Source organism: Streptomyces reniochalinae (genome assembly GCF_003323735.1).
GTDB lineage: Bacteria > Actinomycetota > Actinomycetes > Streptomycetales > Streptomycetaceae > Streptomyces > Streptomyces reniochalinae.
On sequence record NZ_QOIM01000028.1, the window covers coordinates 115058 to 172728 of the forward strand.

Genomic DNA, 57671 nt, shown 5'->3' on the forward strand with positions numbered 1-57671 from the left:
CTGATCGCCTACGCGCTGCCGCAACTGCGCCAGGAATGGCACCTGGGCACGGCGCACTCCACGGCGCTGCTGACAGTCGGCTCGGTCGGCATGCTGGTCGGGGCCGTGGTCTCCGGGCGCCTGGCCGACCGGTACGGACGCGTACGGGTCATCGCCGCCTGCATCGGTGTCTCCGGAGCCTGCAACCTGCTGCTGACACTGTGCACCGCGCCTGAACCCTTCATGGCGGCCCGCTTCGTCCAGGGCCTCGCCATCGGGGGAGAGGTGCCCGTCGCCGCCACCTTCATCGCGGAGATCACCCGCAGCCACCGCCGCGGCCGCTTCGTCCTGCTGTACGAACTCGTCTTCCCCGCGGGCCTCACGGTCGGCGCCCTGCTCGCCGCCTGGCTGGTTCCCGTGCTGGGCTGGCGCTGGATGTTCGGCATCGCGGCACTGCCCGGACTCCTGTGCCTCCTCGTCCGCCACCGGGTCCCCGAGTCCCCGCGCTGGCTGGCCGACCACGGCCGCCACGGCGAGGCGCTGCGCGTGATGGCCCGGATCGAGGCCGAGGTGGAGAAGGCCACCGGCTCCCCGCTGCCGCCGCCCGACGGGCCGCACCCGGTCACGGCGCCGGCGCGGGACGGCGACCGGCGCGGGGACGACCACCGACGCCGGGACGGTGACGGAGATGTGAGGGGCGACGGCCGGACCCGGGACAGCGCCAACCGGGCGCGGGGAGGCGGCCCGACGGGAGGCCGCGACCGGGCGCGGGGCGGACTGCGTGAACTGCTGTCCGGGCCCTACCGGCGCCGCACCGTGGTCATCGGCACGCTGTGGTTCGCCGGATACTTCGTCAACTACGGCATCACCTCGTGGCTACCGACCATCTACGAGACCCGCTACCACCTTCCCCTGTCCGACGCGCTCCTCTACTCGACCGTCACCTCGTGTGCGGGGCTGCTCGGCTGCGCGTTGGTCGCCCTGACGGTGGACGTCGTCGGCCGCCGCCGCACCGTCACAGGCTGCCTCGGACTCGCCGCCGCCGCGCTGCTCGCCCTCGGCCTGTTCGGTGGTGACTCGCCGGTGCACGTCCTGGTGTGGACGTCGCTGGCCGCCGTCTTCTTCTTCGGCTCCAACATCTGCCTCTACCTCTACACGCCGGAGCTGTTCCCCACCCGCATGCGCGCCCTGGGCAGCAGCGTCGGCGGCGCCCTCAACAGGGTGGGCGTCATCTCGGGTCCGATCGTCGTCGGCGCCGTCTACGCGGGAGGACGGCTCGGAGCCGTCTTCCTCGGCCTGGCCGCCGTCGCCGCCGTGGGGGCGCTCACCGCGGGACTCGGCGCGGAGGAGACCGCGGGGCGCCGGTTGGAGGACATCGCACCCTGACGCACGCCTCGCGTCCCCGAGGCGTGCCGGGAGACCCGGCACGCGAGGCCCGGCCGCGGTCGCCCCTGCTCCGCGGGGCGCGCCGCGGAGCGCTGCCGGTGGCGGGGGAGACCCCGGGCACCGGTTCGAGCACCCTCCCGGCCGTTCGCGATCGTTTCTCTCTGGTGATGACCGGTATCTCCGTGTAGCGTCTGGGGCAGATGTCGTGGTTCGCCGCACCTGCCCGCGCTCCGGCGTGGGCTTTGTGTTGCGCAGGGCAGGGCCAGGGCGATCACCTCCGGGTCCGCGCGGTGCGGCCCCGATATCGACTGAGAGGCACCAGCATGGCCAGCGGAACCGTCAAGTGGTTCAACGCCGAAAAGGGCTTCGGCTTCATCGCCCAGGAAGGCGGAGGCCCCGACGTCTTCGCGCACTACTCCAACATCAACGCCACCGGCTTCCGCGAGCTCCAGGAGGGTCAGGCCGTCACCTTCGACGTGACGCAGGGCAAGAAGGGCCCTCAGGCCGAGAACATCACCGTGGCCTGACCCGGGCCGTGGACGAGCGCGTACGCCACACGTGACGCGCTCAAGCAGTGCACGGAGCGGCCGGCCGTACGCGGACCGCGGCGGCCGGCTCGCACCTCCCGCGTGACGGTGAAGGCCGCCACCGTGCCCTTTCTGGGGGGCCCTTGGGGTGCATACCGCGTCAGACGCACCTGCCGGCCAGCCAGGCGTTGAAGTCCCTGGTCCACGAGGTGGCCATCCTGACCGAACGCGTGGGGGAGCCGAGCCGGGAGAGGTTGTCCTGCCACGACGTGTAGTTGCCGGAGGCCGCGGGAGGCGGCTCCTCCCAGCCGATCCCGTCGACCCACGCGGGGTGCGCGGTGAGCGCGGCGCCGAGCCCGGCCGCCTCGAGGCGCTTGGCGAGCTCCGGTTCGAGTGCGGTGTCGTGGGTGAACATCATGATCTCCTGGGAGGGCATCCGCTCCGCCATGGGCGCGATGATCTCCTTCCAGGCTCTGTCGCGAATGGCCGCGTCGCTGTTGAGCAGCGACTGCCGGGCCTCGCCCTTGAGCTCCACCAGCGGTATCAGCCCCTTGGCCTTGGCGCTGTCGAGCCACTCGCGGAAGGTGTGGACGGTCTCTCCGCTGTACGGGCCGCGAGTGATCGTACGGCCCTTGAGCTGATCCGCGCCCGTCGCCCACCACAGCTCAGTGATCGGCGTCCGGCTGCCGGTCAGCCCGTTGGTCGTGGTGTTGTGCCACATCACGCCCTTGGTGCCGTTCCTGGTGAGTTGCAGGTCGGCCTCCACGCCACCGGCACCCCAGCTCTTCTGCTGGGCGAGAGCTTCGGGGTTGTTGGGCTGGCGTATCTGGTCGCGGTCCCAGGGGTCGGCCCCGGTCGGGTAACCGCCGTGCCCGAAGACCGTCGGGCAGACCGGATCCGCCGCCGCCCCGGCGGGACCCGCCTGTACGGTCCCGAGCAACAGCGCTGCCCCCACGGCGACGGCGCCCCGTCTTCCCAGCCTCATCGCGGTCCCCCCTCGGCTCTGCCCCCTTCCGCACCGAGGGGGAGCGCTGCCGCAGCATAGGGGCGCCAGGGTCGGTGCGTAACCCACCGGGCTTCATCAACTCATGAATGTTTGCGGCGAGTTGACGAAACCGACGGGGTGCTGCGGAGCCTGCGTACGAGGGGTCTCACTTGCCGGCGGTTCTCTTGATGATCTCCCTCACGCGGTCGGCCGGGCTGCGTCTGCCGGGAGGGAGGGGCCTACTGGGCGGCGAGCCCTTCGATCTCGATGAGCATGCGGGGATCCGACAGGGCCCTGACCTCGGCCAGCAAGCTGGTCGGGCGGCTGTCGGCTTCGGCCAGAACGTCCAGCACGGTGTCGTAGTGGGCCGTCACCGCAGCGATGTCGACGGTGAAGATCCTGATCTGGACGAGGTCACTCAGGGCGAATCCGGCCTTGTCCAGAGTCTCGGCCAGCCGCTGGAAGGTCAGCCGGATCTGGCCGCGGATGTCGCCCTCGGCGGCGATGCCTCCTTCGTCGTCCCGGGCCTCATGACCGGCGACAGCGAGCCAGCGCTGCGGCTGCTCGATCACCACCGCCCGGTTGTAGGCCAACTTTCCCCCGAAGAAGCGCGGGTCGATGTCCTCACGGTGCATTCTTCCACTGTGCCCCGACGACAGCGTCCACGCGAGCGCCCCAGGCGTCCCACGGTCGCCGGTCGGGCCCACCCGGTCGCCTCCACGGGGGCACTCGGGAAGGCGGGTGCCGGTGGCGGATTCGTCGGCGCCCAGAGGACTTCTTCGACAGTGCCTGGCGAACCCACTTCGCTGCGAGGCACCACATAGGACACGCTGTCAATACGCCAGCTCCCCGATCCCGCCGTCAACTCGCAGCACCGTGCCCGCTGTGTAAGCGGATTCGTCCGAGGCGAGGTACACGGCCGCCTTCGCCAGCTCCGTGGCGGTTCCCAGGCGGTGGAGGGGTACGGTCTGCCGGAGTTCCTCATAGAGGGCGGCCTGGCGTTCGGGGCCGAGAGGGGCGAACGCGTTGGTGACGGTCGGGCCCGGGCTCAGTCCGTTGACGCGGACGCCCCGGTCCTTCAGCTCGTAGGTCAGGCCGCGCGCGTAGGAGAGCAGCCCGGCCTTGGCCGCGCCGTAGACCGTCGCGTTCTCGTGTCCTATGTATGCGGAGACCGAACCGACGAGGATGACCGAGGACTGCCGCGAGAAGAGCGGCAGCAGGTCCCTGATCAGGAAGAACGGCGACTTGAGATTGGTCGTGACGAGCCTGTCGAACGCCTCCTCGGTCCATGCGTCCAGCGGTAGGTGGGTGACGTCGGCGGCGTTGCTCATCAGGATGTCGAGCTTCGGCCACTCCGTCCGCAGCCGTGCCGCGAGTGCCGCCTGGTCGGGCACGTCGCCGGCGTCGCTGACGAGGGTCAGCAGCGGGCCCTCCAGTCGCCGGGCTGCCTCGTCCAGTCTTTCCCGGGAGCGGCCGGTGATGGCGACGGTCGCCCCTTCGGCGAGGAACTGGCGGGCCGTTTCCAGGCCGATGCCGCTCGTTCCTCCGGTGATCAACGCGTGCTTTCCCGCAAGACGATTCACTGTTCCGATCCCCTCAGATCGCGGTCCGGCCGCCGTCGGCGGCCGCGGTCGCTCCGGTCACGTAGCCGGCGCGGTCACCGGCGAGGAAGGCGACCACCTGAGCCACTTCGGCCGGGTCCGACGTGCGCTTGAGCGTGGTGGTCAGACCCATGCCGCCCATGTCCGGGCCCAACGCCGCCACCTGGGCACCGCGCTCGGCATCGCTGCCGGTGAGGATCAGGTCCGCCCCGCCCGCGGCCAGCACCTCGGCAGCCGCGTGCCCCAGCCCGCCGATCGCGCCGGATCCGGTGACGAGTGCCGTCCTGCCTGCGAATTCCATAGCTCCGCCCTTCGCGCCGGCCGCCGGCCGAGCGACTTCTGTGCATGCGTTCAAGAAGTAACCCGGCAGAAGCTACGTCTTCTTGAACGTCCAGTCAAGAAGACGTAGTCTTGCTCGCGTGGCACGAACCGGACGCCCCCGCGAGTTCGACAAGAGACAGACGCTGGAGCGCGCACTCGAACTGTTCTGGTCCCGGGGATACGGGGCGACGTCGGTCCAGGACCTGGTCGACGCGCTGGCCGTCGAGCGCGGCAGCCTCTACGGAGCGTTCGGTGACAAGCGCCGCTTCTACCTCGACGCCGTCAGGCTCTACTGGGAGGTGTACGAGCGGCACCTGACCACTGCTCTCGAGGCCGCCCCGCTCCTGCCGGCCCTGCGCGAGGTCCTGACGCACCCGGCGCGGCTGGACGAACTGATCTCCGACGTGGGCGTGCCGCAGGGGTGTCTGGTCGGCAACACCACCGCCGAACTCGTCCCTCGGGACAGCGAGGCCACGGAGGTGGTGACCCGCTCGTACCGCCGGTTCGTCGAGATCGTCACCGAGGCGCTCCGCCGTGCCCAGGCCGCCGGCGAGGTCACGGACGACTCCTCCCCCGAGGCCCAGGCGCAGCTCCTGCTCTACGTCGTCCAGGGCCTGTCGCTCGTATCGAGGGCGGGCCTCGACCAGAGCGCGGCGCTGGCTGCGATCGACGCGGCGGTGGACGGTCTGCGGGCGTGACCAGCGGCTTCCTAGCTGGAAGATCGTTGGCGGCTGCCGTCTTCGAAGGCGACGGCGTTCACCACGCCATGCTCGGCATCGCCCGCCTGCACAACCTCGCTCTCAACGGTCAACCGAGCCGGTTGCCCACCGGCCGCCCACATCTGCACGACTGCAAGAGCACTTATGGGACAACCTTCATCCGCGAGTCGCGCCAGAGACGACACGCTATTGGCTACCGCTTCACTCTGTGTCAACGCCGGCGGTGGCGAAACGGCGCCAGGTTGCACGTGGGGAGAACGTGCGTCACTCTGCTGAGAAATGGCTCTTGGGGAGCCAGGTGGACGCATGGAAACCGGGCCTCTCACGGCGGAGCGGCCGTGGTCGGCGACTGCGTATCGACACGGTGAGGCGACGTGGTCCGCGTTCATCGAACTGAGCCGGCCGGCCGGCGGCGAACGTCGCCGAGGAAATGAGCTGGTACTTCCTCTTCGATCGTCACTTGAGGTGGTAAGCGATGGCGGGATCCGGGACAGCGGCAGCGCCACCTCAGTTCGACGGGCTGCGCGCTTTGTTCATCAACGCGACCCTCAAACCCTCCCCGGAGGTCAGTAACACTGACGGGCTCATCGCGTTGAGCACCGGCATCATGCGCGGGCACGGTGCCGAGGTGGAGGTCGTCCGTGCGGCTGATCACGACATCGCAACCGGCGTGTGGCCGGATATGCGAGAGCACGGCTGGACTCACGACGCGTGGCCGGCGCTCTTCGAGCGGGTGCTGGCTTCCGACATTCTGGTTCTCAGTGGGCCGATCTGGCTCGGGGACAACAGCTCGATGATGAAGAAGGTGATCGAGAGGCTGTACAGTTGCTCGGCCCTGCTGAACGACAGCGGTCAGTATTCGTATTACGGGCGTGTGGGTGGCTGCCTGATCACCGGTAACGAGGACGGTGTCAAGCACTGTGCCATGAATGTGCTCTACAGCCTGCAACATTTGGGGTACACCATCCCTCCGCAAGCCGATGCGGGATGGAGCGGTGAAGCCGGTCCCGGGCCGTCCTACCTCGATCCCGGCTCAGGCGGCCCGGAGAACGACTTCACGAACCGCAACACCACGTTCATGACCTACAACCTCCTGCACGTGGCGGCGATGCTGCGACGGGAGGGAGGAATCCCTGCCTATGGCAATCAACGCACCGAGTGGGACGCAGGCTGCCGCCCCGAGCTGCCCAATCCGGAACACCGGTGACGCCGGCTGCGGCTGCCGATGACGCGGACCGGATGTTCACGGGAGACCCGCGCGGCTGAGGCGAACGTCGCTGGTGCGTCCGCGCGAATGCGTCCGAGCAAGCACGTCCGCATTTCCGAAAGCTGCCTGATGTGCCTCGGTGTCCCGGACCTGGTAAAAGCCGGGAAACGGACGGGCGCTCGGAACTGCCGCTCGAGAGGGAGAGGCTATGACCACTGGACACGCGACGTCCCAGGTGCTTTGGCCGAGCCTGCGGGTCGAGGACTGGTCCGCCACCCGCGACACCCTCCACATGTGGACGCAGATCGTCGGAAAGATTCGCCTGAAGCATGCGCCGATGGTGAACCACTGGTGGCAGGTGTGCCTTCAGGTGAGCTCCCGCGGGCTGATCGCTCCGGCGATCCCCTACCATTCGGGAGTATTCGACATCGAGTTCGATTTTCTCGGTGAGCAGCTGCACATCAGAACCAGCGTCGGCGACACGCGAAGAATCGCTCTCCAGAATCGGTCGGTTGCCGACTTCCACGCCGAAGTACTACGCGCCTTGGGGGAACTGCACATCGAGGCGGCGATCCAGCCTCACCCGAACGAAGTGGAGCCGGCGGTGCAGTTCGCCGACAACTTCGAGCAGGCCACCTACGATCCCGAGGCGGCATCGGCGTTCTGGCGGCAGCTTATGCAGGCGTATCGCGTGATGGATGAGTTCCGTGCCCGTTTCGTGGGGAAAGCCAGCCCTGTGCAGTTCTTCTGGGGAAGCATGGACCTGGCGTGCGCACGCTTCTCGGGTCGGACTGCTCCGCCTCACCCCGGTGGGGCTCCCCACCTTGGCGACTGGGTGATGAGGGAAGCCTACAGCCGCGAATTGAGCAGCTGCGGCTTCTGGCCCGGGGGCGGCGAGGAGGGCGCCTTCTACTCCTATGCCTACCCGGCGCCGACCGGCTTCGACGAACACGAGGTCGCTCCGGAAGCGGCCTTCTTCAGTGCGGACTACGGTGAATTCCTGTTGCCGTACGAGGCTGTACGCACCGCTACCGATCCCGAAGGCGATGTGCTGCGCTTCCTGCAAACCACCTACGAGGCCGCCGCCGACCGTGGCGGATGGGACCGCGGCGCCCTCGAGGAGGATCCGGCTCGCTGGGACGATCAGTACCAGCCCTGATCTCCGTGAGGTGCCGCCGGCAGGATGTCTCCCGCGAGTCGAGAGGCGCGAGTTCGAACATGGAGGGCGATGTGAGCGGCACGAGAGACGACGACTTCGCGGCGAGGGCGAAAAATCTCGGCTGCGCAGCACTGGTGGATGCGCTGGGGCGAATCCATTCGCACCGTGCGCATATCCTGGCCCTCACCAGTCCCGATCCCACACGGCCGCTCTTCGGTCCGGCGGTCACCCTCGCGTACATGCCCTGTCGCGACGATCTGCAACAGACCGGCCGCGGATTCGCCGACCTTTTCTACGAGGCGGTCGGACAGACCCCGGCCGGACGCGTACTGGTCATGTCGAGCGGTGGGTATCCCGATGCCTCACACGGCGGCGGCACAAAACTGTCCCGGGTGGCGAACCACGGACTCGCCGGCGTGCTGGCAGGCGGAAGGCTGCGCGACTTCCAGCAGCTCGGGGAACATGGATTCGCGACGTGGTGCCGAGGAGAGGCGACCCGCTGGGGCGGCGACACGGTCATGCCCTACGCGGCCAACGTCGCCGTCGAAGTCGAGGGGGTGTGCGTCGTCCCAGGCGACTACGTCTTCGCCGACTCCGCAGGCGCCGCGGTCATCCCTGCCGGAAGTCTTCCTCGTGTCCTCGACGAGGCGGCCAGAGTCGATGCTGAAGACACTGAGGCCGCTGCCCAGATCCGTAGCGAGAACCTGCCACGCTGAGCGGCTGAGCGCTGAGCGAGGTGCGAGTCGGCCGATGCGTGCGTCGCGGGGCCCTGCGCCTCTCGGACCCGGGAGGCCCACCGGATCGGGCTGTCGGCCTGTGCCCCCGGTACCCGGACAACGACCGGCCCCCTCAACGCCGTTGAGGGGGCCGGGGCTGGTAGCGGGGACAGGATTTGAACCTGCGACCTCTGGGTTATGAGCCCAGCGAGCTACCGAGCTGCTCCACCCCGCGTCGTGCCGCCCACTCTACGGCACGCCACCCGGTGGTGTTGTCAGTGGGCACCACTTCCCAAGCCCAGTCGCTCTGGCGACGGAAACGGTTGGTCGCGGTTTCGTCGATCCTCGCCGAGTTCACCGACCTTGTCGGGACCGTGTCCCCGGGGGAGCAGCCCTCCCTACTCGGCCTGGAGGTCTTTGAGCGCGTCCTCTACCCGGTCGAGGGTGTAGTGGGCATCGGTGTAGCCGGCCACGGTGTTCTTGCCGCCCACATAGACGTGGTCGTTCTTCACCGCGGGGAGCTGCTTGTAGAGCGAGGTCTTCTGCACGGTCTTCATGAAGGCGTTGACCTGGCCACGCAGGTTGGAGTCGAGGAAGAGGACATCGGCGTCGCTGACGGCGGAGGCCAGCTTCTCGTTGGAGAGGGTGGCCTCCGGCTCCTTCTGCCCCTTGACGATCTTGCTCTCCTGCCGGGACCAGGTGAAGCCGAGCGGGACCATCAGCGAGCCCTGCATGTTCTTCTCGCCCCAGGCGTAGAAGTTGTTCTCCTCGTAGGAGCCGATGACGCCGACCGTCTTGCCCTTGATGACCTTGCCGTACTTCTTCGCGATGCCCTTCTGGCGCTTCGCGAAGGCCGCCTGTAGCTTGTCGGCCTTCTCCGGTACGCCGAGCGCCTCGGCGACCTCCTCCGTACGCTGTGTCCACCTGGCGCGGTCACCACCGCGGAGCGTGAAGGTGTAAACGGGCGCGATGTCCCTGAGCGCCTTGAGTGTCTCCTCGTCGTACACGTTGGGCGCGAGAATCAGGTCGGGTTCGAGCGCCGCGATGTCCTCCAGCTTCGGCTCCTGCCGCGCGACGACGGGGATTTTCTCGATTTCGGCGGCCTGGTCCTTCGGGATGATGCCCTTCTCGAAGGCGCCCTGGCCCACCGGCTTGAAGCCCAGGTCGAGAACCGGCTGGGTGGCGGAGTAGTGCAGCGGGACGACACGCTTGGGCTTGTCCGGCACCTTGACCTCGGTACCGCCCGCGTCCGTGACCGTCCTCGTCCGAGAACTGGCCTTGGAGCCACCGCCGTCGGAGGACGAGCAGCCCGCCAGGGCGAGGGAGAGGACGACGGAGCCCGCGAGAAGGGAAACGGTGGTGGACCTCATGGTGCGACCTTCCGGAGGATCGGGGCGGTGGGCGCCGGACGGCTGCCCTGATGCCTGGTGATGATGTGAGGCCCGCCGTTGACCGGGTCCTCGATGATGGTGGCCTCGACGTCGAAGACCTCGGCCAGCAGGTCGCTGGTGAGCACCTCGGCGGGGGAGCCCTGCGCGACGACGCGCCCGGCGGACATCACGACGAGGTGCCCTGCGTAGCGGGCCGCGTGGTTGATGTCATGCAGCACGGCGACGATGGTGCGACCGGCGCTGCGGTTCAGCTCGGCGAACAGGTCGAGCAGAGCGATCTGGTGCGAGACGTCGAGGAACGTGGTCGGCTCGTCGAGCAGCAGGATGGGGCTCTCCTGCGCGAGAGCCATCGCGACCCACGCGCGCTGGCGCTGCCCGCCCGACAGTTCGTCGACGGGCCTGCCGGTCAGCTCCGTCATACCGGTCTGCTCCAGAGCGCGGCGCACACTGGCCTCGTCCTCGTGACTCCACCGCGAGAGCGCCGACTGGTGGGGGTAGCGGCCTCGTCGTACGAGGTCGAGGACGGGGATACCGGCAGGTGTCACGGTCGACTGCGGCAGCAGCCCGAGGCGGGTCGCCAGGTCCTTGCCCCGCATCCGGTGGATGTCCTTGCCGTCCAGGTACACCGTGCCCGCGGTCGGCTTGAGCAGCCGGGACAAGGAGCGCAGCAACGTGGACTTGCCGCAGGCGTTGGGGCCCAGGATCACCGTGAACTCGCCGTCGGGGACGCCGACTGTCAGATTTTCGCCGATGACCCGGTCGTCGTACGCCATCGTGATGTCGTCGGCGCGCAGCGAGGGCAGGGACTGCGCCGGGCGGGCGTGCGTGTTCACAGGGTTCCCTTCCGGTTCTCGCGGACGAGCAGCGAGAGGAGGTAGACGCCGCCGACCGCGACGGTGACCACGCCGACCGGGAAGGCGTGGCCCGGTACGGCGTGCTGGGCGACGAGGTCGGCGCTGGAGAGGATGAGGGCTCCGGCGCAGGCGGCGGGCAGCAGCGCGGTGCCGTAGGTTCCGGCGAGCCGGCGTCCGACATGGGGGGCTGCCAGCGCGACGAAGGCGATGGGCCCCGCGGCGGCGGTGACCACCGCGACCAGGACGACGCCACCCAGCACCAGCAGCAGCCGCAGGCGCGCGGGTCGCACGCCGAGCGCGGCGGCGGTGTCCTCGCCCAGGTCGAACACCGGGAGGGCACGCTGGAGTCCGGCGCAGACCAGGATCGTGAGGACGGCGCCCGTCGCGAGGGCGGGGCCGGTGTGGCTGAAGCTGACGGCGTTCAGGGAGCCGGCGCCCCAGACGGCGGCGACCTGGGAGATGTCGGAGTCCGCGATGAGGTAGAAGTACGTCTCCAGCGCCACCATCATGGCGTTGAGTCCGATACCGACGATCACCAGGCGGAAGCCGGCCGTGCCGCCGTCGCGTGCGAAGAGCACGACGAGCAGCGTGACCACGAGACCACCTGCCAGCGCGCCGCCCGCGACCAGCGCGATCCCGGGACCGACGAAGGTGATCACCGCGACACCGCCCGCGGAGGCTCCGGCGGTGAAGCCGATGATGTCGGGACTTCCCAGCGGGTTGCGGGTGATGCACTGGAAGAGCGCTCCGGCCACGCCGAGCATCGTCCCGAGGACCACGGCGGCGACAGCACGCGGCAGCCGCCACTGGAGGATGAACAACTCCGTGACCCGGGTGCCGTCACCGGTCAGTGTGGAGAGGACCTGAGCCGGGGAGTAGTTCACCTTGCCGAGCATGAGCGCGGCCACGGTCACGCCCGCCGTCGCCGCGACGAGCAGGGCGCACACTGCGGCATAGCGCACGGGCACGCGCGCGGACACCCGTAGGCGCCGGGGCCCGCGGACGGTCAGGTCACCCTGCTCGGCCGATATCCACGCGGTCACTGGGCGTGCACCTTCCGGTTGGAGACCAGCCGGATCAGCACCGGGGCACCGACGAACGCCGTGACGACGCCCACGGGCATCTCCCGCAGCGGCAGCGCCACCCTGGCCAGGATGTCGGAGGCGAGCAGGAGGACGGGTGCGGCGAGTGCGGCCAGCGGGATGATGCGGCGCTGGTCGTTGCCGACCAGCAGACGGCACACGTGCGGCACCATCAGCCCGAGGAAGGTCACGGGTCCGGCGATGGCGGTGGCCGAGCCGACCAGCAGTGTGACGGAGACGATCGTGCCCAGGCGCACCCGCCGGGTGTCGACTCCGAGGGAGGCGGCGGTGTCCTCGCCCAGCGCGACCGCGTTGAGCGGGCGCACCAGGGCGCCGGCGAGCAGCAGCCCGACCACGAGGTACGGGAGGACTCCGATGAGGTCGGTGAGCGCGCGCCCGGCCACCGAGCCGGCTGCCCAGGACCGGTACCCGTCGAACGTCGCGACGTCGAACAGGCGGATGGCGGTGGTGAGTCCGCCGAGAACCGCGGCAAGCGCGACACCGGCCAGGACCATGCGGACCGGCGTCGCCGGGCCCTTGCCCGCCGAGGCGAACATCAGCAGGGCGACGGTCGCGAGCAGCGACCCGGCCAGCGCGGGCAGGACGAGGGCGCTGGTGGAGGTCGAGGCACCGAGCCACAGCGCGAGCGTGACACCGAGCGCCGCACCGCCGTTGACGCCGAGAATGCCGGGGTCGGCGAGCGGGTTGCGGGTGTACGCCTGGATGACGGCGCCGGCGACACCGAGCGCGGCGCCGACGGCGATCGCCACGACGGTGCGCGGCAGCCGGGAGTCGAGGACGAGGGCGTCGGCCTGCTGGTCGCCGTGGCCCAGGACCGCGTCGACGATCCTGCCGAGCGCGATGCCCTCGGCGCCGACGAGCAGACTGGCCGCGGCGGCCAGCAGCAGGGCCGCGAGGAGTGCGGCGAGGACGAGTGGCGTCCGGGGGAAGGAGGGCTTGGCGCCGGCGGCCGGCCGCGCATCCTCGCGGGATGCCGCGTCGGCGGTGGGTGCCGGGCGCTCGGCGGCCGGGGTGGCCTCGGCGAGCGTGCCGGGGGCGGGCTCAGGCATGAGCGACCGTCACGGTTCCGAACGGCCCGAAGCCCCAGCCGAGCACGGTGCGTTCGACGGTGGCCGCACCGGCCGCGCGCAGCAGCGCGGCGACCTGTCCGCTGGAGCGCAGCGGTGCGCCGGTGACGGCCAGACTGGTGAGCGCGTGCTCGGCGGCGTGGTCGTCGACGGCGGCCTTGTCGCTGGTGCGCTCGAACAGCACGAGGGCGCGGCCCGCTGCCAGTGCCGTACGCAGCAGGGTCCGGCACTCCTCGTCGGTGCGGCCTTCGAGAGCGGCGACGAGTATCGCGCAGTCGTGGTCCGGCCAGGCGGCGACGTCCGTGCCCGGCAGGTGCACGGTGCGGCCGCGGGCGATCCGCCCGGCCACGTGGGGGGCCGCGTCGCCGCTGACGGCGAGGGTCGTGGCGTCCCGCACCGCGGGGACGTCGGGCAACAGGTCGAGGACGTACGCCAACTGCTCGGCCGCCCGGTCCTGGTGGGCGGCGTCGAGGTCCGGGTCGGCCACCCGCCGCTCGCGCCAGCACAGTTCGCCCAGGCGCTCGGCGTGGCCGTCGGCGCGCAGCACGTCGACCAGATCGACCAGGGCGAGCGTCTCCCGGTTGGCCGGGTTGTCGAGACAGAGCTCGTCCTGGACGGAGTCGTCGCACAGCACCGCACCGAGTGGCGTGTTGCCGAAGTGGTCCCTCTCGCGCTCCAGGAGGCCGAGCGCCGTCATGCCGTCGAGCAGTGGGGCGAGGCGGCCGGCCGGTACACCGGTCTCGGCAGCGAGTCCTTCCACGGTGGTCACGCCGCTGGAGACGGCGGGGTTGATACCGAGCGTGACCGCGGCGCGGGTGAGCACGGGTGGCGCCAGCTCGGTCATCTCGTGGATCCGCGTCGGCAGATCAGAGGTTTCCGTACTCTCCTCGGCCGGGGCGGGCACGAGGCTCTCGGCGTTGTCGCGCGCCGTCTCCTTCGCGGCCGTCACCGCCTTGGGGCGCCGCCAGTAGCCGACGACCTCGACGTCCTCCTTGGGCAGGCCGAGTTCGCCGCGCAGGTAGCGGCGTATGGGGGCGATGGCCATGGCCTCGCCCGCCGTCCACGCGTACACCCGGCCCTCGGGTACCTCGATGCGGCGCACCGCGTCGAACAGTTGGGTGGTGGCACCGGCTGGAGCCTCGGCCCTCACCAGCCACTCGATCGTCACGCCGGCCCGGGTGTGCAGCCGCTGGCGGTCCTCGGCGGTCGGGATCTCGATCACGACGTGGCCGCGGGCGGTCTCGGGCGCCTCCTCCAGCCAGCGGGCGATGGCAGGCAGCGCGGTCTCGTCACCGGCGAGCAGATGCCAGTCGGCGTCGGTGTTGACCAGCGCACAGGACTTCGGCCCCGCGAACTGGATCGCGTCTCCGACCTGCGCGTTGAATGCCCACGAGGCGGCGAGTCCGGCGTCGTGACGGGCCACGTCGATGGCGAAGGTGTTCTTCTCCGGGTCCCAGGAGCGGACCGTGTAGTCACGGGTGTTGCCGAGCACCTCGGGGTTCCAGGCGAAGCGGGTCTCCTCCTGGGTGCCGACGCGCGGCAGCTCGCCTTCGGCGGGCGGGACGACGAGTTTGACGTGGTCGTCGAACCCGTCGGAGCGGAACGCGGGCCGCCGGTATCCGTCTCCCATGACGCCCTCGGCCAACTCGTCACCGGTCAGGGTGAGGCGGCGCATGTTCGGCGTGAGGTCGTCGATTCCGGCGACCCGCACACGGCGCATCACGATCGGGAAGATCCGGAGGGGGCGGGACGAGCGAGGCATGGATGCTCCGTGAAGACTGCGAATTAGTGAGGTAAGCCTAGCCTAATTAACGCCGGGGGTCGGTGGCTGTGACGCATTCGCAATCCGGAACCGGACACGCCGCTCAGCCGCCGTCCCGCCCGGCGCGGACCGCGCCATTCCGGCCACTTCGGTTCCCTCTTCCGCTGGGGCCGTCCCGCCCGGCGCGGACCGCGCTCTCCTCCCGGCCGGGCGACACGCCAGGTGGCCCGCCGGCACCAGTCCTTCAGCGCGGCGCGGGCACCGAAGTCCGCGGCTCCGCGTCCGGTTCCGCCTCCGGGCCGGCCCAGCTCCGCCACAGTCGGGCGTACCGTCCGCCCGCCGCGAGGAGTTCGGCGTGGGAGCCGCTCTCCACCACGAGGCCGCCGTCGAGCACCACGATCCTGTCGGCCCGCTCGGCCTGGGTGAGGCGGTGCGCGACAAGGAGAGTGGTCCGGCCCCGGGTCGCCGCCTCGGCCGCGTCCTCCAGTATCCGGGCACCGGCGCTGCCCGCCTCGGCTGTCGCCTCGTCGAGAACCGCGACCGCCGGGTCCGCGAGGGCCAGCCTGGCGAGGGCCACATGGCCGGCCTGCGCGGCGGTCAACGGGTGGGCGCCTTCTCCCACCCGGGTCTCCGCGCCCTCCGGCAGCGCACGCACCCACTCCAGGGCGCCGACCGCGTCGAGCGCGCCCAGGATCTCCGCGTCGCCGGCCGTGGTCCGCGCCAGCCGCACGTTGTCCAGCACGGTGCCGTGGAAGACGTGCAGCTCCTGACTGAGCAGCGCCACGTGGCGCTCCGTCCGGCGCTCGCCCATCCGCTCCACCGGTGCCCCGCCCAGCCGCACGGTGCCTGCCGTCGGCCGCAGCACACCGGCGGCGATGGCGGCCAGGGTGCTCTTGCCCGCACCGCTCGCCCCCACCAGCGCCACCCGCTCGCCGGGTGCGACGCACAAGGACACCTCCCGCAGCACCTGGTGGTCGCCGTAGGTGTGGGAGACGGCGCACAGCTCCAGACTCGTGTCGGCCGGAACCTCCGGGGCCTCGGGCTCGACCGGCGGGCTCATCATGGCGACGCCCGCGAGGCGGGCCAGCGCGGCGCCCGCCTCCTGGATGTCGTCGAACTGGGTGACCAGGAAGCCGATCGGGTTGAACAGCCGGTGGAAGTAGAGCGCCGCCGCCGTGACGGCGCCGACGGTCACCGCGTCGGAGCGGACCAGGAAGAACCCGGTGACGAGGACGGCGGTCAGGCCGATGAACTCAGCGGAGTTGAGCCGCGAACTGAAGCGCGTGAACAGCCGGAAGACCGACAGCGACACCTCGCGCGCCGCGGCCGAACGCTCCGCCACCCGAGCCACGTGTGCCTCTTCCCACCGGTAGGCACGCAGAGTGGACGCGCCCCGCAGCGAAGCCGCCAGCGCCTGTGTGCGGGCGCCGGTCAGCACCCGCTGCTGGGCGTAGAGCGGGCCGGAGCGCGGCAGGTACCAGCGCAGCGCCAGGACGTACACCGGGGCCGCCGCGAGACCCGCGAGGCCCAGGCGCCAGTCGAGGGCGAACAGGCCACCCGCTGTCAGCCCCACGGTGAACACCGCGTTCGCCAGGGGCGGCACGACGCCCGATATCGCACCGGTGACGACGGCCACGTCGTCACCGGCCCGGGAGAGCAGATCCCCCGTGCCGGTCCTCTCCAGAGTCGCCGACGGCAGCTGCAAAGCCCGGTCGAGCACCCGGGCCCGGATCCGTGCCAGGACCGTTTCCCCGACCCGCGCCACCAGGGCGCCACCCACTCCGGTGAGCACCCCGGTGGCCAGCGCTGCGACCACCAAGACGATTACTGCCCACGCGAGATGGGCGGTGCCGGCGTCCGCACGTACCTCGTCGACGAGCCGGCCCAGGACCCAGGGAGCGGTCAGCCCGGCCGCGCTGGCCGCCGGCATCACGACAGCGGCGGCCACCGCGAGGCGGCGGTGCCCGGCCAGTTCGGCGCGCAGCAGACCCCACGTCAGGCGGGGCGAGGCCACGGGGAGCAGCGCGTCGGCCGGAGTCGCCGGCCGGGCGCCGGGCCTCTGCCCGGCGCCCGCACCACCACCGGCCGACCGATCACCGGCTGCCCGGCCCTTATGCCGCGCCGACGGGACACCGCCCTGGCCGCTGTCCCTCGTGGTCCGCCGGCCGCTGGTGCGCTCACTCATCGCAGTACCGCCTTCCGGTAACCGGCGTCGGACGCCGCGAGCCGGGTGTGCGTTCCGGTGCGCGTCGCACGGCCGTCCTCGATCACGACCACCTGATCGGCGCGGGCCAGCAGGGCCGGGCTGCTGGTGATCACGACGGTGCAGTGCCCGCGCCGGTGGTCGGCAAGCCGGTGGGCGATCACCTCTTCGGTCACGGCGTCCACCGCGGTGGTCGGCTCGTGCAGGACGAGCACGGGAGGAGCCGCCAGCAGCGCACGGGCCAAGGCGATGCGCTGACGCTGGCCCCCTGAAAGGGAGGCGCCCCGCTCGGTCACCTGATGGTCCAGCCCTGCGGAGTGGAGGGCGACGATGTCGTCCGCGGCGGCAGCGGTCACCGCCGCGGCGACCGGCGCCTGCCCGTGCTCGCGGCCCGCCGTCAGGTTCTCCCGCACACTGCCCTCGAACAGGGCGACATCGTGCTGCTCGACATGCACCGTGCGCCGCATGGCGTCCAGCGTGAGTTCTCCCGCGGGCACACCTGCAACCAGCACCTCGCCCTCGTGCGCGGACGCCTGCCCGGACACCACCGCGAGCAGTGCGTCGGCGTCGCGCGGGTCATAGGCGACGACGGCTGTCAGGCGGCCGTGAGCGGCGTGCAGGTCGAGCCCGTCCAGCGTGCGGTACCTGACGCGACGCAGCGTCAGGTCAGCGCTCTCCCGTACGGCTGCGAGGGTTCCCGCCGACACCTGGGGGGCCGCGTCCACCACACCGGCCCAGCGGCGGGCGGAGGCGCGCGCGCCCGCGGCGATCCGGCCGCAGAATCCCAGGGTGCGCAACGGCTCGGCGAGGAACTGCGCCAGGCCGGTCACGGTGACCAGCTGCCCCACGGTGAGTCTCCCGGTCAGCGCCGCCCAGCCGGCGAAGCCGGCGACCCCGGCCAGGAACAGTCCGCTGCCCGCGACGGTCACACCCTGGTGGAGGCCGGTGGTCGTGGCGGCACGCAGCCCGGCCCGCAGCGCGGCGTCACCGGCCTCCCGATACCGTTCCAAGGCGGCGCTCCGGGCGCCGATCCCCCGGAGGGTGCGCACCCCGCCGAGCAGGTCGGCGGCCATCGCCGTGGCCTGCCCTGTGGCCTTTTGCAGTGCGGCGCTGTGCCGGGTGAGGCGGGGCGAGACCCGGGCGTTGAGCAGCACCGACAGCGTCACACCGGCGAGCACGCCCAGTCCGAGCGGTACGTCGATGACGAGCAGTGCGACGGAGGAGACGACGATTGCGCAGAGCGCTCCGATCCCGAGGGACACCGCGCGGATGATCAGCGCGGTCTTCTGCGCGTCGGACGAGGCCACCGCGAGCAGTTCGCCGGTACGCAGGCCGGTGCGGCGCCCTCGCGGGTCCAGCGCGGTACGTGCCACGTCCACGCGCAACTGGTGGGCCTCACGCTCCAGTGAGGTCACGCCCTGGCGCGCACCGTTGCGCCACGCGAGGGCGAGCACGGCGAAGAGGGCGGCGAGGGAGGCAACGGACCAGGCCAGCGCCGTCGGATCACCGGCGGACACGGCGCGGTCGATGATCACCCCGATGGCGATCGGCACGGCAGCCTCCGCCGCCTGGTGCACGGCCAGCAGCAGCCAGCCGACCGCCAGCCGTCCGGCGTGCCGCCGCAGCGACTGTGCGAAGACGGTCCGGGGCGAGCGAGGGGCCGGCTGCGTCGCCTGCTCCGCCTCGGGCGGACGGGACGGCGTCGAGGGGGCCTGGGACGAGCGCCGGCTGCCAGCCATGCATGGCCTCTCAACGGACAGGAGCGCTGTCGGCCCGCACGCGTGCCGGACGAGTCGCCATACGGACGTTCGGTGGGCGCGTGGGGCGACCGCGCCTCGGGAACCGGGGAGTGACCTCGCCCGGCGGCGCCGGAGGACGGGGCGGTCCCACGGGGTGAGCGGACACCCTTGCCGTCGACGCCCCCGCTATTGCGGAGCGCCGCCGCCCCGGCTCGGCCCGGGACGGCAGCAAGCTAGCACTTCAGGAAAGGTTAGGTAAACCTCGCCTTAGTTGGTGGCCGGTCATGGGGCTGCGGACGGCGGCGGCCGCGGGTACACCGGGGCCGCCGCCGCAGCCGGATACGGCGGCGAAACAAGCGGCACGTAGTCTCATGTGCCCGAGGTCTGGCTGGAGGCGACGTGAGGGCAGAACGGATCAGCCGCTGGGATCCCGAGGACCCGCAGCTGTGGGAGCGCGGGGGGCGGCGCACCGCACGGCGGAACCTGTGGTTGTCCGTCTACGCCGAGCACATCGGGTTCGCGGTGTGGAGCCTGTGGTCGGTGCTCGTGCTGTTCCTGACGCCCGCGCACGGGTACGCGCTGTCGCCTGACGAGAAGTTCCTGCTGGTGTCGGTGGTCTCACTGGTGGGAGCGGTGCTGCGACTGCCGTACGGGTTCGCGGTCACCCGCTTCGGCGGGCGCACGTGGACGGTGTGCTCGGCGCTGGTGCTGCTGCTGCCCGTCGTGGCCGCCGCCGTGCTGGTGCGCTTTCCCCACACGCCGTTGTGGGCGGTGTTGCTGTGCGCCGCGGCGGCCGGGCTGGGAGGGGGCAACTTCGCCTCGTCCATGGTGAACATCAACCGGTTCTTCCCCGAGCGGGAAAAGGGCTGGGCGCTCGGGCTCAACGCCGGAGGCGGCAACCTGGGAGTCGCCACCGTGCAGTTGCTCGGGCTGCTCCTCCTGGCCACCGCCGGTGCCGCTCACCCGGAGGCGCTGCCCCTGCTCTTCATACCGGCGCTGTTACTCGCCGCGCTGCTCGCACACCGGTACATGGACAACCTCCCCGCCGCCCCGACCGACTACGGTGCCTACCGCTGCGCGCTGCGGGACCGCCACTGCTGGCTCCTCTCGCTGCTGTATGTGGGGACTTTCGGCTCCTTCATCGGCTTCGGCTTCGCCTTCGGACTCGTCCTGCAGAACGAGTTCGGCAAGAGCCCGGTGCAGGCCGCCGCCTTCACCTTCCTCGGACCGCTGCTGGGGTCGCTGACGCGTCCGCTGGGCGGGCGCCTGGCCGACCGGTTCGGCGGGGCGCGGGTCACCGCCTCTACCTTCCTCGCCCTGGCCGCCGGGGCCGCCGGCTCGCTGGCCGCCTCCGCCGCCGGGTCCTTCACCGGCTTCGTCGCCGTCTTCGTCGCGCTGTTCGTCCTCACCGGGCTGGGCAACGGGTCGACGTACAAGATGATCCCCGCCCGGTATGCCGCGCGGGCGGCCGACGCCGTCGAGGCGGGCCTCGATCCGGGGGAGGCGCGGGCGGAGGCACGGCGGTTGACCGGAGCGGTGATCGCCGTCTCGGGAGCGGTGGGGGCGCTCGGCGGCGTCGGGATCAATCTCGCCTTCCGTGAGTCGTACCGGACGACGGGCGACGCCCGCGCGGCCCTCTTCGCCTTTCTCGCCTTCTACGGACTGTGCGCGGCCGCCACCTGGGCCGCTTACCTGCGGCGTCCCCGCCGATCCGGCTCCCGCCACGTGCCCACAGCTGCCGAACCGCCGGAAGAGCCCACGCCCGGCGCCGCCGGACGGGAGGTGCGGTCGTGACCGGAGAGACCGCCACCCACTGCCCGTACTGTGCTCTCCAGTGCGCCATGTTCCTCACCCCCGCCCCTGATACCGGTCAGCTCACCGTCGCTCCCCGCGACTTCCCCACCAACCGCGGTGGACTGTGCCAGAAGGGCTGGACCTCCGCCGAACTGCTGACCTCGCCCGAGCGCCTCACCACTCCGCTGATCAGGGACGGCAAGGACGCCCCGCTCCGCGAGGCGGGCTGGGACGAGGCTCTGGCCCATGTGACGCGGCGCTTCGCCGAGCTGCGCGCCACCCGCGGCCCCGACTCCGTCGCCGTCTTCGGCAGCGGCGGCCTGACGAACGAGAAGGCGTACGCGCTCGGCAAGTTCGCCCGGGTGGCGCTGGGGACCTCGCAGATCGACTACAACGGCCGCTTCTGCATGTCCTCCGCGGCCGCGGCGGGCAACCGGGCCTTCGGACTCGACCGCGGCCTGCCGTTCCCCGCGACGGATCTGGACGACTCCGAGGCCGTCGTCCTCGTCGGTGCCAACCCCGCGGAGACGATGCCTCCGCTGATGGGGCACTTCGACCCCGCCCGCCTCATCGTCGTCGACCCGCGCCGCACGGCGACCGCCCAGACGGCGCTCGACGCCGGCGGACTGCACCTGGCACCCACCCCCGGCACCGACCTGGCCCTCGCGCTCGGCCTGTTGCACGTCGCCCTGGTCGAAGGCCACCTGGACACCCCGGGCCGGGTCGCCTACCGCAGGGACCGCACCACGGGCTGGGAGGCCGTACGCAAATGTGCCGCGCGCTGGTGGCCCGAGCGCACCGAGCGGCTGACCGGTGTCGCCGCAGCCGACCTGCGGCGGGCCGCCGCCGTACTGGCCGGCGCCCGCCGCGCCCACATCCTCACCGGGCGCGGTGCCGAGCAGCACAGCAAGGGGGTCGACACGGTCGCCGCCTGGATCGACCTCGCCCTCGCCCTCGGGCTGCCCGGCACGCCAGGTTCCGGGTACGGCTGCCTGACCGGGCAGGGCAACGGCCAAGGCGGCCGCGAGCACGGCCAAAAGTCCGACCAACTGCCCGGCTACCGGCACATCGAGGACCGCGCCGGGCGCGAGCACCTCGCCCGCGTATGGGGCGTGCGGGAGGAGGAGATTCCCGGGGCCGGGCGCAGCGCCTGGGAGCTGCTGGACGCGCTCGGCACGCAGGACGGCCCCGCGGCCCTGCTCGTGATGGGCTCCAACCCGGCCGTCTCGGCCCCGCGTTCGCGCCGCGTCATCGAAAGGCTGCGGGGGCTGGACTTCCTTGTCGTCGCGGACTTCGTCCGCTCGGAGACCACCGAACTCGCCGACGTCGTACTGCCCGTGGCGATGTGGGCCGAGGAGTCGGGCACCATGACCAACCTGGAGGGCCGCGTCCTGCGCAGACGCGCGGCAAAGGCTCCGCCGCCCGGCGTCCGTACCGACCTGGAGGTCCTCCACGGCCTCGCCGTCCGCCTCGGCCGGTCCGGTGAGGAGTTCCCGCCCGATCCGGCGCCGGTGTTCGCGGAGCTCCGCCGGGCGTCAGCGGGCGGAGTGGCCGACTACGCGGGCGTCGAGCCCCGGCTCCTGGACGACGACGCGCCCGTGTACTGGCCGGCCCGGAGCGCCACCGGGGCCGGTACCCGGCCCGGCGGGCCCGCGGCGGCCCTCGGGACCCCGCGGCTCTTTCTCGACCGGTTCGCGCATGCCGACGGGCGGGCGCGGTTCCTGCCGGTGGAGTACCGGGAGGCGGCGGAACTGCCCGATGCCGAGCATCCCTTGTACGCGACCACGGGCCGGCAGCTGGAGCACTACCAGTCCGGGGCGCAGACCCGCAGGGTGCCCGCGTTGCGGGCGGCGGCACCTCAGGCGTACGTCGAGGTGCACCCCGACACGGCGCGCCGTGCGGGGCTCGCGGACGGAGAGGAAGCACGGGTGGTCTCCCGGCGCGGGACCGTCCTCGCCCGGACCCGGTACGTGGCGAGCATGCGGCCCGACACCGTCTTCCTCCCCTTCCACTTCCCGGGGACCGGTGCCGCCAACGTGCTGACCAACCCGGCGCTCGACCCGGTGAGCCGCATGCCGGAGTTCAAAGTGAGCGCGGTACGGCTGGAGCGCGCCGACGCGAACGCGCCGAAGGAGGGGGAGTGAGCCGGGTGCAGCGTGTGGTGGTGGTCGGCAACGGGATGGTCGGGTCGCGGCTGTCGGAGGAGGTACTGCGCCGTGACCCCCTGGGCGCTCGGGTGCGGCTGACCGTGGTGGGAGCCGAGCCGGTGGGCGGCTACAACCGGGTACTGCTGCCGGGACTGCTGTGCGGAGCACTGACCGAGGACGACGTGGCGCCGGGCCCGCTCGGCCCTTCGCACCTGCCTGATCCGCCCGTCGCGGGGGAGATCTCGGTCCACGGCCCGTTCAGCACCGGATCCACCGTCACCGCGGTGGACCGCGCGGCGCGCACCGTCCTGCTGGCCGACGGGCGCCGCCTGCCCTACGACAGGCTGGTGCTGGCCACCGGCGCCCGCGCCGTCCTGCCGCCCCTGCCGGGCCTGCACCTCGACGCGCCGGGTACGGGAGCCGACGACGCTCCCACCGCACCGACGCGTACCGGGGCACTCGCCCATGACGTCACCGTGCTGCGCACCCTCGCCGATGCGCGCCGGCTGCTCGCTCTCGCGCACCAGGCGTGCGCACGCGGGGCACGGATCGCGGTACTGGGTGGAGGCGTCCTCGGCCTGGAGGCGGCCCGGGCGCTGGCAGCGCGCGGGGTCGCCGTGACGGTCGTCCACGCCACACCGCACCTGATGGACCAGCAACTGGACCCACAGGCCGGGCGGATACTCAGCCGGGCCCTGCGCCGACTCGGTATCGAACAGCGACTCGGGACCGCGGCGGTGCGCTGGGAGGCAGGAGTGGGACTGCATCTGGCGGACGGCACCGTGCTGCCCGCCGCCGGACTGCTGCTGTGTACCGGAGCCAGAGCCGAGACGACGCTCGCCGAGACCTGCGGACTGGCCGTCGGACCGGGCGGGATCGCCGTCGACGAAGCCCTCACCACCTCCGACCCGGCCATTCACGCGCTGGGTGACTGCGCCGACGCCGATCCGGGACTCGTGCAACCCGGCTGGGAACAGGCGGCCGTACTCGCCGCCCGGTTGACCGGTGAGAACGACACAGCCCGCTACCTGGGCACTCCACGGGTGACCCGGCTGAAGGCAGCCGGCATCGAACTGACCTGCCTCGGCGACCCGTTCGTGGAGGACGAGGGAACGGCGGACGACGGCGGCCCCGAGGTGCTGCGGATCGAGGACCCGGCCCGGGACCGCTACGCCAAACTGGTGCTGCACGGTGACCGGGTGACCGGCGCCATCCTTCTCGGCGTACCCGACGCCGCAGCCGGCCTCGTCCAGCTCTACGACAGGGGAGCGCCCGCCCCCTCCGACCGGCTCGCTCTCCTGCTCGGCCGTGCCCTGCCGCCCGAGACGGCGGACGGCCCCGAGGCGATGCCCGACCGCGCGATGGTATGCCGCTGCAACAGTGTCACCAAGGGCGTGCTGCGCTCGGCCTGGCACGAGGGCGCGCACACTCCGCAGGAACTGGCCGCCACCACCCGCGCCGCCACGGGGTGCGGGGGGTGCCGTACCACTGTCGAGAAGCTCGCCGCGTGGCTTGCCGAGACCGCTCCGGAAGTCGGCCGCACTCCGCGACCGCCGTGACCGCCCGAGGCGACCCCCGCGTGCGACCAAGCCGCCCGAGCCGACCAGAGCGAACCGACTTCGCGCCTGCGGGCTGTGGGAGACCGGACCGTTCCCTACGGAGCGCCCGAGAACGCGCCGGCCGACGCAACCGCGAAAGGCGTGCGTCAGCGGCGTGTCATCGGTGTCATCGGTGGCCCAGCACGTTGACCACCCGGCCGTTGGGATCGCGGACGAAGAACCGCCGCACTCCCCACTCCTCGTCCTGCAAGGGGTGAACGATCTCCGCGCCGCTGCCACACACCGCCGCGTAGACCGCCTCCACATCGTCCACCTCGACACTCATGTCGGGGACGACGGGCGCGGACTCGTCGTGGCTCATGAAGGTGACCTGCGCGGTGGGGTTGGACGGAGAGGCGAGCGTCATGACCCAGCCGAGGTTCATGACCTCCTCGAACCCCAGGAGCCCGTAGAAGTCACGGCTCTCCTCCATGGCCTCTGACCTGATGTCGGGCATGGCCCGGCGGATCGACATGAACAACTCCTTCTGGCAGGCGGACACGCGTCTGTCCGTGAGCATCATCCGGCAAGCGAAGGGGCGGTGCACTCTCTTACGGATCGCCAGTCGCCACAAGAGACCGCATGCGTGTGAGGCTGCGAGACTGCCGTCATGTCTGTTCATGTCGTCTCGGTCATCGGCAGCAGCCCTGGCGTCGGCAAATCCACGCTGTGCCGCGCGGTCGCGGAGTGGCTTGCCGGAACCGGCGCGTCCGTCGATCACTTCGAGGAGGCCGACATCCTCACGCGGGCGGCGTTCCGGCCGGTGGCCGAGGAGTTCGCCGGTGGGGAAGCCGCAGTCCGTCCTGAGACCCTGATCGAGTGCACTCGCGCCTACGTCGACGAGATGGTGGCGCAAGGCACGGACTACGCGGTGACCGACGCCCTCGTACCGTTCATCCCCTCCCTCGTGGCATGGGGTCACCAGGAGCGGACTCTCTCCCGCGTGATGGGCGAGCTGGTGCGGGCCCTGGAGCCCGCGGCCCAGGTCACCGTCGTGTACGTCCACGACGATCCGACGCGGGCACTGCGCCGCGCGGTACAGCGCGAGGGAGAGACCTGGGCCGACTGGTACGTGCGCAAACTCGCCGCTTCCCCCGGCACCCGGACAGTCCACGACCTGCCCTCGGCCGCCGCACACCTCCACGCCGAGGCCGACCTGACCCTCCGTCTCCTCGCCAGGACCCCGTGGCAGGTCCTCACCGTGAACGTGGGGACCAGGACCGCCCAGGAGACCTTCGCCTGCGTGCGGGACCACCTGACGAAGTAGTTCGCCGGCGGGGTGCGCCTCGTCAGGAGGTGTGCGGCCCACCCCGGCGCCGGTCGGCGCCCCGCTCATCGGCCGCCTCGCGCTCATCGGCCGCCTCGCGCTCATCGGCCGCCTCGCGCTCATCGGCTGCGTCCGCGTGGTCGTCGAGGACCCCAGCGGCCTCCGTGTCGCACGCGAGCCCGGTGGCGAGGACGTAGTCGACGTCGACATCGCGGTACTCGACACCCGCGTTCACGCGTTCGGGCAGGTTCCTCCGTACGCTGCGCGAGGTGGACCGGCGACCTGGCGACCCGTGGAACGTCACCCGCGTCTGCGGCTCGTCCTGGAAGCGCAGGCTGTCTGCCCGCACCGAGGAGGTGAGCGAGATGTCCGGCGCCTGCTCACGCTGTCGTACGTCTGCCGAGCGTGCTGTTCATGGCGGCTCCCGCCTGCGTTCGCCGTCGCCGCGCTCGGCCGTGCGCTTGGAGGCCGTGCGCTTGGCGCGACGCTCCGTTCGTCTGCCGGAGTCCTCCTTGCCGTCGGACGCGGAACCGGTGGACGCGTCCGGCTGCCGTGCGGTCTCCTCGCCGCCTCGCGTCGCCTTGCCGACCACGTCTCCTCGCGTCGCCTTGCCGACCGCGTCCCCTGCCTCCTCGCCCACGACCTCCGCTGACTCGCGTGCGCCCTGGCCCACGTCCTGGATGGCCTCGCCGGCACCCGCGCCCGCGTCTTGCACGGCTCCGCCGGCACCCGCACCCACATCCTGAACGGCGTCTCCGGCGCCGCCGCCGACGTCCCGCACGGCGTCTCCGGCGCCGCCGCCCACGTCCTGAACGGCGTTGCCTGCGCCGGCACCGACGCTCTTGGTGGCTTCGCCGGCTCCGTGTCCCAGCTCGCCGACCGCTTGCCGGGCCCCGCCGCCGAGTTCCTGGGCCGCGGCCCCCACACCCCGGGTGACCGCCTCCAGGATCTGCGGGTTCTTGTCGACGCTGCGCAGCACCCGGTCGATGATCCGCGCGACGTTGTCCAGCCGTACCTTCAGCAGCGCCTGGGCCTCGACGCCCTTGATCTCCAGCTGGACCCGTCCGAGGTCGACGTCGGCGCCGACGTTGAGCTTGAGCAGATCGAGAACCTCCGCCTGGAGCGAGACGCGGGCGCGCAGGTCCTCGACGTCGAGGTGGATCTCGTCGACCTCGAGCTGAGGGACGTCGAGCAGGACGTCCGGGCCCTGGCCGGCGTCCTCACCGGCGGGAAGGAGCTCCCCCTCCTGCGGTTCCTGGTCTCCCGCGTCCCCCTCATCCCGGAATCGGTCGTCCTCGTCATCGACGTACCTGGCGTCGTCGTCACGCTGCTCTTCGTTCATCACGCGGCCTCGCTGTCCCTGGGACGGGCGTCAGCAACAAGAAGGGCATACCAGCTGCTTTGTACTCGAATCCACTGTAAAGCGGACTGCCCGCCCTGTCGTGGTGGAGCGTGCGCCTCCCGACGGGCGCCGCGGGCGAGCGCTGTACGGGTCGCCCGGCCCGGCAGTCACCCGTTCGACGTCGACCTGGAGCGAGCGAGGCGGAAGCTGACGTCGTCGATGCGGAAGGTCGGGTGACTGCGCCGCCGCACGGAGGCCCGGCAGCTCCAGTGCTCGTCGGACCAGCCACCGCCACGGAGTACCCGGTAGCTGCCGTACACCTCGGCGTCGTAGACGTCCCAGCACCAGTCCCACGCGTTGCCCAGCATGTCGTACAGGCCCCACGGGTTGGGCTGCTTGCCGCCAACGGGGTGAATGCGCTCTTCCGAGGTCACGCGGTACCAGGCGATGTCGTCCAGCCGGCCGTATCGCGGGCCCGTGGTGCCCGCACGACAGGCGTGCTCCCACTCGGCCTCCGTCGGCAGTCGGTACCCGTCGGCGGAGGCGTCCCACTCGGCCACGTTGTCGTCGCCGAGGCGGTACGTCGGCGTCAGGCCCTCCCGCCGGGACAACGCGTTGCAGAAGCGGACCGCGTCCCACCACGAGACGCCCTCGACGGGCAGCCGGTCGCCCTGGCCCGTACTCGGCCGCCGACCGGTGACCTGTACGTACAACAACTGGGTGACCGGGAACGCCGACATCCGAAACGGTGCGACCTCGAGCGACCAACTGCGCTGCGTCCGCCGATCCGACAGCGTCACCCGCCCCGGCGGAACGTCGACCATCTCTTTCCTCAAGCCCGCGTCCACAACGAGTCACCCTAACGGTGTGTGCGCACCGCTCCCCGAGGCGCCGCTGTCTCCGTGCCGGCCCTACGGTTCACGCGTCCATTGCGGCTTACGCGTCCATGACGGCTCATGTGTCGTGGCGCCTGCGGAGCGGCGTGGTGGAGGGAAGCCGTCACCGAACCTGCCGACCCGCTCGATCGCGGCGCGGGCGAAGCCGCCGATGGAAAGGCCGAGGCCGATGCTCATGGGAGGAAGCCCCCACAAGGGCACGACGAAGCACGTGCCGCCCCTCCGTGGCTCCGCGCGTCCTGCGCGGGCGCGTTTTCCGTTCTGCGGCGCTGTTCCAAGAGAGCGTCTTGTGCAGAGTGCGGTGACCGTGGCGCAGGGCAGCCGGATCCGGACAACGCCTCTTCGACGCGGGTCAGTTGCTCGGCGCCACGTCGGCGCGGGTGAGTTTCCCTCGCGTCGAGCCGCCCGTCTTCGGGACCGAGTAGCCCTCTGACCTCGCACAGTAAAGTTTTCTATGCCGTGGGCCAACCTATTGTGGTGGTACTCAAACTCGGTTAGCTTCTCCGCCGTGAGCACAGACCCCGTCACGGCCCGGACTCCGGGCGAGCGCCTGCGCAGCCGCCGACGCGCCCTGCAACTCACCCTCAGCGACGTCGCTGCCCGAGCCGAGGTCACCGAGGGCCATCTCTCCTCGATCGAGCGCGGCCGTTCGAACGCGAGTGTGCTGACTTTGCAGCGGATCTGCGCGGTGCTCCGTCTCAACGTCGGAGACCTCTTCGCGCAGGCCGAGTCCTCGGTGCGGCCCGTGCTGCGGTTCCGCGACGCCAAGGGCGTGGCCTTCGGCGAGGGTGCCTCGAAGATCAAGCTGACGCCCGCACACTTCGACCACCTCGAACTCCTCCTCGGCCACTTCGGACCGGGCGGGTCGACGGGCGTCGAGCCCTACACGCACGGCGATTCCGAGGAGGTTCTCCTCGTCATCACCGGCGAGGTCGAGGTCACGATCGACGGCGAGAACCACGCCCTGTCGACCTTCGACTCGATCCACTACCGCAGCAGCCAACCGCACCGCGTGGTCGAGAGCACGGGCACCGAGGACGCGCGCGTCCTCTGGGCGATGTCCCCTCCTACCTACTGAGTTCTCCCCCTGCCCCCGATTTCCCCCGGATCCCTTCGAACGACCTACTGACCTCCCTTCCCCCCTCCCGCCTGCCGTCGAGGCGCGATGTCTCCGACGCGCAAGACGCCGCCACGGCCCCGGCACCGCCCGGCCGCGCCGCCATGCCCCGGCAGTGCCCGCGCCGCCGCGGTCCGTCCGACCGGGACACCAGTAATCCGGCAACCGTCGAGGAGACAGGTATGACCACGTATCGCAACGGCGAGGTCTCGCACTGGATGCGGAACTCCGACCGCCCGGGCGCTACCGCGCCCAGCGAAGCCGCAGAGGCCGCGAAGGCCGCAGGGGCGGCAGAGGCACCTGAGGCCGGCCCAACCGCAGGCGGCAGCGCCACCAGGCCCACGCCGGCCGCGCTGCCGACCGGGAACCAGGACCTCGTCATCGTCGGCGGCGGACTCACCGGGCTGTGGGCGGCCTACTACGCCTCACTCGACCATCCCGACTGGGCGATCACCGTTTTGGAGGCCGAAGAGGTCGGCTACGGCGCGAGCGGCCGGAACGGAGGCTGGCTCTCGACCCTCATCCCAGGGAACAGGGCCGTCTACGCCAAGTCCGTCGCCGCCGGCCGGGGCGGCGGGCTCGAAGCCGTGCGCGCCTTCCAGCAGGCCATGTTCACAGCGATCGACGAGACTCTGGCCGTGCTGGATGCCGAGGGTATCGACGCCCACCAGGCGCAGGGCGGCAATCTCAAGGTCGCGCAGACACCGGCCGGCATGGAGCGCATCCGCGCGACCTACCAGGGCGACCTCACCTACGGGTACTCGACGGACGACGTGCGGCTTCTCTCCGCCGCCGAGACGCGGGCCCGCGTCAACGTCGACAGCGCGGTCGGCGGCATCTTCTACGAGCGCACGACCGCGGTCGATCCCGCACTGCTCACCCGGGGACTCGCCGCAGTCGTCGCCGCCCGCGGCGTGCGGATCTGCGAGAACGCGCGGGTCAGCCGCATCGGCGCGGGTTCCGCCGTGACGAACCGCGGTGCGGTGCGCGGCACGACCGTCCTTTCCTGCCTCGAGGCGTACTCGGGCACGGTCGGCGGGGACGCACCCGGCCTCGGCGCCCGCCAGGTGATCCCAGTGAACTCGTCGATCATCGTCACCGAGCAGCTGCCGGAGGAGACGTGGGCGCGCATCGGCTGGGAAGGCCGGGAGTGCCTCAGCGATTCCGCGCACACCTTCGTCTACGCCCAGCGCACCGTCGACGGGCGCATCGCGATCGGCGGCCGCGGGTCCCCCTACGCCTTCAACTCGGGCACACCGGGCAGCGGCGCCGTCGACGAGCGGACCGTCGCGCAGCTGCGGCACAAGCTGGGGGCGCTCTTCCCTGGGTACGACATGCCGATCGCCCACGCCTGGCGCGGTGTCATCGGCGTCACCCGCGACTGGTGCGCTGGCATCTACTTCGACCCGCACCAGCGCATCGGCGTCGCCCGCGGCTATGCCGGGCACGGGGTGACGGCGACCCAGCTGGCCGCCCGCACGCTCCTCGACCGCGCCGAGGGCAGGACGACCTTCCGGACCGAACTGCCGTGGAACGACCACGACTCCGGGCTCTGGGAGCCGGAGCCGGTGCGCTGGCTCGGCGTCCACGCGATGTACCGGCTGTTCGAGGCCGCAGACAGCTGGGAGCAGTCGCGTCGCGCCGAGCGGACCTCGCTCATCGCCCGCTTCGGCTCACGGCTGGCAGGGCTCCACGAGTAACCCGACTTCCAGGACGACACCATGACAGTGACACCGCCGCGACCGCGGCTCGCCGCCCCGAACGCGTCCCGTGCCGTGCCCCGCTCGATCTGGAGCATGGCGTTCACGGAACTGTGGGAGCGCTTCTCCTTCTACGGCCTCCAGGGCATCCTCTCGTTCTATCTCCTCTACTCGCTCGACAAGGGCGGACTGGACCTCGGGGCCTCCGCGTCGGCGGGCATCGTCGGTGCCTACGGCGGCGCCGTCTACCTCGCGCAGCTCGTCGGCGCCTGGATCGGTGACCGGCTCGTCAGCCCGAAGTGGGTGGTGCTGTGGGGCGGCGTCATCATCGCCTGCGGGCACGTCCTGCTCGCCGCCTGGCCCGGGCCGACCGGCCTCGGCGTCGGCCTGGTCCTCATCATCCTCGGCACGGGCGCCCTCAAGACCAACATCACCTCGATCGTCGGCTTCCTGCTGGACGGCCAGTCCGATGCCAAGCGTGACGCCGGGTTCTCCTACTTCTACATGGCGATCAACGTCGGCGCCGTCATCGGGCCGCTGAGCACCGGTTTCGCGCAGAACCAATGGGGCTTCCACTACGGCTTCGGGCTCGCCGCGATCGGCATGCTGGCCGCCATCATCCAGTACGCGCTCTCGTTGAAGAAGCTGCCCGAGCGGGCGGGACAGGTGAACAACCCGCTGCCCCGCGGCAAGCTCGTCGCCCCGATCGGCTGCACGCTCGCCGCGCTCGCCGTCGTCGTGGCCGGCTCGCTGGCCGGATGGCTCACGGCGGAGAACCTGTCGAGCGTCGTCACGCTCGTCGCCCTCGTCGCCGCGGCCGGATACTTCGCCGTCATCCTCTGCTCGACCAAGGTGACCAGTGACGAGAAGAGGCGGGTGAGCGCCTACCTGCCGCTGTTCCTGCTCTCCGGCGTCTACTTCGGTTTCCTCTTCCAGAAGTTCACGGCGATCTCGATCCTCATCACCGACCGGGTCGACCTCGACATCGGGGGGTGGTCGTTCCCCGTCGCGTGGATCACCACGGTCAGCCCGCTCTCCGCCGTGCTCATCACGCCGCTCGTCGCGCGCCTGTGGGGGCGTCTCGGGCCACGCCAGCCGGGTCCTGCGGCGAAGTTCGCGATCGGGCTCATACAGATCGGCGTCGCCTACTTCTTCATCCTCCTCGTGTCGACCGTGACGGGGAACGGGACGATCCCGCTGTTCCTCATCCTGGCCTTCATGGCGCTCGCCGGGTCGTCCGAGGTCTTCGTCGGGCCGATCGGACTGGCGTTGGCGACGAAGATCGGGCCGGCGACGTTCCGGGCTCAGATGGTCGGGCTGAACTTCCTCACCCTGGCGCTCGGGTCGTCGCTGTCCGGCCTGCTCGGCCAGCTCTTCGCCGCGATCCCGAGTACCGCCTACTTCACCATCGTCGCGACGTCCGCCGCCGTCCTGGGCGGGGCGCTGCTGCTGGCGCGGAAGCCGTTGAACAAATCGCTCCACGCGGGCGTGAGCGCTCAGTAACGGGCGTCAGGGAGAGCCGCCCGTCGAGGAGGAAGGTCCCGGGCCGACCGTCACGGCCCGGGTCGCGACGGTCGGCCCGGGCCGTGACCCTTCGTCCGTGGTTGTACGATCATGCCCGCGACGACCGGCATTCGGTGGCCGGGCGCTGAGGCGGGGAGAGCGGCGTGGGCAGGGGCGAAGAGCACGAAGGGGCGTCCATATCGGACGAGGAGTGGGCGCGGTTCCTCCGGGAGGCGGAGTCCGGAGACAAGAACGCTCCCAAGGAGCCGTCGGCGCGGGCCAGGATGGTGGCCAGGCGGTTGCGCGAGGAGCCCGACAGGCCGACGGGCTGGCGGACGTTCGAGCCGCCCGCCCAGGGCAGGAGCACCGGCCGGGGCACCGGCCGCGGCGGGAAGCGGCTCCTGTACGGGGCGGCGCTGCTGCTCGCGCTCGGGCTGCTGGTACTGGCGCTGAAGCCCACCGGGGTGCTCGGGTGGCTTCCCGGCGGGAGCGACGGGCAGACACCGCTCGCCGCGGACTCGGCGGCCGCGCGACAGCCCACTCTGCGGGAGCCCTTCGAAGGATCGCCCGCGCGCCAGTGGAGCGATGGGCTGGCCGGCGTCACCTTCCCCGCGCCCGACGCGACCGGCTGGATGTCCGAGGCGCAGGTCGCCCAGGCGCTGGAGAGGACACGTGACTTCCTGGCGGCGTCCAGCCTGGAAGCGGGCGTGCTGCGAGGAGAGCGCCCGAAGAAGGCCATCGCGCTGATCAACCCGCGGCAGAAGGACGTGCAGGACTTCCTGGACACCGCTTTCGACAGCCCGAGCAGGAAGAACAACCCGCTTATGCTGTTCAGCCGGTTCGACCCGGCGAAGGCGCGGCTCGCCGGGGACGTGGTGAAGACCCGGGGCCGCGTGACCTTCGACGCGGGCGAGGACGGAGCGCTCGAAGTCACCGCGGACGTCACCTACGTGTACCCGGTGGTGGCCGCCGAGGAGGGAAGCGACCAGGTCGCACGGACGATCGTGCGGCGCGAGACGGTGATGAGCTGGGACGACCCGGCGAAGGTGCACACCAAAGCGGGCACGTTCTCCCTCGTGTCGTACAGGGTGGACACCACCAACGGCGGCTGCGACGGTGTCAACGGCTACCTGAACCCGGAGTTCGGTGCCGGGCGGACGGACGGGGAAGCGGCGACAGGCCCCGGTGTCGACCCCTACGACCGCGACGCGTCGATGGACGAGCGGATGCGGGAAGCCGAGGGCAAGGAGTGCGGGAGGGCAACCCGGACGTGAGCGTCGGGCAGGCCCCGCCCGGGCGTGGCCTGCCCGTCGTGGCCCCCGCCGAGTCAACACGCTTGTCCGCCACTTCGGCACGGCACTACCTTGCCGAGGTGGATCTCTTCTCACGCTCGTGGGCGGCGCTGCGCACGGCGGTCGCCGAGCTTCCCGACGACAGTTTCCAGCGGCCGTCCGGCTGCACCGGCTGGCTCGTACGCGACCTCGTGTGCCACCTGGTCATCGACGCGCAGGACGTCCTGATCACCCTGGTGACCCCCGCCGGCACCGCGCCGACCGTCGACGCGGCGGGGTACTGGACCGTCGCGGACCGGCTGCCCACCGGCGAGGACCCACTCGACGCGCTGACCGTCCGGCTGGCCGCCGCGTACGAGGACCCGCACCTGCTCACGTTCCACCTCGACGATGTCGGATCCGCCGCCGGACGCGCCGCGGAACTCGCCGACCCCGGCCTTCGGGTGCGCACCCAGGACATGGTCCTCACCGTGGGCGACTACCTTGCCGCGTACGTCCTGGAGTGGACGCTGCACCACCTCGACCTGACCGCGCACCTGCCGCATGCGACGGATCCGCCCGCGGACGGGCTGGCCCACTCCCGGGCGATGCTGGAGCAGATCACAGGTTGCGCGTTCCCCGCGTCGTTCACCGACAGGGACGTGCTGCTGGTCGGCACCGGCCGCCGGGCACCGACCGCCACGGAGCAGAGCGCGCTCGGCGAGTCGGCGGCGCGACTGCCGTTCGTCATCGGCTGACGCGTCCGCACTCGGCCGGCGCGGACGGTGGTCGCACGCACCGGTGAACCGGCCCCTCCGTTCGTGCGCGACCGCCCTCCTCCTTGCCGTCACCGGAGTCCTCGTGCCGGCCGCCGTCCGGATCCTCCAGCACCGCACCGGCGCGACCGCATTCCTCAGCCGGACCGGAATCCCGGCTCCGCGTCCGTGGCCGCAGGCGGCCTCGGTCGGCCAAGGCCGCCGAGCTGCCGCCGACCGGCCGGGAAGCTGTTGTGGCGGATGGTTCATCCCGGACGCGCTGGGAACCCCGGGGAGCGGAGCCCGGGCGCCGTGCGCCGCGCGGCTGTCAGGGCAGACCCCGAGGGAAAGTGATCATGACTGTTCCGGAAGAAAGCCGTCCGAAGACCGAGACCACGGACCAGGTGGTCGAGGAGGCCACGCCGCCCGAAGAGCAGCCGAGGACCCACTCCGGCGCCACACTGAGGGAGGCGTTCGAGGAAGCGGACGTCAGCCCGGAGGACTTCGAGGAAAACCCCTCCAACGGGTGAGACACGGCCGGCCCGGGTCCCGGAAGGGGGCCCGGGCCGGGGCCGTGTCGCCGACGGGCGCGGTCTTACTCGCGCGGGCGCGCGAGGACGGGCGGCAGCCCTATAGGCCACTACTCATCCGCGTGCGGCACGGCGGGGCCCACCCAGCCGCCGCAGGGTGGCAGCCGCGGGGTGTCCCACCGCCGGAGCGGGCACACGTGGTCCATGAACCGCACCCCGCCCCCCGCGGCTGACCGCTCCTCTGCGCTGCGCCAGACGCTCACCACCACGCTCCTGTACTTCTTCATCCTCGGCGACATCCTGGGCGCCGGGGTGTATGTGCTGGTGGGCCAGGTGGCCGCGGAATCCGGCCCCGCGGTGTGGCTGCCGCTGGCCGCCGCCCTGTGCCTCGCCCTGCTCACGGCCGCCTCCTACGCGGAGCTGGCCACCCGCTACCCGCGTGCCGGTGGCGCCTCCCACTACGCCACCCTCGCCTACGGTCCTTTCGTCGGCTTCCTCGCCGGTTTCTGCATGCTGGCCGCCGGGGTGGTGTCGGTGGCGGCGCTGGCGCGGGGGTTCGCGGGCGACTATCTGGCCGAGTTCGTCTCGCTGCCCGTCGCGCTGGTGGCTTGCGTGTTCCTGGCCGCTCTCGCGCTGCTGAACCTGCGGGGCATCAGCGAGGCCCCCCGGGCCAACGCGGTCGCCACCGTCATCGAGGTGGGCGGGCTGGTCCTCGTTATCGGGCTCGGCGGATGGGTCCTCGCGCGAGGCGACGGCGATCTCGGCCGGCTCGTCGACGTCGGCACGCCGGGGACCGGTTCGGCGGCGGCGGTGCTCAGCGGAGCCGTGCTCGCCTACTACTCCTTCGTCGGCTTCGAGACGTCCGTCAACGTTGCCGAGGAGACCAGGGACCCGCGGCGCTCCTACCCGCGCGCCCTGTTCGGTGCGCTGGTCACGGCGGGGCTCGTCTACGTGCTGGTCGGCTGCGTCGCCGCGGCGGCGGTACCGACGCACCAGCTGGTGAACAGCAGCGGCCCCCTCCTCGAGGTGGTCAGGGAGGCGGGTGGGGTGCCGCCGCGGGTCTTCAGCGTGGTGGCACTGGTCGCCGTGGCCAACGGCGCGCTGCTCACCGGCATCATGTCCTCCCGCCTCACCTTCGGCATGGCGCGCGACGGTCTGCTTCCCGGCGCCCTGGCCCGGGTGCTGCCCGTGCGCCGCACGCCGTGGGCCGCGATCGCGGCCACCACCGCGCTCTCGCTGCTCCTCGCCCTGACCGGTGGTGTCGCGTCGCTCGCCGCCACGCTGGTGCTCCTGCTGCTGGTCGTCTTCTTCGTCGTGAACACCGCCGCGCTGGTACTGCGGCGCAGGCCCGCCGAGCGGGACCACTTCCGCGCTCCCGCCCTCGTGCCCGGGCTCGGCGCGGTGTCCTGTGTGGTGCTGGCGACGCAGGTCGACGGCGAGGTGTGGCTGCGTGGGCTGGTCGTGCTCGCTGTGGGGCTGGTCCTGGGCGCCGTCGCCGCGCTGCGGCGCCGGGTCGGGCACGCCGAGCCGATGCGCGACGCCTCCCGCGAGCGGTGACCCGTCCGCGCGGTGTGGTTGCCGACGCTGCTCACGAAGGACGGGTGTGGTGGTCGAGCAGGCGGGTGGTCAGCCGGACGAACTGGTCCCGTTCGTTCGGACTCAGCGGCGCGAGCAGTTCGTCGTGGAGGTCGTCGAGCACCTTGTCGAGACGGAGCAGCCGGCGGCGGCCCCTGGCGGAGATCGTGATGATGTTGCGGCGCCGGTCCGCGGGGTCCGGCACCCGCTCGACCAGGCCCCGCTCGGCCAGTTCGTTGAGCACACCGACCATGTCGCTGCGGTAGATCCCGGAGCGCCTGCTCAGCTCCGCCTGGCTGCCAGGACCGTGTTCCTGGAGCGAGGCGAGCACGGCGTAGTGCCACTTGCGGGCGTCGACCCGGGCCAGCCCGTCGTTGATCAGCCGGTCGGAGCGCATGGTCAGCTGGGACAACAGCCGGCTCGCCCGCCGGCGATCCGCCGCACCCTGGTGGCGGGCTGACGCCGAACACTCCAGCCGGCGCGTCGAGTTGCAGGCGGTGCGGACGGCGACCAGCGCCCACGCGGTGATGGTCCGCGCCACGGAGGGGGCGGAAGGCGACCGGTGGCGGGGGTGGGCGGCACCCCGCCGTGCGGGCCTCAGGCCCGGCATGTCGAGCGACGCTCGCACCCCGCAGCGCGCCGAGGGGGAGTGGCGCGGGCAGGGCCTGCCCCCACGGCCGCCCAAGCCGACAATGGTGCACACCGCAGAGCGCGACGGCGACGCCCGTGTCCTGCGACGGACCTTGACAACCTCTTTGGTCTGGACCAACTTGGCATGGCTCGCTCCCCAACGAGCTCCACCCTGGAGGCAGTTGTGGCACGCTCTTCCACCGGCCCCCGCCCGGGCCGGCGCAGACTCTCCCGGCTCCGCACAGCGGGCGCGGCGTTCCTCCTCGTGGGGGCCGGTCTGCTCACCGCACCGGCCGCCGCCGGAGCCGCGGACACCCACCACGCACCGGCCGGGTCGGCGACGGCCTCGTCGGCGGACCCGGCGGCCGGTGCGGCCCTGCCCGAGCACGCGCTGGTCGGATACCTGCACGCCGGCTTCGCCAACGGTTCCGGCTACACCCGGCTCGCCGACGTCTCCGACAGCTGGGACGTCATCGACCTCGCCTTCGGCGAACCGACCACGGCGACGTCCGGTGACATCCGCTTCAGCCTCTGCCCGCGGACCGAGTGCCCCGACGTCGAGACGAACGAGGAGTTCAAGGCGGCGATCAAGGCCAAGCAGGCGCAGGGCAAGAAGGTCCTCATCTCCATCGGAGGCCAGAACGGGCAGGTCCGGCTCACCACCCCGCAGGCCCGCGACACCTTCGTCTCGTCCGTTTCGGCGATCATCGACGAGTACGGTCTCGACGGCCTCGACATCGACTTCGAGGGCCACTCGCTCTCGCTCGACGAGGGCGACACCGACTTCGAGAACCCCACCACACCCGTCATCGTGAACCTGATCTCCGCCGTCAAGTCCCTCAAGGCGAAGTACGGCGCGGACTTCACCCTCACCATGGCCCCGGAGACCTTCTTCGTCCAACTCGGCTACCAGCGCTACGGCTCCGGGCAGTGGGGCGGCGACCCGCGCGCCGGCGCCTACCTGCCGGTCATCCACGCGCTGCGCGACGAACTGACGCTGCTCCACGTGCAGAACTACAACTCGGGCCCGATCATGGGGCTGGACGATACCTACCACCAGATGGGCAGCGCCGACTTCCCCATCGCCATGACCGACATGCTGCTCGCCGGTTTCCCGGTCCAGGGTGACGCCGGCAAGGTCTTTCCCGGCCTGCCTCCGAACAAGGTGGCGATCGGCTTGCCCGCCTCACCGCAGGCCGGCAACGGGCACATCGCGCCGAGCGAGGTCGACACGACCCTCGACTGCCTCACCGAGGGAACCGGCTGCGGCTCGTACGAGCCGCACGGCAGTTGGCCCGCTCTGCGCGGGCTGATGGCCTGGTCGATCAACTGGGACCGCTTCAACGGCTGGGAGTTATCGCGAAACTTCGACCAGCACTACGGCTGATACGACGGCCGAGGGCACCGGTGTCCACGGCCCGCACCTCACGCGAGACCGTCGGCGCGGGGCACCGGTGTCAGGACTCGTACGTCGCGAAGAGTTCCAGGTGTCCGCACTCGGGGCAACGGTAGGCGTCGATCTGCCGCGACTGCCGGCCCATGCGCTTGGCACCGCCGAAGATGCCCCGCTCCAAGTGCCCCGCTATCCAGCGGGCGTAACCGCGCGTGTTCTGGCCGGTGTCCTCGACGAAGCCGGGCTCGAGTCCGGGCGTATCGCACTGGGTGCACGTCATGTTCTCCATTCGGTGATGGTAGTGAGGAACCGGACGACATCGCAGCCGGAGTCGCGCGATGGCGCGCTCGACCAGCGTCGTCTCGCTGAACGAGACGCGCGCTTGCGTCTCTTGACTCACGCCCGCCCTCCCGAAAAAGTGCGCCTGTGAGCCAGCGAGCAGGACAAGCGAAAACGGGATCCCCCGAGCCGCAGAGCGGCGATGGCACGCCCAAGGACGGCATCCCCGGCGCTCTCCGGAAGACCAGTGCCCCGGACGCCCCCGGCAGCATCCCGGAGACCGACGCGGCCCTGACGGACACCGGCACGCCCGGGGAGGGGGAGAACGGTGAAGGGAAAGACGGTGGCGGAGAGAGCATGCGCCGCGTGGCCGTCGCGAGCTTCATCGGCACGGCCATCGAGTTCTACGACTTCTACGCCTACGGCACGGCCGCGGCCCTCGTCCTCGACGACGCCTTCTTCCCCAACCTCAGCTCTCTCAACGCCACGCTGGCCGCTTTCTCCACCTACGCGGTGGCCTTCGTGGCCCGTCCCCTCGGCTCGCTGGTCTTCGGACACTTCGGCGACCGGGTCGGGCGCAAGTCCGTGCTGGTGGCCTCCCTGCTGCTGATGGGGCTCTCCACGGCGTTCGTCGGACTGCTGCCCGGCTACGCCACCCTCGGCGTGTGGGCACCACTGCTGCTGGTCCTGCTCCGGTTCCTCCAGGGCATCGGCCTCGGCGGCGAATGGGGCGGCGCCGCGCTGCTGGCCGTGGAACACGCGCCCGAGAAGCGCCGCGGCATGTTCGCGGCCTTCCCGCAACTCGGCCCCTCCGTCGGGTTCTTCGCGGCGACCGGGATCTTCTGGGCCCTGTCGACCGGACTCGACGACGAGGCGTTCCGCTCCTGGGGCTGGCGAGTGCCCTTCCTGCTGTCGTTCGCGCTGGTCGCGGTGGGACTGTTCGTACGGCTGCGGATCAGCGAGACGCCGGTCTTCCAGCGCGTGATGGACGCGCAGGAGAAGAGCAAGGCACCGGCCATGGAGGTCTTCAGGACGCACTGGCGCGAGATGCTGCTGGGCGCGGGCGGCATGATCGTCGCCTACGGGCTCTTCTACACGGCCACCACCTACTGCCTCAACTACGCGACGGACGGCCTCGGCGTGCCGCGCAGTACCATGCTGGCCCTGTCGATGGTGGCCTGCCTCTTCCTCGCCGTCGGCACCTGGATCGCGGCCACCCGCTCCGATGCCCGCGGCCGCCGCCGCCTCGTCCTCACCGGCTGCGGTCTCGCCGTCGTCTGGGGGCTGGTCCTCTTCCCGCTGCTGGACACCGAACAACCGCTGCTGATCACTCTCGCGCTGGGCGGCACACTCTTCTGCATGGGCGTCGTGTACGGGCCCATGGGTGCCTACCTGCCGGAGCTGTTCAGCGCCCGGGTGCGCTACTCGGGTGCCTCGTTCGCCTACAACCTCGGCGGAGTGCTGGGCGGCGCGGTGGCGCCGCTGGTGGCCACCGACCTCCAGTCCTCCTACGGTTCGAGCGCCGTGGGCTGGTACGTCTCCGCGATGGCCGTGGTCTCCCTGGTGTGTGTACTGGCGCTGCCCGAGACCAGGGCACGGGAACTGGGCTGAGGCGGGCACCAGGCCCAGGCCCTGGCGCCGGCCCGGCACCACGCGCGGGGCCTCCCCTCACGGGGGAGGGCGCGCGGTCGGTCGGCCCGGGGGCCGTGGCTCACTCCGGCATGGGGAACCGCAGCGGGCCGCGGCCCGAGCGTGCGGCCTCCGTGAAGACGTACGAAGGGAAGACGTCCGTGATGAGCGTGTGGCCTCCAGCCGTAGTCGGTGGACCCGACGATGGGGTAGGGGCTGAGCATCGCCGCGGATGTGACCAGGAGCGCGCCCACGGCGTCGAGGCCGGCACCCGTGCTCGGACATGAGCAGGCGCCCGGCTCACAGGGCGGCCACGCTGCCGATCGGGCCGTTCACGGGCGCACGCTCTAAGCTCTGGGAGCATGAACCAGCGGTAGCGGAAGAAGCTCTCCCGGCACCTCGCCGAGGCCATCGTGATGGGCGACGCCGCTCGTGTGCGGAGGGTTCTGCGGGCCGGGGCCGACCCTGAGAGGGCGGACGCCGAAGGTGCCACTCCGTTGTATCAGGCGTCCGTGAGCGGCAAGGCCGACAGCGCCCGCCAGCTCTTGGCGGCAGGGGCCCGCACCTGACGCCGAGAGCGGCGGACTGGGGTCGGAGGGCACACCGCTGTGCGCGGCCGCGTGCTGGGGGCACACCGAGACGGTGCGCGCGCTGTTGGCGCACGGAGCCGATCCGCTGCTGCTTGAGGACGGCGGCACCGGCCGCACCCCTCTGGAGTGGGCGGTCGACGCGGGTCCTCACACCGAAACAGCCTGCGGTCGCGGCTGTCGAAGGGCTACTTCGGCGAGTCCGGGCAGATTCCCAAGCCCACGCAGGAGGAGTACCGCGAGATCGAGAGCAGCCACGGTCACCACTGACCCGGCCTGCCCCTTCTCCGTGCCGAAGCGCTTTTGCCGGAACGGCAACCGTTTTTGACCGGTCTCCGTCCGTCTGGCGACTCTGGGCTCAGGTGCCGCCGGCACCACGCAGTCGTCCCGAAGGAGCCCCGATGTCGACACCGCTGCCTCAGGCCCCGGCGCAGTTCTGGGAAGAGCGCTACCGTTCCAGCGAACGCCTCTGGAGTGGCGACCCGAACCCGCTGCTCGTCCGGGAGGTCGACGCGCTGGAACCGGGCACTGCCCTGGACCTCGGCTGTGGCGAGGGAAGTGACGTGCTCTGGCTGGCCTCGCGCGGCTGGCAGGCGACCGGCGTGGACATCTCCTCCACGGCACTGGAGCGGGCGGCCGCTCACGCCGCGAAGGCCGGTCTCGCCGAGCGGACGGTGTTCGAGCGGCACGAACTCGGCCTCAGCTTTCCCGAGGGCAGTTTCGATCTGGTCAGTGCGCAGTTCCTCCAGTCACCTGTCGCGCTCGACCAGGACGGAGTGCTCGCACGGGCCGCTCAAGCGGTGGCGCCGGGGGGCACCCTCCTCATCGTCATGCACGCCGGCTGGCCGACCTGGATGGCAAAGGACGAGTACCCGTTCGACGCGGAGTTCCCGACGCTCCAGGGCGTGCTCGACGGGCTTGCTCTGCCGCCTGCCTGGCGGGTGGAGACGCTGGAGACCGTGGAGCGGTCCTTGACCTCGCCCGACGGCAGGACCGGTACGCGAGGGGACCACGTGTGGCGTCTGACCCGTACCGCCTGAGCTGCCGTCGTGCCCCGGGCGCGGTCCCGCCCGGGGCGGGAGGGCGCGTCCGCGGCCCTGGTGGAGGTCAGGCCGTGCCGGGCTCGGCGGGCGCGTCGTAGACCAGGGTGTACCGCCAGAACAGGCGTCGGCGTATCCGGGCCCCGGGCAGCTCCCGTGCGGCGGCGGCCCGGATGTCGTCCACGGTCTCCAGCGGTTCGCGGGTGGGCGCCGTCATGTGCGCAGGCGGCACCGCGGCACGGGCCGGGTGCTTGACCAGTGCCATGACGGGATGCGCGAGCGCGGAGAGCAGGGAGGTGAGCAGGTCGACGCGCCCGGCCTCCCGATAGCAGCCGACGACCACGAGGCGCCCGCCGGGGGACAGGCAGCCGCGCAGCTCCCGCAGGGTCGGCACCAGCGGGAGGTGGTGCAGTACGGCGACGAGGGTGACGGCGTCCCAGCGCCGCTGGGTGTCGCGCCCCGCGAAGTCGGCTTCGACGATGTCGACCGAGGGGTCGTCGGCGAAGCGTTCCGCCGCGGCGCGGGCGGTACGTCGGTCGGGTTCGAGGCCGGTCACGGTGGCGGCGCGCCGACGCAGCAGCGCGGAGAGATTCCCCGTGCCGCACCCGACGTCGAGGACGTGCCGGGCCCCGGCAGCGGTCACCTGGCGGACGACCCACGGTCCGTAGTGGTCGTTGTGGCTCCAGGGGTGCCTTTGATGGAACCGGTCGAGACGGGACAGTGACGCCATGGCGCCACGGTAGCCCGGCCCCCGGACGGAGGGGGCCGGCACCTGCCCCAGGGCTCCCGGCCCCGCCCTGAGGGGCGAGGCCCGCCAGGAGCCGGTGTGCGTGGCGTCCGCCCGTCAGTCGAACGTTTCGACATACTGCTCCGCCGGTCCCAACTCGGGCCGGTCGACGAGGGCGAGGTGTGCACCGAACCGTTCGAGCTCCAAGACGGTGAGGGAGTTGGCACCGGCGCGGAGGAGGGGCCCGGGCACGTAGAGCGTGCGCTGGGGGCCCACCTCCCAGTAGCGTCCGAGCAGTGTGTCGTTGACCCAGACGAACCCCTTGGCGAAGCCGGGCAGGGCGAGGAAGGCGTCGGCGGGTTCGGCGAGGTCGAGGTGCGCGTGGGCGAAACCGGCCGTACCCCCTGGCGCGGCGGCCGAGGTGGCGCGGGCGGTCTCCTGCGGCGTCCACTCGTCCAACGGAAGCCGGCGCATGGACCATCCGTGCACGAGCCGGCGTTCCACGCGCACTCCGCCGAGAATGCCCTTGCCCTGGCCCAGGAGCGGCCCGTAGTTGATCCGCCCCTGGTTCTCCACCAGCAGCTCCAGCCTGGTGCGCGCTCCCGTGCCCTCCACGGTGAAAGAGGCCGTCTCGCGGTCGAGAACGGTGGCGGGCACTCCGTCGAGGAAGACCTGGGCGCGGTCGTGCAGCCCCGTCACGGTCACCTCCTGCCGGCCCAGGGGCACCAGGGGATGCGCGGTGTAGAGCACCAGGCCCGAGGACTGCCCCAGTTCCTCGAAGCTGAGCGGTGACGGCGCATGCACCGGTTCGGCGGCCGCACGCAAGGCCTCCAGCAGGGCGGCCTGCCGGGTCACCGGCAGCGACCGGGGCGCCAGCAGGGGCGGGTCCGCGGGCAGTGGCCGCTGGGGTGCCGCGGCACCGCGTGCGGCGGAGAGGGTCTCGCGCAGCGCGTGGAACTTAGGGGTGAGCGCGCCGTGTTCGGCGACTGGAGCGTCCGAGTCGTAACTGGTGACGGTCGGCTGGAAGGTCTCCCCGTCGTGGTTGGCGCCCGCCCACAGCCCGAAGTTGCTGCCGCCGTGTGCCATGTACAGGCTGATCGAGCCGTCCGCGTCGAGGAGGTCGCGTACGGCGCCCGCCGCGCTGTCGGCGGAGCGGACATGGTGTTTCTCGCCCCAGTGGTCGAACCAGCCGTTCCAGAACTCGGCGCAGAAGAACGGCTCGCCCCGGCGGCGCGTGTTCAGCAGCGCCGCGGCGTCGGCGGGCCGCGAGCCGAACGTCGCCGCCGTCAGCTCGCCGGGCAGTGTGCCGCCGTCGAGCATCAGCGGTGTGGGTCCGTCGGCGGTGTAGAGGAGTTCGGTGATGCCGCGGTCGACGAGGGCGTCGCGGATCCAGCGGAGGTAGACCTGGTCGTCGCCGTAACTGCCGTACTCGTTCTCGATCTGCACAGCGACGACGGGGCCGCCGTGCGCGGCCTGCAACCCGGCCACCTCCGGGATGAGTGCGTCGAACCAGCGGCCGACCGCCTCCAGAAACGGCGGATGGCTCGTGCGCGGACGCATGCCGGGGATGCCGGTGAGCCAGGCAGGCAGCCCGCCGTTGTCCCACTCGGCGCAGATGTACGGCCCGGGCCGCACGATCACGTCGAGACCGGCCTGCTGGGCCAGCCGGACGAAGCGCGGCAGGTCGCGCCACTCGTCGAAGCGGACGTCTCCGGGGTGGCGCTCGTGGAAGTTCCACGGAACGTAGGTGTCCACCGTGTTGAGCCCGAGGGCCGCCAGCCGGCTCAGGCGGTCCGCCCAGTGCTCGGGGTGGACGCGGAAGTAGTGCAGCGAGCCGGACAGCACCCGGTGGGGGTGGCCGCCGCGCAGGAAACGGCCGTCGGCGTGCGTCAGGGTGGCGGCCGCTCGCCCGGCGGACGAGGCGGCGAATCCTGTGGTCGGTGGGGTCACTTGAGGGCTCCGGCGGTCATGCCCGCGCGCCAGAAGCGCTGGAGCGCGAGGAAGGCGATCACGAGGGGGACGACGGACACCAGCGACCCGATGACCACCAGCGGGGGAGGCACCGCGACATGGCTGGCGTTCCAGCCGACCAGGCCGACGGTGACCGGCTGCAAGCGGTCGTCGCCGAGCACCATCGAGGGCAGCAGGTAGTTGTTCCAGATCTCCACGAGCTGGAACAGGAAGATCGTCACCAGCGCGGGCAGCATCATGCGCAGGCCGATGCTGCGGAAGATCCTGAACTCGCCGGCGCCGTCCAGTCGTCCGGACTCCAGGACCTCGTCCGGCACCGTCTGGGCGGCGAACACCCGCGCCAGGTAGACACCGAACGGGCTGACCACGCTGGGGAGCAGCACCGCGAGCGGGTTGTCGATCAGATGGACCCCGGAGAACATCAGGTACAGCGGCAGCGTGAACAGCACCTTGGGCACCAGTACGGCCGCCAGGATGGTCCCGAACAGCGCACCGCGCCCGGGGAAGTCGTACTTGGCGAGCGCGTAGCCGGTCAGCGCCGACAGCGCCGTGCCCACCAGTGCGCCGACTCCGCAGTACAGCACGCTGTTGAGCATCCAGCGCCAGAAGATGCCGTCGTCCTGGCTGCTGAGCCGCGCGATGTTGTCGAACAGGCCGAAGCCGTCGAACCACAGCCCGGTGCCGGAGAACTGCTCGCCGAACGGCTTGCTCGCCGACACGACGAGCCACCACAGCGGAAACAGGAAGTACAGGGCGGACAGGCCGAGCAGGCCCATGACGGCGCCCCGGCTGACGGGGGTGGTCTCGCGCCGCGGTCTGAGCGCGACCCGCTTCCCTGACACCGTGCTCATGCCTGGCCCTTTCGCTCGGTCAGCTTGAAGAACGCGAAGGACACCACGCCCACCGCCACCGCGAGCAGCACGGACTGGGCCGCCGCGTAGTGGTGGTTGCCCGCCGCGACGGCGCTCTGCGCGGACATGATGGGGGTGAAGGTGGAGGAGATGGACCCTCCGGAGACGGGTTGCAGCACCGTGGGCTCGTTGAACAGCTGGGCCGAGCCGATGATGGAGAACACGGTGGTCAGGACCAGCGCCCCGCGCACGGCCGGGATCTTGATGCTCCAGGCGATCCGGATGGCCGAGGCGCCGTCCATCCGCGCGGCTTCCAGTATCTCGGAGGGGATCGCCTGGAGGGCGGAGTAGATGATGATGGCGTTGTAGCCGGCCCAGCTCCAGGTGACGATGTTGGCCACGGACCACAGGGCCAGGTCCTCGTCGAAGAAGGGGACGGCCGCGCCGAGGGGCTCCAGCAGCCGGTTGATCGGGCTCGACTGCGAGGAGTACATGAACGACCACACGAGCGCGGCGCTCACGCCCGGGATGGCGTAAGGGAGGAAGCTGGAGAGCCGGAAGAAGCCCTTGCCCCGCGCGGACTTGGCGTCGAACAGCAGGGCCAGCACCAGCGCGAGACCCAGCATCACGGGCACCTGGACCACGCCGAACAGCGCGACCCGGATCAGCGAGGAGGTGAACGCGTCGTCCTGGAGCGCCTGGGTGTAGTTGCTGAGCGGGTCGAACCTCGCGGTGGGCGCGGTGAGTCCGAGCCCGGTGCGGTGCAGGGCGAACAGGCTGCTGACGGCTGCGTAGGCGATGGGCGCGAGGTACATGCCGGCGAACAGCACGATGAACGGCGCGCAGAACAGCAGCGGTCTCAGCCGGCGCGCACCTGGTCGTGTCGTTCGGGATCCCGGGCGGCGGCTGCGGCCTGGTGGCGAGGTGCCGGCGGTGCTCCGGTGGGCGCTGGCCCGTACCGGGTCGGCGAGGTGGGTCACAATCTGTCTTCCTTACCTGGAAGCTGCGGGGTGGGTGTCGGGACAGCGGAGGACGGGGCCATCGGGCGCCGGAGCGCGGGCCGCACCGTGCGGAACCCTTGGGGCACACGGGGACGGCGCGGCAGCGAGAGCGGGTGCGCCGGGATGCGGTGGAGCACGATCCGGAGGAGCGGCCCTAGTCCGAGACCGAGAGGCCCTGTTTCTTCATCTCCGTGCGCGTCTTGCCCTGCGCGGTGCGCAGAGCGCCCGCGATGCTTCCCTTGCCCACCCACGCCTTGCCGAGGCCGTCGTTGAGGTCGGTCGACGTCTTGGTCATCAGCGGGCCCCACGTCCAGTCCGGGTCGACGTGCGGGGACGCGTCGGCGAACACCTCGTAGATGTTCTGGCCGCCGAAGTACGGATCGGCCTTCAGCTGCGGCAGGTCGAGCAGGCCGGTTGCGGCGGGGTACAGCGCGGCCTTGTCGACGAGGCCGCCGAACGCCTTCTTGTCGGTGCTCATCCAGTGTGCGAACTCCCAGGCCGCCTCGGGGTCGTCGCACCCCTTGAGGACGGCGGTGGCGGATCCGCCCGAGTTGCCGACCCGCTTCTCGCCCTCCTTCCACTGGGGCATCGGTGCGACGGCCCAGTCGCCGGACGCCTTCTTCACCCCGCCCTTGATGGTTCCGGCCTGCCACACGGCGCCGACGACGGTGGCGATGTCACCGTTGCCGAGCCCGGTGTACCAGGCCTGGTCGTACATCGGCGCACCGCTGACCAGGCCGTCGTCCGTGAGCGACTGCCAGTAGTCGGCGACCTTCTTGTTCGCCGCCGAGTCCATGGTCGTCTGCCAGGAGTCGTGCGCGGTCCCGAACCACTTGGCGCCCGCCTGCCAGGCGAGCCCCGCGTAGTCGTAGTCCATGTAGGGGGAGGAGATGTAGCGCTTCGGGTCCGAGGCGTGGATCTTCTTCGCCGCGGTCCTGTACTCCGCCCAGGTCGCCGGGGGTTCCAGGCCGAGCGAGTCGAAGACCTTCTTGTTGTAGAACAGGGCCATGGGTCCCGTGTCGACAGGGGCGCCGTAGACGTTGCCCGCCAGCGTCACCGACTTCCAGGCGGCGTCCACGTAGTCGTCCTCGTCGGGGGAGGCGTACTCGGCGACGTTCTCCAACGCGCCCTGTGTCGCGAAGCTGGGTATCGTCTCGTACCCGACCTGGGCCAGGCAGGGCGCGTTGCCGGCCTTCACGGCGTTGAGCATCTTCTGATAGCCGCCCTTGGCGCCCGGCTGCACCGACTGGTAGTCGACGCTGATGTCAGGGTGGCTCCTGTTGAACGCTTTCACGGCGTCCGCGTAACCAGGAGCCCAGCCCCAGAATGTTATCGATGCCTTCCCGGAGCCCGAACCGGACCCGGCGCATCCGGAGACGGTGAGGGCCAGGGCGAGAGTCCCCGCCAGTCCGGCACATCGGACAGTGGACCGCTTCACAGCTCCTCCTGGATGCCATGACAGGGCGGAGAAAGGGGGCCTCCGCGGGTCGACGATCAGCGTGGGAGCCGGCTGAGCCCCCCAGGGCTGCCGACCGCTGATGGCCGAAACTATGGCAGAGGATGTTAGCGATGCCAAGAGTCGTTTTCCGGGCTGCACAGAGCGCTGTACGATTCCGGCTGACAGGCCGTGTTGGCGGTATCATCGCGTGGAGTGCTTCGAGGCGGGGACCATGACGAAGCAGGACGACGGCGGGAAGCGGCCGCCGAGCATGACGGACGTGGCCCGGGCCGCGGGGGTCTCCGCGCAGACGGTGTCGCGCGTGCTCTCCCACCACCCCAACGTGCAGGACAAGACGCGCGCCAAGGTCATGGCAGCGGTCGCACAGCTCGACTACCGCCGGAACAACGCCGCTCGCATGCTCTCCTCGGGCCGCAGCCGCACGCTCGGTGTGGTCACTCTGCGGACCAGCTTCTACACGCGGGCAGCGGTCACCTCGGGCATCGAGCGCGCGGCCCAGGCCGCCGGGTACGCGGTCAGCACCGCGACCACCGCCTCGCTCGACACCTCCGCCATCGAGGCCGCCCTCTCCCGGCTCACCGACCAGGGCGTCGAGGGGATCATCCTGGCGGTGCCGCTGATCCACAGCAGTCCGCGGCTCGAACAACTCACCCGGGCCACACCCACCCTCACCATCGACGGCTCACGCACCGATGCCACCGAGGTCGTGGCCGTCGACCAGTCCCTCGCGGCCCGCCTGGCCACCCAGCACCTGCTGGAGCTGGGTCATGAGACGGTCTGGCACATCGCGGGCCCCGAGGAGTGGCTGGAGGCCGCCAGCCGCCGGGACGGATGGCGTGCGACGCTTGAAGCGGCGGGGCGCACGGCGCCACCGCCGCTGGAGGGCGACTGGTCACCCGCGTCCGGGCACCGCAACGGCCTCGTACTGGGACGGATCCGCGACGTCACGGCGGTCTTCGTGGCGGGCGACGAGATGGCGTTCGGGGTCGTCAGGGCGCTGCACGAGCTGGGCAGGCGCGTCCCCGACGACGTCTCGGTGGTCGGCGTCGACGACATCGAACTCGCGGAGTACTGCTCGCCGCCGCTGACCACCGTCGCCCAGCCGTTCGCGCAGATGGGGGAGTTGGCCGTCGCCCACCTGCTGCGGTACATCACCGCTCCGGAGGCGGTGCCCGCGCCCGCGCTGGTGGAACCGCGCCTGGTCGTACGCGCGAGCACCGCACCTGCTCCGGGTTGCAGCCTGCGCGGTACCGGCCGCCCGGCGGGGGCGCGGCGTACTGTCTAGACGCCGTGTGGCGCCGCCGTCTCCCCTTCGGCGCTCGTCGGCTCGTCCGCTCGTCCGCTCGGCGGGAGCGGGGCAGGACGCCGTCAGCTGGGGGCGCCGCGGTCGGGGCGCGGAAACCGTCGCCCTTGGTGGAGATGCCTCGGCCACCGGCGGCCTGCTCGCCGCGGAACCGGGCGGGACCGGTGAGGGATGTGCACAGGTTGGACCAACGGCATTGACAGCACGCTCTTCTCACGGGTACCGACGCTGCCTATATTTTGACGTGCTCGCGCCAACCGTGCCGCACGGTCGGCGTTCGGCTCGTGGCGCCGTCCCGGCGGACCGTCGACCGGTCCTGCCTGTCACTCCGTCCGGGACACCGACACCAGTACCCCCACCGAGCACTTGGAGACAGGTATGTCCAACGACAGACTCCGCGACACCTCCGCCGCCCCCACCGCCACTCCCGCCCCCTCCTCCCGCGGTAGACGCGCCCTCGTCGCGACCGCGCTCTCCCTCGCCCTCTCCACCCTGTCCGTCGGCGCGGCCGGCGCCGCGCAGGCCCCTGACCAGCCCGGCGAACTCCAGCCCGGCGAGGCCTACATGGGCGCGGGCATCGCCGTACACAAGGGCTGGAAGCAGGACGGCGAGCCCAGCCTCGACGCCTCCGTCGAAGGCGTCGACGTCAGCGGACACCAGGGCAACGTCGACTGGCAGGCGCTGTGGGGCAGCGGCGTGCGGTTCGCCTACGTCAAGGCCACCGAGGGCACGGGCTACCAGAGCGACTCCTTCACCCAGCAGTACAACGGCTCCTACGACGTCGGCATGACCCGCGGCGCCTACCACTTCGCGCTGCCGGACAACTCCAGCGGCGCAGACCAGGCCAACTACTTCGCCGACCACGGCGGCGGCTGGAGCAAGGACGGCAAAACCCTCCCGGGAGTCCTCGACATCGAGTACAACCCGTACGGTGCGACCTGCTACGGGCTCAGCCAGGGCGCGATGGTCAACTGGATCAAGGACTTCACCGCCACCTACAAGAGCCGGACGGGGCGGGACGCCGTCATCTACACCACCACCGACTGGTGGACCCAGTGCACCGGCAACAACGCCGGATTCGGCGCGACCAATCCGCTGTGGGTCGCGCGGTACGCCGACGGTCCTGGCGCGCTGCCCGCAGGCTGGGGCTTCCACACGTTCTGGCAGTACACCTCGACCGGGCCCACCGTGGGCGACCACGACAGCTTCAACGGCTCGGCCGAGCAGCTGACGGCACTCGCCAACGGGTAGAACCTGCCGGCCGCGTCACGCCCGTGCCAGGCGGGCGTGACGCGTCGCGTCCCCACCGAAAACCACCGAATCGCCGGTGTACCCCTCGTCCCCGCCCCCGGGGGCTTCTCCCTCTCCACCGCGCCTTCGCCCGCGGCTTCTCCCCGCGCTTCCCTCGCGCGCCTCTCCGCCGCCGCGCGCGTCCGCCTTCTCGGCTCCTCGGTTTCTGGGCCTCTCGGCCACCGTCTGTCGCCGTCGATCGAAGCGGGCTCTTCGCGGCCGTCGCCGCTCGTGCATCCCGAGCCGCTCACCTGCGCCCGCTTGCCTCCGACTCCTCGCGCCGGATGTGCCGAGGTGCTCCCCTGCCGTGCGCGGGGCGGCGCCGTGCCGTCCGCGATGGCCGAGTGACGCGCCGTCCTTTCGGCCCATGGGCTCACTCGGGAGTGACAACGCCTCGCGTGAGTTATAAGCTATAACTGTTCAGTGAGCCGGACACACCGAGTCCGGGGGAGCTTGCGGATAGGGGTACGAAATGACCGCCACGGAAAATGACCTGCACGTCGTCCTCGGCGCAGGCCCGGCCGGGACCACGCTCGCCGCGGAGCTGGCCTCGCGTGGCCACCGGGTCCACCTCGTCGACCGCTCCGGCACCGGGCCCGCCCTCGACGGCGTGACCCGGGTGCGCGGCGATGTCGGCACCATCGAGGGGGCCCGGGCCGCTGTCGAGGGCGCCGCGGTGGTCTACCACTGCGTCAACGTCGCCTACCAGCTTCAGGTCGACATGATGCCCGGCATCCAGGACGCCATCCTCGGCGCCGTCGCAGCCGAGGGGGCCCGACTGGTCGTCCTGGACACCCTCTACCCGTACGGCGAGACGCACGGCGAGGTGATGACCGAGGAGACCCCCTGGCGCGCGACCACCGAGAAGGGGAGGATGCGGGCCGAGCTGGATGAGAAGTACCTGGCCGCGCATAAGCAGGGCCGCGCTGCTGTGGTCATGGGCCGCTCGGCCGACTTCGTCGGGCCCGGCGTGCTCAACTCGACCCTCGGCGGCGCTGTCTTCCCCAGTGCTCTGACCGGCGGCGAGGTGGCCGCTCTGGGCGACATCGACCTGCCGCACAGCTACACCGACATCCGCGACGTCGCCGCCGGGCTTGCCACGTTGGGGGAGAATCCGCACGGTGACGGCCGCGTCTGGCACCTGCCCACCGCCCCGGCCCGCACCACGCGCGAGATCTTCGGAATCATCGAAGCGAAGCTCGGACGGCCCCTGCGCCTCACCGTGCTGCGCGAGCCGCGCCCCTTCGGGCCCTTCGACCAGACGTTCATGGACTCCTACGCCGAGCTGTTCTACCAGCACACCGAGTCACAGATCATGGACTCCACCGCGATGCGGAACGCCTTCGGGGCCGAGCCCCTCGCCCTGGAGGCGACCCTTGAGGACACCATCGCCTGGTACCGCGCCTTCCTCGCCGACGCGCAGTGACGTTTCGCCGGCTCCGGGCGGACGGGGGCCGCGCCCGGAGCCGGCGAGACGGTCAGTGGCCCAGCAGGGCGTCCAGTTCGGCCGCGAAGAGCAGGGCGGGGTCGAACCCCATCCCCGCGAAGTGACCGGCGACCTCCAGGGACAGGATGCCGTGCAGCCGGGTCCAGAGGGTCAGGGCGCGGTGGAGGACGGCGGACGGTGCGGGGTGGTCGGCGGCCCACTGCCGGTGGCTGTCGAGATGCGCGTCGAACGGCGTCGCGGGGCTCTCGAAGGTGTGGGCCGCGAAGGCGTCGATCAGCACCGCCATGATCCGGGAGGCGATGGCGGTGACGTCGTCGGGGGCGCGGTAGCCGGGGATGGGTGTGCCGAAGACGAGGAGGTACCGGTGGGGGTCCTCCAGGGCCCAGCGGCGCCATTCGTGCGCCAGTCCGGTCACGTCGGCACCGGCGTCGAAGGCGGCGCGGATGGCGTCGGCGAGGCTTTGGTAGGCGTCCCTGACGAGTTCGGTGATCAGCTCGTCGCGGCCGGCGTAGTAGCGGTACAGCGCCGGGCCGCTCATGCCCAGCTGCTTGGCGATCGCGTTGAGGGAGAGGGCGGACGCTCCGGCCGTGGCGATCTGCTCCCACGCGCGTTCCTTGATCTCTCCGCGAACCTGTGCGCGGTACCGCTCACGGGGGCTCTTCGTGCCCGATTCCGGCATCGGCGTGCACCTCTCCGCGCTCTCCAGGTTTCAGCGATATCGATCGGTTACAAGTTATCACGAAGACTAGGGCCCCTATGGGCAATTGAGTACTCGGGTGACGCGTGACGGGGCGCCGGTGGTCAGTGTCCGAGGCGGTCCGGTCCCGCACCGCGGGGCGGGGAACGGGCGGCGCGGAACCGCGGGGTGTGCCTCGACGTCATGGGCAGGGACATGGCCGGTCAGTGGTGTGCGGTGCTGACCGGCGGCGGGCCGGACGTACGGATGTGAGGGAGTCGCCACGGTGGGCGCGGTCAGGGTCGGCGGAAGCGGTGGCGGACGTACCGCGCGGGGCGAGGCGTACGCGGTGAGGCGGGGGAGGGGCACGTTGCGCGCGCTCGCCCTCGTACTGGCACTGCTGGGAGCCCAGACCGTGGCGGTCGCATGGCCCGCGTACGCGTGCGGCTGCGGTGCGATGGTGCCGGCGGACCAGTCCCGTATCGGCGTGAACCAGGAGACCTCGGCGGTGCGCTGGGACGGGCATACCGAGCAGATCGTCATGCGCCTGACCGTCCACGGTGACGCCGAGGAAGCAGCCTGGATCATGCCCGTACCGCACCGTGCCTCGGTGAGGTTGGGGGAGAGCCGGCTGTTCGACGAACTCGCCGCGCTCACCGCGCCGCGGCCCGAGGAGCGGCCCTACTTCTGGCCCCGCTCGGGGGACTGGCCCTTCGGGGACACCGACGGGGCCGCGGCGCCTCCCGGGGCGGCGGCCCAGGGCCCCGGCGTCGACGTGGTGGGACGCGAACGGCTGGGGCCCTTCGACGTGGCCAGGCTCGCGGCCGACGACCCCGACGCGCTGCGCGACTGGCTGCGCGACAACGGCTTCCGCCTCCCGCCTCGGGTGGCCGGCCAACTGGCTCCTTACGTCGAGCGGAACTGGGAGTACGTCGCCGTACGACTGGCACCGGGCAAGCAGCAGGGTTCCCCCGACGCTGCCAACGGCGGCGGTGCTGCCGACGGTGGGGACGCCGCCGGGAACGGTGGCGACGGTGGCGCGCAGAACGTGCGGGGCAGGGTTCTTTCGGGCGCCTTGCAGCCCCTGCACCTGACCTTCTCCTCCGACCGGCTCGTCTACCCGATGCGCCTTTCGCATGCCGCCCGAGAGCCGCAGAGTCTGGGCCTGTACATCCTGGCACCGCACCGGATGGAGACCCGCGACGCGATCGGCGGACGTACCCCCGAGGTCACCTTCGCGGACCGGCTGGAGACGGCCGACCAGCCCGAGTTGGTGCGGGAACTGGCGGACGGCGACGTACACCTCACCGCTCTCCAGCAGAGCTTCCCCGAACCGGAGAAGATCACCGGGGACCACGTGCTGCGCCGCGCCGCCTCCGACAGTCCCTTCCACCGCACCTATGACCGGGACGTCCTGCTGCGCTGGGGCGGCGTCCCTGCCTGGACGGTGACGGTGGGCGGCGCGCTGCTGCTCGTCCTGGTGGTCGTTGTGGCCCTGCTCGTGCGCCGCGGACGCCGACGGAACACGCCTCCCCGGCATCCGGCCTGCCCGCCGTGTGAGGCGTAAGGACGCCTCCTCTTCGGGCAGGTGGCTGAAGGCCACGTCGGCGCCCTCGCGGGCGAACGCGACCGCGTCGGCGCCGCCCGCCGCGCGCCGTGGGCGGTGGCGTGACCCTTGCAGGGCCGTCACCGGCCAGACCGGTGACGGCCCGGAGGGACCCCGGGTCAGGAGGCCACGGTCTCGCCGGGCGGGAAGCGGTCCCAGAGCAGCAGCAGCACGCGGGGGTCGACGTTGCCGCCGCCTGCGCTCTGTGCGGCCTTCACGTCCCGCGCGCCGTAGGCGTCGTCGCCCATGCCGGATGCCCCGTCGATGCCCTCCGGACACCTCAACATCCGACTCGACAACTTCACCGGAGACAGCTCCCTGCGGCCTGCGGTCTTCGAGGCGGACTGGGTCCGCGTCTACGGGCGACGGACGGGCCGGGCGCCCGGCGAACATTCCCCACACGGCCGGACGGCCTCGCCGAACAGCTGCCGCTTGCTGCCGAAGGCGGCGTACGACTGCCCGCCCAGGGGGGCGCAGCCGGCCGCTGGCAACCGTTCGCCTCGCCCCCGTCACCGGACCTGAGCCGGTGCCGCCGCGAGCCGGCGGTGCCTCGGGTGAACCGTCCGCCGCGCGCATCCGTCGTGCGTGAGCAGACAAAACTGACCCGAGAGGCGTGTTCTGTGCGCGAGAGACCACTTTCATCACTTCGATCATTCCGGCCACTTCTGTTCGCTCTTCTGCTGGTTGTCGCTGCCGTCTCGGCCGTCGCCTCGGGAGGGTTCGGAGGAGGGAGTTCCGACAACTCGAAGGACCACGTCACCGAGGCGGCGGCCGCCGGCGACGGCGAGCACACGGTCACCCTGCGGAACCAGACGGGGAGTCGCGTCTGGGTCGGCGCCACGGTCAACGCGGACGGGTCCACTCCGCTCACCGACCTGCCCGTGCTGGACCCGGGGAAGTCGGCCACCATCACCGTTCCCGAGCGCTCGGACGCGGGGCACTGGCGCGGCAAGTTCTTCGCCCGGCAGGGGTGCACAGGGGAGTCCGGCAGCACGTTCCACTGCGCCGTGGGTGACTGCGGGCCGTACGCCGACCGCTGCACCACGGGTGAGCAGCCCGTCAGTCTCGCGGAGTTCAACTTCGACCCCGCGGACACGGCGGCGCCCTGGTACAACGTCAGCTACGTCAACGCCGTCTCGGCAGCCGTCACGATCACTCCCGACGGAGCGACCCCGCCCGAGAACGGCGGGCAGTGCTCCTCGGTGGGCTGCCCCGTCGATCTGCTGTCCCACTGCCCGCCCGAGAACCTGACCAAGGACAAGCAATCGGGCAAGCCGCTGGTGTGCGTCAACCCGAACCGCGACGCGAAGACGGCCTACAGCGAAGCGCTCACCAAGCAGTGCCCGACGGCGTACGCGTGGTCCAAGCACGACGCCGAGCAGGGCAACCAGGTCGTGCGCCAGTGCAGCGAATGCAAGGGCATGACCGTCACCTTCCACGGCTCCGGCGGCTCCGAGAAGCCCGGCACCGACCCCGGGGAGAGGCCCGGGCACGGCGACGACCCCGGCTCCGGTGACCATCCCGCGGCGGGACATGCCAGGGGCGTGGCGCTCAACCCCGTCGACGGTGCCGCGCAGGCGCTGGACGACTCCAACGCGTCCTGGTTCCACAACTGGACCTCTTCGAGCGCCGGAGTCGCCAAGCCGAAGGGCGTCGAGTACGTCCCGACGATCTGGGGCGCCGGCTCGGTCACCGACGCCGAGCTGGACAAGGCGAAGAAGGAGGGCAAGAACCTCCTGACCTTCAACGAGCCCGACCTGCCGCAGCAGGCCGACATGACACCTGAGCAGGCCCTCGACCTGTGGCCCCGCCTGGAGAAGACCGGCCTGAACCTGGGCGCCCCGGCGGTCGCCGTCAACGCCGACAAGCCCGGCAGCTGGCTGGACCGCTTCATGAAGGGAGCTCAGGAGCGCGGCCTGCGGGTGGACTTCATCCCGGTGCACTGGTACGGCTCCGACTTCGGGCCGGACGCCGCCAATCAGCTGGCCGGCTACCTCAAGCGCGTCCACGACCGGTACAAGAAGCCCGTCTGGCTGACCGAATACGCTCTCATCGACTTCACCAAGGACGCCCCCCGCTACCCCAGCCAGGAGGAGCAGGACGCCTTCATCACGTCCTCGACGAAGATGCTGGAGGGGCTGGACTTCGTGAAGCGCTACGCCTGGTTCGCCCTGTCGACCGAGACCAGCCCGACCGGCCTCTACAACGGCACCAACGCGAAGGGAGGCGCGAAGATCTACCGCGACGCCGGCTGAACGTCCGCGCCGACGAGGCGCGCCGACGCGCTGAACTGACGCGCCGACGCGGTGATCCGGCACGCTGACGCGGTGAACGGCACGCGGGACCGGGTCCCGCGTGCCGTCTCCCGTCTCCGGCCTCCCGCTTCCGGCCCTGGCGGCACCGGCACGAGAGGGGCACACCGTGCGGAGGGTTCGTCGCACGCCGGTTGAGGCTTCGCGCGCCTTCTCCGCTCCGCAGTTTGTTGTTCGGCCTGCGTGCCCGCACTCGTACGGTGCTGAGTCAGGTGCTCCGGCGATCGCCGACCGCGACGGACTGCATGTCGGGGCGATGGAAGAGATGCACAAAGTATCGCAACCACACAGGCAGCGTGCAGATGCTTACCAGCACTACAGGGCGCCTCGCCCCCCTCTCTCACGACCGAGTGGTCGGAGCGAGACGCAGCAGTGGGCGGAAGCGTTGAAAGGACGTGCTGAGCAGGCCCGGGTAGGCGTGAACTCGCTGCCACTGCGCGTTGGCTTCCAACTCAGCTGGACGCTTCTCGATAGCCTGGCGATGCGCGTCGGCGGAGATCCACAACGCGTAGTTGAACACCTTGGTTCCGTCCGGGCTCACGTAGAAGTGGGCTGAGAGGAGTCCCTTGGCCGGCGGTGTGCCGGCGCTGCTCTCGAACATCGCATCCACCAGCCGGTTCGCCCGCTCAGCGTCGGGGCCGTCAAAGATCCGGGTGACCAGCACGGCGCACGCTGCCTCGGCCGCCGGGCCGTAGGCGGGCGTGCTGCGCCGCAGCACGCCCGCGGTGACGCCGGTCCTCTCGATTCCGGGCACGGCCGCGTCCACCTGCTGTTTCCACGTCAGGTCCTGAGCCGGAACGTCGTCCAGGTCGTCCACCTGGGAGAAGTGCAGCAGCGTGGTGCCGTCGTCAGCAGCCAGAACCGCGTACGAGCGCAGACCAGGGCCCGGCCAGGGTCTGCCGCGCCAGGCATCGGCGATCGCCTCCGCGACGACATGCTGGCGCTGCGGCGTGCCCACCTGCCAGCAACCGAACACCGCCGCTGCCGTGGAGACCGGACCGAGTGCGGATTCGATACCTGACCTCATCAGCAACCTCCTGTTGTCCCGAACGTTGACGAGCGGTGCCCACAGGCGGCGACCACCAGCCAAAGCCTCCCACGGTGGAGCCCGACCGGTGGGTGCACGACGTTCGCGGTGACGCCGAGACCTCACCAAAAGAGCCGAGGTCTCCCCCGGAGGTCTCAGGCCGACGATGCGTCCCCACGTCGCTCTACGCTCGCGATGGCCCCGAGCCGGCTCGCCGATCAGCAGCGGG

Annotated in this window: 49 protein-coding genes, 1 tRNA gene and 3 pseudogenes (1 of these 53 cut by a window edge); 27 read left to right on the forward strand and 26 right to left on the reverse strand. The window is 71.3% G+C overall.

Going from position 1 to position 57671, the window contains the following annotated elements; genetic code table 11:
• Both DQ392_RS09940 and DQ392_RS09945 read left to right on the forward strand, forming a co-directional pair.
• Positions 1-1365 carry the 3' portion of an MFS transporter gene (locus tag DQ392_RS09940; RefSeq protein WP_114015178.1) on the forward strand. 171 nt of this gene lie to the left of the window's left edge, so only the last 1365 of its 1536 coding nucleotides appear in the window; its start codon lies beyond the left edge, outside the window; its stop codon occupies positions 1363-1365.
• A 323-nt stretch (positions 1366-1688) separates the two neighbouring features.
• Positions 1689-1892 carry a cold-shock protein gene (locus tag DQ392_RS09945; protein ID WP_114015179.1) on the forward strand — a complete coding sequence of 68 codons (204 nt, stop codon included), beginning with the start codon at positions 1689-1691 and terminating at the stop codon, positions 1890-1892.
• 160 nt (positions 1893-2052) lie between these two features.
• On the opposite strand, the gene DQ392_RS09950 is transcribed toward DQ392_RS09945, so the two are convergent.
• From DQ392_RS09950 to DQ392_RS09965, 4 genes are all read right to left on the reverse strand, one after another.
• Complete coding sequence (locus tag DQ392_RS09950) at positions 2053-2877, reverse strand: PI-PLC domain-containing protein (RefSeq protein ID WP_114015180.1); 825 nt, start codon at positions 2875-2877, stop codon at positions 2053-2055.
• Between the two features lie 239 nt (positions 2878-3116).
• Positions 3117-3512: a Rid family hydrolase gene (locus DQ392_RS09955; RefSeq protein WP_114015181.1), complete on the reverse strand. Its 396-nt coding sequence runs from the start codon at positions 3510-3512 to the stop codon at positions 3117-3119.
• Between the two features lie 198 nt (positions 3513-3710).
• Positions 3711-4460, reverse strand: a complete 750-nt coding sequence (locus DQ392_RS09960; RefSeq protein ID WP_114015182.1) for an SDR family oxidoreductase — start codon at positions 4458-4460, stop codon at positions 3711-3713.
• A 13-nt stretch (positions 4461-4473) separates the two neighbouring features.
• On the reverse strand, positions 4474-4779 hold the full coding sequence (locus DQ392_RS09965; RefSeq protein WP_114015183.1) for an SDR family oxidoreductase: 306 nt from the start codon (positions 4777-4779) through the stop codon (positions 4474-4476).
• Positions 4780-4897: 118 nt separating this feature from the next.
• Between DQ392_RS09965 and DQ392_RS09970 the strand changes: the two genes are divergently transcribed.
• The 5 genes and pseudogenes from DQ392_RS09970 (at position 4898) to DQ392_RS09990 (ending at position 8600) form a co-directional block, all read left to right on the forward strand.
• Positions 4898-5497, forward strand: coding sequence for a TetR/AcrR family transcriptional regulator (locus DQ392_RS09970; RefSeq protein WP_114015184.1), 600 nt, complete (start codon positions 4898-4900; stop codon positions 5495-5497).
• Between the two features lie 4 nt (positions 5498-5501).
• Positions 5502-5607: pseudogene (locus DQ392_RS09975) on the forward strand (IS5/IS1182 family transposase); the annotation flags it as partial.
• 386 nt (positions 5608-5993) lie between these two features.
• Positions 5994-6725, forward strand: coding sequence for a flavodoxin family protein (locus DQ392_RS09980; RefSeq protein ID WP_114015185.1), 732 nt, complete (start codon positions 5994-5996; stop codon positions 6723-6725).
• Between the two features lie 208 nt (positions 6726-6933).
• Positions 6934-7884, forward strand: a complete 951-nt coding sequence (locus tag DQ392_RS09985; protein WP_114015186.1) for a DUF5996 family protein — start codon at positions 6934-6936, stop codon at positions 7882-7884.
• 71 nt (positions 7885-7955) lie between these two features.
• Entirely contained in the window at positions 7956-8600 is a 645-nt protein-coding gene (locus DQ392_RS09990; protein ID WP_245981293.1) for an RraA family protein, read from the forward strand.
• A 158-nt stretch (positions 8601-8758) separates the two neighbouring features.
• On the opposite strand, the gene DQ392_RS09995 is transcribed toward DQ392_RS09990, so the two are convergent.
• The 8 genes from DQ392_RS09995 to DQ392_RS10030 all read right to left on the reverse strand — a co-directional run bounded on the left by DQ392_RS09995 (position 8759) and on the right by DQ392_RS10030 (position 18719).
• Positions 8759-8835: transfer RNA gene (locus DQ392_RS09995), tRNA-Met, on the reverse strand.
• Between the two features lie 163 nt (positions 8836-8998).
• Positions 8999-9970, reverse strand: a complete 972-nt coding sequence (locus tag DQ392_RS10000; protein WP_114015188.1) for an ABC transporter substrate-binding protein — start codon at positions 9968-9970, stop codon at positions 8999-9001.
• A complete protein-coding gene (locus tag DQ392_RS10005; RefSeq protein WP_114015317.1) occupies positions 9967-10794 on the reverse strand; it encodes an ABC transporter ATP-binding protein in 828 nt (275 codons plus the stop codon). Before DQ392_RS10005 ends, DQ392_RS10000 begins: the two co-directional genes overlap by 4 nt.
• 26 nt (positions 10795-10820) lie before the next feature.
• Entirely contained in the window at positions 10821-11888 is a 1068-nt protein-coding gene (locus tag DQ392_RS10010; protein ID WP_245981295.1) for a FecCD family ABC transporter permease, read from the reverse strand.
• Positions 11885-12997, reverse strand: coding sequence for a FecCD family ABC transporter permease (locus DQ392_RS10015; protein ID WP_114015189.1), 1113 nt, complete (start codon positions 12995-12997; stop codon positions 11885-11887). Before DQ392_RS10015 ends, DQ392_RS10010 begins: the two co-directional genes overlap by 4 nt.
• Positions 12990-14777 (reverse strand): siderophore-interacting protein, encoded by a 1788-nt coding sequence (locus tag DQ392_RS10020; protein ID WP_114015190.1) that lies wholly within the window; start codon positions 14775-14777, stop codon positions 12990-12992. Before DQ392_RS10020 ends, DQ392_RS10015 begins: the two co-directional genes overlap by 8 nt.
• A 244-nt stretch (positions 14778-15021) precedes the next feature.
• Positions 15022-16962 carry an ABC transporter ATP-binding protein gene (locus DQ392_RS10025; protein WP_114015191.1) on the reverse strand — a complete coding sequence of 647 codons (1941 nt, stop codon included), beginning with the start codon at positions 16960-16962 and terminating at the stop codon, positions 15022-15024.
• Positions 16959-18719, reverse strand: coding sequence for an ABC transporter transmembrane domain-containing protein (locus DQ392_RS10030; protein WP_114015192.1), 1761 nt, complete (start codon positions 18717-18719; stop codon positions 16959-16961). The genes DQ392_RS10025 and DQ392_RS10030 overlap by 4 nt, the downstream gene beginning before the upstream one ends.
• Positions 18720-19118: 399 nt before the next feature.
• Here DQ392_RS10030 and DQ392_RS10035 point away from each other — a divergent pair, with 399 nt between their 5' ends.
• From DQ392_RS10035 to DQ392_RS10045, 3 genes are read left to right on the forward strand one after another with little or no spacing between them, the layout of a single operon-like run.
• A complete protein-coding gene (locus tag DQ392_RS10035; RefSeq protein WP_245981297.1) occupies positions 19119-20513 on the forward strand; it encodes an MFS transporter in 1395 nt (464 codons plus the stop codon).
• A gap of 47 nt (positions 20514-20560) precedes the next feature.
• Complete coding sequence (locus DQ392_RS10040; RefSeq protein WP_114015319.1) at positions 20561-22657, forward strand: molybdopterin oxidoreductase family protein; 2097 nt, start codon at positions 20561-20563, stop codon at positions 22655-22657.
• Positions 22654-24219 (forward strand): FAD-dependent oxidoreductase, encoded by a 1566-nt coding sequence (locus DQ392_RS10045; RefSeq protein WP_220182609.1) that lies wholly within the window; start codon positions 22654-22656, stop codon positions 24217-24219. The genes DQ392_RS10040 and DQ392_RS10045 overlap by 4 nt, the downstream gene beginning before the upstream one ends.
• A gap of 166 nt (positions 24220-24385) precedes the next feature.
• On the opposite strand, the gene DQ392_RS10050 is transcribed toward DQ392_RS10045, so the two are convergent.
• Positions 24386-24733 carry a VOC family protein gene (locus tag DQ392_RS10050; RefSeq protein ID WP_114015321.1) on the reverse strand — a complete coding sequence of 116 codons (348 nt, stop codon included), beginning with the start codon at positions 24731-24733 and terminating at the stop codon, positions 24386-24388.
• Between the two features lie 135 nt (positions 24734-24868).
• Here DQ392_RS10050 and DQ392_RS10055 point away from each other — a divergent pair, with 135 nt between their 5' ends.
• Positions 24869-25525 carry a hypothetical protein gene (locus DQ392_RS10055; RefSeq protein ID WP_114015194.1) on the forward strand — a complete coding sequence of 219 codons (657 nt, stop codon included), beginning with the start codon at positions 24869-24871 and terminating at the stop codon, positions 25523-25525.
• A 22-nt stretch (positions 25526-25547) separates the two neighbouring features.
• Here the strand turns inward: DQ392_RS10055 and DQ392_RS10060 are convergent, their stop codons facing one another.
• From DQ392_RS10060 to DQ392_RS10070, 3 genes are all read right to left on the reverse strand, one after another.
• Complete coding sequence (locus DQ392_RS10060; RefSeq protein WP_114015195.1) at positions 25548-25874, reverse strand: hypothetical protein; 327 nt, start codon at positions 25872-25874, stop codon at positions 25548-25550.
• Between the two features lie 63 nt (positions 25875-25937).
• Positions 25938-26867, reverse strand: coding sequence for a TrbL/VirB6 family protein (locus DQ392_RS34405; RefSeq protein WP_181856360.1), 930 nt, complete (start codon positions 26865-26867; stop codon positions 25938-25940).
• A gap of 167 nt (positions 26868-27034) precedes the next feature.
• A complete protein-coding gene (locus DQ392_RS10070; RefSeq protein ID WP_114015322.1) occupies positions 27035-27691 on the reverse strand; it encodes a formylglycine-generating enzyme family protein in 657 nt (218 codons plus the stop codon).
• A 580-nt stretch (positions 27692-28271) separates the two neighbouring features.
• Here DQ392_RS10070 and DQ392_RS10075 point away from each other — a divergent pair.
• From DQ392_RS10075 to DQ392_RS10100, 7 genes are all read left to right on the forward strand, one after another.
• A complete protein-coding gene (locus tag DQ392_RS10075; RefSeq protein ID WP_245981299.1) occupies positions 28272-28841 on the forward strand; it encodes a helix-turn-helix domain-containing protein in 570 nt (189 codons plus the stop codon).
• Between the two features lie 221 nt (positions 28842-29062).
• Positions 29063-30580: an NAD(P)/FAD-dependent oxidoreductase gene (locus tag DQ392_RS10080; protein WP_114015197.1), complete on the forward strand. Its 1518-nt coding sequence runs from the start codon at positions 29063-29065 to the stop codon at positions 30578-30580.
• 21 nt (positions 30581-30601) lie between these two features.
• Positions 30602-32083 carry a peptide MFS transporter gene (locus DQ392_RS10085; RefSeq protein ID WP_114015198.1) on the forward strand — a complete coding sequence of 494 codons (1482 nt, stop codon included), beginning with the start codon at positions 30602-30604 and terminating at the stop codon, positions 32081-32083.
• A 164-nt stretch (positions 32084-32247) separates the two neighbouring features.
• Positions 32248-33357, forward strand: coding sequence for a hypothetical protein (locus DQ392_RS10090; RefSeq protein ID WP_114015199.1), 1110 nt, complete (start codon positions 32248-32250; stop codon positions 33355-33357).
• Between the two features lie 98 nt (positions 33358-33455).
• Positions 33456-34112 carry a maleylpyruvate isomerase N-terminal domain-containing protein gene (locus tag DQ392_RS10095; RefSeq protein ID WP_114015323.1) on the forward strand — a complete coding sequence of 219 codons (657 nt, stop codon included), beginning with the start codon at positions 33456-33458 and terminating at the stop codon, positions 34110-34112.
• 353 nt (positions 34113-34465) lie between these two features.
• Positions 34466-34639, forward strand: a complete 174-nt coding sequence (locus DQ392_RS34410) for a hypothetical protein (RefSeq protein WP_181856361.1) — start codon at positions 34466-34468, stop codon at positions 34637-34639.
• 204 nt (positions 34640-34843) lie between these two features.
• Positions 34844-36196, forward strand: a complete 1353-nt coding sequence (locus DQ392_RS10100) for an APC family permease (protein ID WP_114015200.1) — start codon at positions 34844-34846, stop codon at positions 36194-36196.
• 31 nt (positions 36197-36227) lie between these two features.
• Here the strand turns inward: DQ392_RS10100 and DQ392_RS10105 are convergent, their stop codons facing one another.
• Complete coding sequence (locus DQ392_RS10105; protein ID WP_245981345.1) at positions 36228-36689, reverse strand: MarR family winged helix-turn-helix transcriptional regulator; 462 nt, start codon at positions 36687-36689, stop codon at positions 36228-36230.
• 522 nt (positions 36690-37211) lie between these two features.
• Here DQ392_RS10105 and DQ392_RS10110 point away from each other — a divergent pair.
• A pseudogene (locus DQ392_RS10110) lies at positions 37212-38231 on the forward strand (chitinase); the annotation flags it as partial.
• Between the two features lie 70 nt (positions 38232-38301).
• On the opposite strand, the gene DQ392_RS10115 reads toward DQ392_RS10110, so the two are convergent.
• Positions 38302-38526, reverse strand: a complete 225-nt coding sequence (locus DQ392_RS10115) for a hypothetical protein (RefSeq protein ID WP_114015325.1) — start codon at positions 38524-38526, stop codon at positions 38302-38304.
• Between the two features lie 347 nt (positions 38527-38873).
• Here DQ392_RS10115 and DQ392_RS10120 point away from each other — a divergent pair, with 347 nt between their 5' ends.
• The 3 genes and pseudogenes from DQ392_RS10120 (at position 38874) to DQ392_RS10130 (ending at position 41772) form a co-directional block, all read left to right on the forward strand.
• Positions 38874-40127: an MFS transporter gene (locus DQ392_RS10120; RefSeq protein WP_114015326.1), complete on the forward strand. Its 1254-nt coding sequence runs from the start codon at positions 38874-38876 to the stop codon at positions 40125-40127.
• A 434-nt stretch (positions 40128-40561) separates the two neighbouring features.
• A pseudogene (locus DQ392_RS10125) lies at positions 40562-40895 on the forward strand (ankyrin repeat domain-containing protein); the annotation flags it as partial.
• A gap of 238 nt (positions 40896-41133) precedes the next feature.
• Positions 41134-41772 (forward strand): class I SAM-dependent methyltransferase, encoded by a 639-nt coding sequence (locus tag DQ392_RS10130; RefSeq protein ID WP_114015202.1) that lies wholly within the window; start codon positions 41134-41136, stop codon positions 41770-41772.
• A 67-nt stretch (positions 41773-41839) separates the two neighbouring features.
• Here DQ392_RS10130 and DQ392_RS10135 read toward each other — a convergent pair whose 3' ends face one another.
• From DQ392_RS10135 to DQ392_RS10155, 5 genes are all read right to left on the reverse strand, one after another.
• The gene (locus DQ392_RS10135; RefSeq protein WP_114015327.1) at positions 41840-42502 is read right to left on the reverse strand and encodes a class I SAM-dependent methyltransferase; all 663 of its coding nucleotides are present in this window, start codon (positions 42500-42502) and stop codon (positions 41840-41842) included.
• A 114-nt stretch (positions 42503-42616) separates the two neighbouring features.
• A complete protein-coding gene (locus tag DQ392_RS10140; RefSeq protein WP_114015203.1) occupies positions 42617-44449 on the reverse strand; it encodes a glycoside hydrolase family 35 protein in 1833 nt (610 codons plus the stop codon).
• Positions 44446-45321, reverse strand: coding sequence for a carbohydrate ABC transporter permease (locus tag DQ392_RS10145; RefSeq protein WP_114015204.1), 876 nt, complete (start codon positions 45319-45321; stop codon positions 44446-44448). Before DQ392_RS10145 ends, DQ392_RS10140 begins: the two co-directional genes overlap by 4 nt.
• A complete protein-coding gene (locus DQ392_RS10150) occupies positions 45318-46301 on the reverse strand; it encodes a carbohydrate ABC transporter permease (RefSeq protein WP_114015205.1) in 984 nt (327 codons plus the stop codon). Before DQ392_RS10150 ends, DQ392_RS10145 begins: the two co-directional genes overlap by 4 nt.
• Before the next feature lie 175 nt (positions 46302-46476).
• Positions 46477-47616, reverse strand: coding sequence for an ABC transporter substrate-binding protein (locus DQ392_RS10155; RefSeq protein WP_245981303.1), 1140 nt, complete (start codon positions 47614-47616; stop codon positions 46477-46479).
• Positions 47617-47992: 376 nt separating this feature from the next.
• On the opposite strand from DQ392_RS10155, the gene DQ392_RS10160 reads away from it, so the two are divergent.
• From DQ392_RS10160 to DQ392_RS10170, 3 genes are all read left to right on the forward strand, one after another.
• Positions 47993-49066: a LacI family DNA-binding transcriptional regulator gene (locus DQ392_RS10160; protein WP_245981304.1), complete on the forward strand. Its 1074-nt coding sequence runs from the start codon at positions 47993-47995 to the stop codon at positions 49064-49066.
• Positions 49067-49462: 396 nt separating this feature from the next.
• Positions 49463-50335, forward strand: a complete 873-nt coding sequence (locus DQ392_RS10165) for a lysozyme (protein WP_114015207.1) — start codon at positions 49463-49465, stop codon at positions 50333-50335.
• 511 nt (positions 50336-50846) lie between these two features.
• Positions 50847-51800: an NAD-dependent epimerase/dehydratase family protein gene (locus DQ392_RS10170; protein ID WP_114015208.1), complete on the forward strand. Its 954-nt coding sequence runs from the start codon at positions 50847-50849 to the stop codon at positions 51798-51800.
• 52 nt (positions 51801-51852) lie between these two features.
• On the opposite strand, the gene DQ392_RS10175 is transcribed toward DQ392_RS10170, so the two are convergent.
• The gene (locus DQ392_RS10175; RefSeq protein WP_114015209.1) at positions 51853-52500 is read right to left on the reverse strand and encodes a TetR/AcrR family transcriptional regulator; all 648 of its coding nucleotides are present in this window, start codon (positions 52498-52500) and stop codon (positions 51853-51855) included.
• 283 nt (positions 52501-52783) lie between these two features.
• Between DQ392_RS10175 and DQ392_RS10180 the strand changes: the two genes are divergently transcribed.
• Complete coding sequence (locus tag DQ392_RS10180) at positions 52784-54064, forward strand: DUF2330 domain-containing protein (protein WP_425470508.1); 1281 nt, start codon at positions 52784-52786, stop codon at positions 54062-54064.
• A 158-nt stretch (positions 54065-54222) separates the two neighbouring features.
• On the opposite strand, the gene DQ392_RS34040 is transcribed toward DQ392_RS10180, so the two are convergent.
• Entirely contained in the window at positions 54223-54408 is a 186-nt protein-coding gene (locus tag DQ392_RS34040) for a hypothetical protein (protein ID WP_147266511.1), read from the reverse strand.
• Between the two features lie 315 nt (positions 54409-54723).
• On the opposite strand from DQ392_RS34040, the gene DQ392_RS10185 reads away from it, so the two are divergent.
• The gene (locus tag DQ392_RS10185) at positions 54724-56358 is read left to right on the forward strand and encodes a glycosyl hydrolase (protein ID WP_245981306.1); all 1635 of its coding nucleotides are present in this window, start codon (positions 54724-54726) and stop codon (positions 56356-56358) included.
• A 397-nt stretch (positions 56359-56755) separates the two neighbouring features.
• Here the strand turns inward: DQ392_RS10185 and DQ392_RS10190 are convergent, their stop codons facing one another.
• A complete protein-coding gene (locus tag DQ392_RS10190) occupies positions 56756-57442 on the reverse strand; it encodes an antibiotic biosynthesis monooxygenase (RefSeq protein ID WP_114015210.1) in 687 nt (228 codons plus the stop codon).
• Between the last annotated feature and the right edge of the window lie 229 nt (positions 57443-57671).

What these genes read in the sequence shown, in the direction of transcription:
- DQ392_RS10055 (WP_114015194.1), top strand. Translation starts at nt 24,869, where the DNA reads ATGTCTGTTCATGTCGTCTCGGTCATCGGCAGCAGCCCTGGCGTCGGC.
- DQ392_RS09950 (WP_114015180.1), bottom strand. Translation starts at nt 2,877, where the DNA reads ATGAGGCTGGGAAGACGGGGCGCCGTCGCCGTGGGGGCAGCGCTGTTG.
- DQ392_RS34410 (WP_181856361.1), top strand. Translation starts at nt 34,466, where the DNA reads ATGACTGTTCCGGAAGAAAGCCGTCCGAAGACCGAGACCACGGACCAG.
- DQ392_RS10050 (WP_114015321.1), bottom strand. Translation starts at nt 24,733, where the DNA reads ATGTCGATCCGCCGGGCCATGCCCGACATCAGGTCAGAGGCCATGGAG.
- DQ392_RS10020 (WP_114015190.1), bottom strand. Translation starts at nt 14,777, where the DNA reads ATGCCTCGCTCGTCCCGCCCCCTCCGGATCTTCCCGATCGTGATGCGC.
- DQ392_RS10175 (WP_114015209.1), bottom strand. Translation starts at nt 52,500, where the DNA reads ATGCCGGAATCGGGCACGAAGAGCCCCCGTGAGCGGTACCGCGCACAG.
- DQ392_RS10170 (WP_114015208.1), top strand. Translation starts at nt 50,847, where the DNA reads ATGACCGCCACGGAAAATGACCTGCACGTCGTCCTCGGCGCAGGCCCG.
- DQ392_RS10190 (WP_114015210.1), bottom strand. Translation starts at nt 57,442, where the DNA reads ATGAGGTCAGGTATCGAATCCGCACTCGGTCCGGTCTCCACGGCAGCG.
- DQ392_RS09985 (WP_114015186.1), top strand. Translation starts at nt 6,934, where the DNA reads ATGACCACTGGACACGCGACGTCCCAGGTGCTTTGGCCGAGCCTGCGG.
- DQ392_RS09955 (WP_114015181.1), bottom strand. Translation starts at nt 3,512, where the DNA reads ATGCACCGTGAGGACATCGACCCGCGCTTCTTCGGGGGAAAGTTGGCC.
- DQ392_RS10160 (WP_245981304.1), top strand. Translation starts at nt 47,993, where the DNA reads ATGACGAAGCAGGACGACGGCGGGAAGCGGCCGCCGAGCATGACGGAC.
- DQ392_RS10130 (WP_114015202.1), top strand. Translation starts at nt 41,134, where the DNA reads ATGTCGACACCGCTGCCTCAGGCCCCGGCGCAGTTCTGGGAAGAGCGC.
- DQ392_RS10135 (WP_114015327.1), bottom strand. Translation starts at nt 42,502, where the DNA reads ATGGCGTCACTGTCCCGTCTCGACCGGTTCCATCAAAGGCACCCCTGG.
- DQ392_RS10000 (WP_114015188.1), bottom strand. Translation starts at nt 9,970, where the DNA reads ATGAGGTCCACCACCGTTTCCCTTCTCGCGGGCTCCGTCGTCCTCTCC.
- DQ392_RS10070 (WP_114015322.1), bottom strand. Translation starts at nt 27,691, where the DNA reads ATGGTCGACGTTCCGCCGGGGCGGGTGACGCTGTCGGATCGGCGGACG.
- DQ392_RS10165 (WP_114015207.1), top strand. Translation starts at nt 49,463, where the DNA reads ATGTCCAACGACAGACTCCGCGACACCTCCGCCGCCCCCACCGCCACT.
- DQ392_RS10115 (WP_114015325.1), bottom strand. Translation starts at nt 38,526, where the DNA reads ATGGAGAACATGACGTGCACCCAGTGCGATACGCCCGGACTCGAGCCC.
- DQ392_RS34405 (WP_181856360.1), bottom strand. Translation starts at nt 26,867, where the DNA reads ATGAACGAAGAGCAGCGTGACGACGACGCCAGGTACGTCGATGACGAG.
- DQ392_RS10085 (WP_114015198.1), top strand. Translation starts at nt 30,602, where the DNA reads ATGACAGTGACACCGCCGCGACCGCGGCTCGCCGCCCCGAACGCGTCC.
- DQ392_RS10015 (WP_114015189.1), bottom strand. Translation starts at nt 12,997, where the DNA reads ATGCCTGAGCCCGCCCCCGGCACGCTCGCCGAGGCCACCCCGGCCGCC.
- DQ392_RS09965 (WP_114015183.1), bottom strand. Translation starts at nt 4,779, where the DNA reads ATGGAATTCGCAGGCAGGACGGCACTCGTCACCGGATCCGGCGCGATC.
- DQ392_RS09945 (WP_114015179.1), top strand. Translation starts at nt 1,689, where the DNA reads ATGGCCAGCGGAACCGTCAAGTGGTTCAACGCCGAAAAGGGCTTCGGC.
- DQ392_RS10025 (WP_114015191.1), bottom strand. Translation starts at nt 16,962, where the DNA reads ATGAGTGAGCGCACCAGCGGCCGGCGGACCACGAGGGACAGCGGCCAG.
- DQ392_RS10080 (WP_114015197.1), top strand. Translation starts at nt 29,063, where the DNA reads ATGACCACGTATCGCAACGGCGAGGTCTCGCACTGGATGCGGAACTCC.
- DQ392_RS10100 (WP_114015200.1), top strand. Translation starts at nt 34,844, where the DNA reads ATGAACCGCACCCCGCCCCCCGCGGCTGACCGCTCCTCTGCGCTGCGC.
- DQ392_RS10145 (WP_114015204.1), bottom strand. Translation starts at nt 45,321, where the DNA reads ATGAGCACGGTGTCAGGGAAGCGGGTCGCGCTCAGACCGCGGCGCGAG.
- DQ392_RS10040 (WP_114015319.1), top strand. Translation starts at nt 20,561, where the DNA reads ATGTTCCTCACCCCCGCCCCTGATACCGGTCAGCTCACCGTCGCTCCC.
- DQ392_RS09980 (WP_114015185.1), top strand. Translation starts at nt 5,994, where the DNA reads ATGGCGGGATCCGGGACAGCGGCAGCGCCACCTCAGTTCGACGGGCTG.
- DQ392_RS10120 (WP_114015326.1), top strand. Translation starts at nt 38,874, where the DNA reads ATGCGCCGCGTGGCCGTCGCGAGCTTCATCGGCACGGCCATCGAGTTC.
- DQ392_RS10030 (WP_114015192.1), bottom strand. Translation starts at nt 18,719, where the DNA reads ATGGCTGGCAGCCGGCGCTCGTCCCAGGCCCCCTCGACGCCGTCCCGT.